The sequence below is a fragment of the Serratia sp. PAMC26656 genome (genome assembly GCF_016469055.2).
Lineage (GTDB): Bacteria > Pseudomonadota > Gammaproteobacteria > Enterobacterales > Enterobacteriaceae > Serratia > Serratia plymuthica.
The window spans coordinates 3,644,599-3,702,269 of record NZ_CP150486.1; the positions used below are offsets into that span (position 1 = coordinate 3,644,599).

Below are 57,671 nucleotides of genomic sequence, written 5' to 3' on the forward strand. Positions count from 1 at the left end.
TGGTTACGGAACGCTGTCTAGTATATTCATGCCATAATCAAAGGATAATCCGTCTTCTTTACAATGGACCTTTGCGCTGTGAGCACAAATCTATCCCATTCTCTGCTGGCCGAAATGGCCGTTTTCGTTCAGGTGGTGGAAAGCGGCAGCTTCTCCGCCGCCGCCCGACTGCTGGGCACCTCGCCCTCGGCCACTAGCCGCAGCGTGGCGAAACTCGAACAGGCACTGGCGCTGCAACTGCTGCATCGCACTACCCGCAAGCTGCGCCTGAGCGAACAGGGCGAAGAAGCCTTCCTGCGCTGCCGCAACATGCTGGAGGCCGCGCATTCGGTGATGGAAATCAGCGGCCAGGGCGCCGTAGAACCGGAAGGCTTGATCAGCGTCAGCGTCCCCAAAGCGGTAGGCCGCTTCGTGCTGCACCCGCATATCCCGGCATTTTTGCGCCGCTACCCCAAGGTGGACGTGCGTCTGCGGCTGGAAGACCGCTATATGGACCTGATTGACGATCGGGTCGATCTGGCGTTACGCATTACCGATCGCCCGTCGCCCGGGCTGATCGGCCGCCAACTGATGACGATAGAACATCTGTTGTGCGCCACGCCGGAGTATCTGGCGCAGCACGGCACGCCACTGCAGCCGCAGGATTTGGCACAGCACAGCTGCATTTATCTGGGAGAAACGCCCAACGACGCCCGCTGGAAATTCCGTCGCGCCGGTAAAACGATCACAGTGAACGTGCGTGGCCGCTATGCCGCCAACCATACCGGCGTGCGGCTGGATGCGGTGAAACAGCACCTCGGCATTGGCAGCCTGCCCTATTTTACCGCCCGACAGGCGCTGGACAGCGGAGAAGTGGTGCAGGTGCTGCCGGAGTGGGATTTCCTCAGCAGCTACCACGGCGGCCTGTGGCTGTTGTATGCACCCAACCAGCATCTGCCGCCCAAACTGCGGGTGTTTATCGATTATCTGGTCGCCTGCCTGGCCAAAGAGCCGCAGCTAAAGCGCCTTGCGTAAGGTGATGTTGATCCTGTGCGGCCCCACCAACGAATGGTAGCCCTCTTTGATCGGCATAATGCCGTGAAAGCACAGCCGCGACGGGCCGCCCCACACGACGACGTCGCCGTGCGCCAGTGGAATGCGCTGGGCCCGGTCACTGCGCTGCATGCCGCCGAACTGGAATACCGCCGGTAATCCCAGTGACACCGACACTATCGGTGAGCCAAAATCGTGTTCGTCTTTATCCTGATGCAGCGACAGCTTGCTGCCGGGATCGTAGCGGTTAATCAGGCACGAATCCGGCACGAACGGCGCAAAACCCGCCTGCTGCGCCGCTTCGTCCGCCAGCGCCATAAAAATAGCCGGGATGGGCGGCCAACGTTTGCCGCTGCGCGAATCGCGCTCGGAGTAACGGTAGCCGCGGCTGTCACTGCTCCAGCCGTTGCCGCACCAGCTCATCGCCACCGACATCACATGGCCGCCCGGCGTGGTCATGTGCCGCCACGGCACCTGCGCGATCACCCCCTTCACCGCCGCCAGCAGCTCCGGCCCGTGGTCACGCACAAAACCGTGCATCACCACCGCGCCTGGAGCGATCTGCTCGCGCCACGGCGGCGGCACGGCGTCTTCGAAAAGATCGAGAGTCATTGCTTAAAACCTGTATGAATACCCAGTATTTATTTTAACTCGCCACCGAGGATTGTCCAGTGTGATGCGCGCCATTGTTGTCCGCGCCAAACTTCTCTAGAGTACCTGCAATAAAATCAATAACCTTTCGGGATCGCACGTGATTAAAGGGATCGTTCTTTCGGTTGTCGCCTCGGTATTGTTCGCCGTGATGTATTACTACACCTCCACGCTGGCCCCGCTTGACGGCGAACAGGTCTTCGGCTGGCGCACCCTGCTGACGGTGCCGTTCCTGACGCTGTTTATGATTTTTTCCGCCGACTGGCGCCGGGTCGGCGAGACGCTGCGCTGGATCAAACAGCGGCCGCGCCGCCTGCTGTTTCTGCCGCTGAGTTCCGCGCTGCTGGGGGTTCAGCTGTGGCTGTTCCTGTGGGCGCCGCTGCACGGCAAGGCGCTGGAGGTGTCGCTCGGTTATTTTCTGCTGCCGCTGACAATGGTGCTGGCGGGGCGCGTGATTTTCCGCGATCGTCTTTCACTGCTGCAAAAGCTGGCGGTGGGTTGCGCCATTATCGGCGTCGGCAACGAGCTGTATCAGGTCGGCGGCGTCTCCTGGGCGACGTTGGTAGTGGCGCTGGGTTATCCGGTTTACTTTATTCTGCGTCGGCATTTCGGCACCGATAACCTTGGCGGGCTGTGGTGCGAACTGGCGCTGATGCTGCCGGTCGCCGGCTGGTTCGCCTTGGGCGGAAACGGGCCGCAGGCCGCATTGGCCACTCATCCGCTGCTGTATGTGCAGATCCCGCTGTTGGGGATGCTCAGTGCCTCCGCGTTGGTGTGTTATATCCTGGCCAGCCGCCTGCTGCCCTTCAGCCTGTTTGGTCTGCTGAGCTACGTGGAACCGGTGCTGTTGGTGGTGGTGGCGCTGTTGTTGGGCGAGAGTATCGGCCGCGACGAATGGCTGACCTATATTCCGATCTGGCTGGCGGTGCTGTTGTTGGTGTCGGAAGGTACGCGTCATCTGTTGCGCCGCCGACAGATAAAGTGACGACGTCACGTGAATTATTTAATTGATTTATAAATAGATAAATGTAGTGACATCGTCACTTTCATGCCAGTAACGCCCGCTAAAACGACGGCCGGCGTGGCAATGCACCGTGAGTGGCTTAAGCAGTTCCAGTTCGAAGGTCTGTTGTTGCGTATCTATCGTTACCAGGCGCGCATCGAGAAAATCAAAGTAGCAACCCACCTGCGGGTACAGCGTTTTGAACAGGCTCTCTTTGGCGGAGAACGCTATCGTCAGCAGTTGGTTAAACGCCTGCGGCCGCTGGCGCAGCGTTGCGCACTCTTCCTCGCCGACGATGGCGGTCCACAGTTCTTCGGCTCGTTCAGTCGGGATCAGCGTTTCAACGTCCAGCCCCACGCCACCCAACCCGCTTTCCCGATGCACCGCGCACAGCGCGGTATCCGCATTATGGCTGAGCGCACCGGCAATTCCCTGCGGCCACTGCGGCGCGCGGTCTTCTCCCCGCGGTAGGGTAAAATCCGCAAACCCCAACGGCGCCAGCAATGCCCGCGCCAGATAACGCCCAGCCAGATACTCCGCCCGCCGCTTTGGCACCGCACGCGCCAGATGATCGGGGATCACCATACCGGCGTCGCCGAAACAGCGGTCCTGATAGCCCGCCAGGGAAAAACGGCAACGGGCGACCTGCCCCGGATAACCGTCCAGGTTCAACCATTCGATGGTGGGGATAAAAGAAGAGAACACGTGTCGTCCAGGGTGAGTGTGCAGGCCGCTAATTTTAGACGCCGGATGGACCGGCAACAACGATTATTCCTCTCCCCCCAACCGGAGGGAGAGGAACGGTAGGGTTACAGAATATCTTTCATGGTTTTTTCGAAATCGCTCCAGGCACAGAAGCCCTGTTTATCCACCGGGCAACCTTCCAGCGCCAGCGTCACGCGCTGCGGCGGCGTTTTCAGCGTCAGCGGGTTGGCATTGCGCAACTGGTCCGCAGACTGGTAGACGTACTCAATCTTCAGCAGGTCGCGATCGTTTTTCTTATCGTGCCAGCGCTGGAACACCAGTTTGCCGCCAATCGGCGTTTTCTCATACTGGTGCGGCAACTGATAAGGCTTGAAGCGCATCGCCGACAGCAGCGAAGCGATGTTGGAGTCATGGCCCACCAGCACCGTCACCTTAGGCGCATCCGGTTTGCGTTCGCCAATCAAGGCGCCGTTGATGTAGGTCAGCAGCGGTTTGGCGACGTTCTGCGCCACCACCGGTGAGGTGAACAGCGAATCCTGGTAACCGTCTTTCAACTGTGCCAGCTGTTTCCACTGCTGCGGCGTGGTGATTTTGCCCCAGGCCACGTCCTTCATCGGGAAGCCTTCGTAATATTGCAGCATGAAGGCGTCCACCAGCGAATTGCCCACCCGCAGCGGGCCGGCGACGCCAGGCTCTTTGCCCGGCACCGCGCTCATCTTGCTGGCTTCTTTGGTCAGATCGCAGTGCTTGTCGGTTTTACAGGCGCTGGACGCTTTGTAATCGATGATTTTCGCCAGTTGTTTGTAGGCGGCATCCAGCTTCAGCGACGCCAGCTCGGTATTCATCGCCCCCAGCGCCTGTTGATTGAAGGCTTCGCTGTTGTCGGTGATGATCGGGTTAAAGGTGGGATCCATCTCCCCCATTTTGTCCTGGTGGTGCACGCTGATGTCGCAACCGGGGAACGCGCCGTTGGTAAAGAACTGCGCGGTCGCGACCGTGCGTTGCAGGCTGTTGGCGTAAACGTAAACGCTGCCGGCGGTCGGGCAGCCTTCCTGCGGCAATACGCCGGTCTGCTTGAGCCACTCGTTGAAATAGTGGCCCATATACACTTCCAGCACCCCGCCCTTGGTGGTCAACAGACCACCCGGCGTGTCCCAGGCCGGCCAGGCTTTGGGGGTAGACTGCGCCAGCACGCTGCCGTTATTGGCCAGCGGCGCACGCAGGTTATGGCGGCTCATCAGCAGCACCTGCTCCAACTGATAGTCGTTGGTTTCCGCCAGGGCATTCCCGGTCAATAATAAGGGCAAGCACAGCAATAACGTTTTTCTTCTCATCCGCAGAGGCTCCAGGAAAGTGATTATTTTGAATATGTTAGCTTTCGCCTCGCTATGATGGAGAGGTTATCCGCTGAAGTGTGTGACGAGTATCACGGGGAGAGGATCCGACAAGCGGCCACGAGAGATGGCCGCAGGCAACTCAGTACCACAAACGCAGGATAGGCCAGCCGATCAACAGCAACGCGGCGATATACACCACGCCGAGAATGCCGCCCATCCGCCAGTAATCTTTCGATTTCACGTAGCCGCAGCCGTAGATAATCACCCCCGGCCCGGTGGCGTACGGCGTCAGCACGCCCATGATGCCGATCGACAACACCAGCAGCATCGAAAGTTGCTCCATCGGCACGCCAGGCAGCCCTTTGCCGACCGCCAGGATCACCGGCAGCAGGGTGGCGGTATGCGCCGACAGGCTGGCGAACAGGTAGTGGGCGAAGTAGAACACCAGTACCAGCGCCACCACCGTCATGTTCGGCGAGAAGCCGTCCAGGTGGGTGCTCATGGTCTGGGCAAACCAGTCGATAAAGCCGGAGCGCGTCAGGCCGTTGGCCATCACCACCAATGTCGCCAGGTTAACCAGCGTGTTCCAGGCGCTGGAGTATTTGGTGATGTCCTTCCACGACACCACGTGCAACGCCAGCATCAGCGAGACCGCCAGCAGGCAGACCGTGGTGGCGTCCAGCAACTTGCCGCCGAACACCCACAGGCTCAGGCTGAACAACACCAGGCCAATCAGGGTCCACTCCTTGCGCGTCAGCTTGCCCATTTCACCCAGCGCGGTGTTGGCCCAGGCAGCCACTTCGCTGCTGTGGGTCACGCCCGGCTTGTAGAGGCAATAGGAAATCAACGGCGCGACAATCAGCAGCAACAGCCCGACCGGCAGGAAGGCCAGGAACCACTGCATCCAGCTGATGTGTACCCCGGCGATTTTGCCGACAAACTCAATCCCCAACACGTTGGGTGCCGCACCGGTGACGAACATCGACGAACTGATGCTGGTGCCGACCACCATCATCCACATCAGGTAGCCGCCAATACGCCGCGACGAAGGGTCGTTGGGGAACGAATCAAACAGCGGCGGCAGGTTTTTCACCACCGGGAACACCGTGCCGCCGGTCCGTGCGGTGTTGGACGGGGTAAACGGCGCCAGCAGGATATCGATGATCACCACCGCGTAGCCGAGCGTCAGGGTACGCTTGCCCATAAACTTCACCAGGAACAGCGCGATACGCCGCCCCAGTCCGGTGGCCTCGTAGCCCAGCGCAAAGATGAACGCGCCGAATACCAGCCAGACGGTGGTGCTGGAGAAGCCCGCCAGCCCCCATTTCAACGCCTCGTTACCGGCCTTGAAACCCGGTTCCGCCAGTTCCTGCGCGCCAAACAGCACCCAGTTGGCGCTGAGCACGCTGAGAGTCACGGCGATAAAGCTGATGGCGGTAGCCGGGATCGGCTCCAGGATCATGCCGACAATCATCGCCACAAAGAGGGCGAAATAGCGCCAGGCCTGCGGCGGCATGCCGTCGGGCGTGGGTATCAACAGCAGGATCGCGAGCACCAGCAGCGGCGCTATCGCTTTCCAGATTTTTTCCTGGGTTTGAGACATAAGACTCTCCTGAAAACGGGTTATTTTTTTGGCTATACCCTGTGGATTTCACGTTGCCGCTTGAATGGCCGCGGGGATATCGGAATGCGGTAATTGCGCCAGCAGCCAGGTGACGATCAACAGGTCGGCGCTGCCGCCAGGGCTGAGGTGGCGCAGGATGCAGTCGGCGTCGAACTGCCGCAGGCGTTGCCTGCCCCGTGCGCCCTGCGCCCCGCCCTGCGCCAGCAGCCCGTCGGCACGCCGCTGCAACCAGCGCAGCCCGGCCAGGCCGCCGCGCGAGGCGACGTTGGTGTCCTGGTTGTGGGCCATCAGCCACAGCAGGCTGTCCATCAGCGCCGTCTGCTCATCGCAGCCCGCCTTCAGCCGTTGTCGGTAGAACGGCAGCGCACCGTTGATCACCCGCTCAAAGCCGGACTCCGCCTCGCCGCGCGCGCCGCTCAAGCCATGTTCGGCAAACAACCGCTGGCCGGCGGTCTGCAATGCGTTGCGGGTTTGCAGCTCGCGTGCCACCAGCCCACGACACATGGCCGCCACGTCGGCGCACAGCGTTGCGGCATCGACCTTCTTTTGCTGCTGATAGCGGCGGCCAAAAGCGGCGCACAGCAGGCCGAGGGAAAACACGCTGCCTTTATGGGTGTTGACGCCGCCGGTGGCCCGGAACATATGGTTTTCGCAGGCCAGGCCCAGCGGGCGCAGCCGCAGCAGCTGTTCGTCGGCCGGGCGCGCGGCATCGTCGCAACCCTGCTGGATAAAACGCGGCAGCCAGATGCCGATGGCGCGGGCGCTGCGATAAAAGTGGCCGAGGTTCATATCCCGGTGAGCGCCGTTGTTATGGCGATCCACCAGCCCCGGTTTGGGCGTGAGGTTCACTTCCACCAGCAGTGCGCGGTAGGCGGTGCGGGCGAAATCCTGTACCGCCGCTTGCGGCGCACGCCCGACAGGCTTAACGGGCTGAGAGCGCATCATTGAGCATCCTTTCCATTTGCTGCAGCAGCTGTTCGCTGCCGTGCCGCCGTTGGCGGGCGCACAGTTTGGCCGGCTGGCCGCACAACAGGCAGCGACGTTCCGCCAACCCCAGATCGCGCCGCGACAAAATACGCCCCTGGGTGTCCAGCACGTCGATATCCCACAGCCGGCCAATCGGCTGTTGCACCTCTAACTGCATGGCGCAGTCTTTCACCCGCCGGGCATCGGCCTGCAACGCCAGAAAACCTTCGCAGCCGGTGGCGAGCGCCAGCGTTTCGGCCTGCAGACAGCGCCAACCTTGCTCGCGCCCTAGCTGTTGCAGCGCCTGCCAGCCGAGGTTGAAGATGTTGCGCGTCAGCGCGCTGTCTTTTCGCGCACCGGGCACCACCAGCGTCAGTACCAGCAGCGTGGATTGATGGCGCGCCAGCCATGCCTGTTGGCGCGCCTGGCGGCAATCGCGGCTGGTGAGCAGCTCCGGCAGGCTTACGGCGCGGTTGGCGGCCAGTTCGGGGGCAACGTAAGCCATAGGATTACTCCGCCACCTGATGCACCACGTCGATCACTGAACCGTCGCGGTAACGCACCACCGCCACCACCTTATCGGTAAAGGCGATCGGTTCGGGCTCGCCGGTCAACAGCAACGCGCGGCGGCGCAGCCAGTCGATATCGACCACCGGCAAACCGGCCTCCTGCAACCGCTGCGCCAGCTCCGGGCGTGTCGGGTTGACGGCAATACCGTGATCGGTAACCAAAATGTCGATGCTGAAACCCGGGGTCACGCAGGTGGTCACCTGTTCCACCAGCGTCGGAATGCGCCCGCGCACCAGCGGCGCCACGATGATCGCCAGCCGCGCCGCCGCTGCGGTGTCGCAGTGGCCGCCGGAAGCGCCGCGCAACACGCCATCGGAGCCGGTCAGCACGTTGACGTTAAAATCGGTGTCGATTTCCAGCGCGCTCAGCACCACCACGTCGAGCCTGTCGACCGAGGCCCCCTTCGAGCTGAAGTTGGCGTATTGGTTGGCGCTGATCTCAATGTGGTTGGGATTGCGCGCCAAAGACATCGCCGCCACGCGGTCAAAGCTCTGCACGTCCATCAGCCGGCCGATCAGCCCTTTTTCATGCAGATCCACCATGGTCGAGGTGATGCCGCCAAGGGCGAAACCGGCGCGAATGCCGCGTGCACGCATTTTGTCTTCCAGAAAACGCGTCACCGCCAACGAAGCGCCGCCGGTGCCGGTTTGCAGCGAGAAACCTTCGGTAAAGTAGCCGGACCCGGCAATCACCTCGGCGGCGCGGCGAGCAATCAGCAGTTCACGCGGATTGGAGGTCATGCGTGTGGCATCGGCACCGATCTTGTCGGCGTCCCCCACCCGCGGCAGTTGTACGATCAGATCCACTCGATCCTGCGCCAGGCTGGCCGGATGGTGCGGATAAGGCACTATCGATTCGGTTAACAACACCACGGTGCGCGCCGTGTCGGCATCCACTTTGGCATAGCCGAGCGAGCCGCAGCAGGCTTCGCCGCTGTAACCGTTGGCATTGCCGAAATCATCGCAGGCCGGTACGCCGAGGAAGGCGACGTCAATATTCAGCTCGCCGGACTCGATCAGATTGACCCGGCCACCGTGGGAATGGATTTGTACCGGTTCGGCCAGCAGGCCGTGTGAGATAGCTTCCGCCAATGGGCCGCGCAGGCCAGAAGTGTAGAGGCGGCTCACGACCCCGTGACGAATGTGGCCGACCAACGGCGCGTGGCATTCGCTTAGCGAGCTTGAGGCCAGCGTCAGGTTGCGGAACCCCATCGCCGCCAGCGTCTCCATCACCTGATTCAGCGCCAGGTCACCGCCGCGAAACGCATGGTGGAAGGAGATGGTCATGCCGTCCTGTAACCCGCTGCGGCGCACCGCCTGTTCCAGCGTGTCGCAGCGTTTAGCATCGCGCGGTTTGCGGGCCTGTTGATTGGCCTTGGTGGCGTCCTGATAGCAGCGCAGGTCCGCCAGGGTGTTCAGGGGCATCAGTCGTTGTTGACGTTTCATTATGCTTCCTCTCCCTGCTGAACCGACTCTTCGCGGATGCCGGAAAGCGCCGCACGTTGCAATACCAGCCGCGCGCGTTCAATCACCGGGCTGTCGACCATTTTGCCGTTGAGCGACACCACTCCGCGCCCTTCCTGCTCTGCCGCTGTGGCAGCGTCCACCACGCGCTGGGCATGAGCCACCTCTTTGGCTGTCGGCGCATACAGGTTGTGCAGCAGTTCGATCTGCCGGGGATTGATCAGGGATTTGCCGTCGAAACCGAGCTGTTTGATCAGCGCCGCTTCCTGGAGGAACCCGGCTTCGTTGTTGGCGTCGGAATACACGGTATCGAACGCCTGAATGCCGGCGGCCCGCGCCGCCTGCAACAACGAGCAGCGTGCAAACAGCAGTTCGATGCCCTCCGGCGAGCGCTCGGTGCGCAGATTGCGCACGTAGTCCTCCGCACCCAGAGCAATGCCGATCAGGCGCGGCGAGGCATGGGCAATCGCCACCGCATGGGTGATGCCCGCCGCCGATTCAATCGCCGCCAGCAGGCCGGTGCTGCCGACCGGGCGGCCGCAGTCGGCTTCGATGGCGGCTATCTCGCGTTCCATCTCCACGACGTCCTGCGCGCTGTCGGTTTTCGGCAGGCGCACGATATCCGCCCCGCCGCGCACCACCGCTTGAAGATCCGCCAGCCCGTAGGCGGAATCCAGCGCGTTGACCCGCACGATGGTTTCCACTTCCCGGTACAGCGGATGTTGCAGAGCGTGGTACACCAACCGCCGCGCCGCGTCTTTTTCACGCAGGATCACCGAGTCTTCCAGATCGAACATCAGTGCATCGGCCTGATAGATAAAGGCGTTGCTCACCATGGCCGCATTGGCGCCAGGAACGAACAGCATGCTGCGGCGCAGGCGGTGTTTATTCAGCGTTTTCATCACGCGTCCCCCACGGCAGTTGGCCATTGTCGCTGGCGCGCATCAGCGCGGTTTCCAGCCGGGCACGCAGCACGCAGTCGAGCGCGCCTTTGTCGTCCACCATCACCTGCACCGGCTCCACCTGATAACGCTGCAGCACCTCGAGCAACGTGTGGCGGATGGCGTGGCCGAACTGTTTTTCCACGCTGCTGGCGATCAGCAGATCGTGCTCCGGCCCCTCGGCGGGTGCGATGCGCACCATGACATCGCTGGATTCCAGCGTGCCGGCCATTGCTTCTCGGATAATTTTCATCGTTCACCTGATTGTGCGGATACAAAGGGTTTAATCACAAAATGGTCTTCACGCCCGAGATACCCGGGCCTAGCGCACCGAGGGGCGCTCCGACGGCCAAGGCCGTTACGACCCCTTCGGCACGCTCTCCCTAATAACGGGCTTGGGCAGTAAACCAAAGGGTTTGGCCCGGCGCTGCGTTTGCAAATCTTGCAGGTAATAAAGGGTGTCTGGCGGTACCAACGGCGCGGCGGCGTGGAAATCCCCCGCCGCCAGCAGCTTGCGCACCCAGGAGGCGGAGATCGCCGTGCCCTGATATTGCAAACGCTCAATTTCCACCAGGGCGATCGGCGGGCTGGGCAGTGCCGGCGTTTCCAGCCAATAGCGCATATCGCGGTTGTACTTCGCCGTTACCGCGCAGAACGGCTCGTTGCCGACAAAACGGTGGGTAATGCCCAACGCGGGTGCCAGGTACTGCCGAAAGATCTTCAGATCGATCTCGGTGTAACAGTCATCGGCAATACCCTGATCTTTAATGAAATAACAAGGGAAAGTGGCGCGGGATATGACGTATTGCGATCCTTCGTGCACCCTCAGGTTGGCGATATCGGCAGTGCCCGCCAGCACCAGCCGCCGCCGATCCTCATAGCTGAAACGCGAGGTGTCTTCTTTCACCAGAAACAGGTGCAACCAGTCGCATTTTGCCGCCGCCTGGCGCACCAGATATTGATGGCCGCGGGTAAAAGGATTGGCATTCATCACGATGCTGCCGATGCGCTTGCCTGGCCGCCGCTGGCCCGCCAACTGGGCCGCGTAGCGTTTCAGGCGGCATGGGCTGTTTTCCATCAGCACCACGATGCCCGGCACGCGAGCTATCGGGTAGAAGCCGCACTGGCGGAACAACGGCTCATTTTGCAGTTTGGTGTAGATAAACAGTTGGGTGTAGTGGCGTTCATAGGCCAGGTTCACCAGTTCGGTCGCCAGCGTAAGCGCCAGCCCTTCGCCACGCATTTGCGGGCTGATGGCGACGCATTTGATAATATTCTCTGCGATGCCGCCGCAGGCGACCAACTTATCGTCCTGGGCCACGGTAATAAAAATCTCTACCGTAGTATCAATATTCAAATCGTTACTGCGCAGAAACGCATTAATCTGCGCAATGTCTTTATGATCTGATCTTTTCACCCGATTAAATACGGCGCCGCCCAACATAATTATCTCTCTAAAATAACCAATAAATAACAAAAAACCATTTTAATTAACACACAGAGATAAAACCTTTAAAACCATAAAGTTGAAATTAAAAATAGTGATAGGTTTATTTAATGAAGCTATGGTAAACAGAAAAAAAACGCGAATTATTGACCTGTTTCACAAACACTCATCCGGTAATAAGTTGTTTAATGTTTTTTATTTACTTAATTATTTTTATGGTGTTTATTCATAAAGTGACGTTTATTTTTTAGACACGATTAACTTACATTAATTTTGCATGTTTATTGCAAGTATGGATTTAATTATGGAATGGCTAAATATTCTTATCGTCGAAGATGAAACGCCGCTGGCGGAGATGCATGCGGAGTTCATCAAGCAGCATGGCGGCGGCCGACAAATCTGGTTGGCCGGCACGCTGGGGCAGGCGCGCATGATGGTGGAGCGATTCAGACCGGATCTGATCCTGCTGGACAACTTCCTGCCCGACGGCCAGGGCATTGAACTGTTGCGCGAGTTGACCCTGAGCGGCTACACGGGCGGTATCGTGTTTATCACCGCCGCCAGCGATAGGGATACGGTAGCCGAAGCGTTACGATGCGGGGTGTTCGATTACCTGATCAAACCCCTGGCCTATGACCGGTTGGCCGCTACCCTGCTGCGGTTCAGCCAGCGGCGCCAGGCGCTGAAAGATAACGCGCGCCTTAACCAGCGCCGTGTTGACGAGATGTTCAATACCTATTCGCGCGGTGAACAACAGGCGGCCTTACCGGCGGGTATTGATGAACTCACGCTGGGAAAAGTACGCGCCCTGTTCGAGCAACCTTCGGCCAGCCACACCGCCGAGAGCGTGGCGAAAAACATGGGGCTAAGCCGCACCACCGCGCGCCGTTATCTGGAGTTTTCCACCGCCGCCCAGCAGCTCCGCGCCGAGATCATTTACGGCAAGGTTGGCCGTCCGCAGCGGGTTTACCGCGCCAAAATCGAGGATTAAGCGGTTATTCGGCTCGTCGCCCAGATTGAAGGCAGCCGAATTATTTCTCTGCGCCCGCCAGCGATTCGGGGCATGAGCACAGAGACAGCCTGAGGCATGACGGGATAAATCTGCCAAAAGCTCAACGGGTTGCGCATTCTGTAAGCAAACAGTCACAGAATGTGTAATCCGCCTTTGACATGCCGCCGACACCCCGTTAAGATTGCGGCCGTTCACACAATTCCTCTGTAGTTCAGTCGGTAGAACGGCGGACTGTTAATCCGTATGTCACTGGTTCGAGTCCAGTCAGAGGAGCCAAATTCTTGTTTTCATGCCGCTTTGCGAATCCTTATGTGATTTAGATTCAATAAGTTAGCTCGAAAAGTATTCCCGATGCATTTTCATTTCCCCCTCCGCATCGGGCAAGATTGGTGGTCTGATTTGGGGTCATTTCAGTTCGATTATGGAGTGACCACCATATGTCTCTGAACGACACTAAAATCCGCAGTCTCAAGCCTTCTGAAAAACCTTTCAAAGTTTCCGATTCTCATGGCCTGTACCTTTTGGTCAATCCAGGCGGTTCACGTCTCTGGTATCTCAAATATCGTATCAATAGAAAAGAATCTCGCCTTGGCTTAGGCGCCTACCCTGACGTGTCTTTGGCTGATGCTCGTCAACAGCGTGATGGTATCCGTAAACTCCTCGCGCAAAATATCAATCCAGCACAACAGCGCTCCGCTGAAAGAGCCACTGTGTTGCCAGAAGAAACCTTCAAGTCTGTTGCACTGAGCTGGCATAAAAGCAACCGAACATGGTCAGAGAACCACGCCTCCCGTCTGCTTGCCAGCATGAACAATCATATATTTCCTATGATTGGACACTTGCCGGTAACTGAACTGAAACCTCGTCACTTTATCGACCTGCTGAAAGGCATTGAGCAAAAAGGTCTGCTGGAAGTCGCAGCACGTACCCGGCAGCATATGTGCAACATCATGCGTCATGCCGTACATCAGGAGTTGATAGAGCACAATCCGGCAGCAAATCTGGACGGTATCATCGCCCCTCCCGTTAAACGCCACTACCCTGCCCTTCCGCTGGAGCGACTGCCGGAGCTTTTGATTCGTATTGAGGACTACCAGCAAGGACGAGAGTTAACCCGCCTGGCTGTCTCACTCACCCTTCACCTATTCATCCGTTCCAGTGAACTGCGTTTCGCCCGTTGGTCTGAGATCGATTTCAAAAATAGAATCTGGACCATTCCTGCCACTCGTGAGGCCATCCCCGGTGTCCGCTACTCTGAGCGTGGTGCAAAAATGCGCACTCCACATATCGTTCCACTATCCCGTCAGTCCATCGCTATTCTGAAACAGATACGGGAAATATCCGGGCATCAGGTGTTGGTATTCCCCGGCGATCACAATCCGTATAAACCGATGTGTGAAAACACGGTCAACAAGGCGCTACGCCTGATGGACTATGACACAAAAGATGAAATCTGCGGCCACGGGTTTCGGGCAATGGCCTGTAGTGCCCTGATGGAGTCTGGCCTATGGGCGCAGGATGCGGTTGAACGGCAGATGAGTCACCAGGAGCGTAACAGCGTTCGAGCGGCTTACCTCCATAAAGCAGAATATCTCGATGCCCGTAAAGCGATGATGCAATGGTGGTCGGATTATCTGAATGCTTGCAGGGAAACGTATATACCACCATATATCTGGGATAGCGTGAGAGGCCAGACCAACTGATTCTTAAGATATGCCGAAGAAAAGGTCAAAATCGTACCTGAGACATTTAGGTACGATTTTGGAGATTTTAATCAGAAACGACGAAAACATCACAGATGTCCTACTCGGGCACTACCCTGCTGTGCTCGGCCACAACGCTGTTCCTCAGGGTTGTCATCGTTTGAAGTAGCGGTTAGCATACAAAATAACAAGAATCCGTGAGGAGCATCCTAGTTTGGACAATAAGTTACTGAAATCTTTCATTATGCTGGCTCAGAGCCAGAGCTATAGGCAAGCTGCTGAGAAATTATTTATTACTCAGCCTGCGCTAACAAAGCAGATAAACCTACTTGAACATGAATTGGATTTATCTCTTTTTGAACGCAATAATCATGGTGCAAAACTGAGCGAAGAAGGGGAAATGCTTTACCAGAATGCCTTGGTGCTTGATGAACAAATAAATCATTTTTTGTGTGTTGCAAAAAAAATCCGCACAGGAAAAACTGGTCATCTTAACATTGGATATACATCATCATTTCTCAATATAGTCCCCGAGATCGTTAACTCATTCAATTCCCAGTATCCTAATATTAATATAAAGCTTATTGAAATGTCCTCCATACAACAAGAGCAAGAGCTATTGAAAGGTCGGATTGATCTAGGTTTTATGCGCAAATCAGGAGAAGATAACTTATCGTTCATACCACTTGGTAAGGATTTTTTATGTGTTGTCACACATCCCGATATGAAAAATAAAAAACAAACTATCGATGATCTAATTGATGCGCACAATCTTATTTTACTAAGTGAAATCAGTAACCCGGAGCTGCATCATATCGTCAGTGACTACCTTAAAAAACGTAATTTTGATAAAAAACCAGCTCAATATTTGACAAATGTATACAGTGTACTGGCTTTAGTGGGATCACGAATGGGAGTCACTATCCTTCCTCACAGTATCATCTCTTTTTTAAATTCCAATTTTTCATGCCAAGCTTTGACAGGATATCAAAGTGAATGGCCGTTAGGTCTTGCGTGGAATAAACAATTAGATATTTTTCTACGTACCGAATTTATCAACAGCGTGACTGAAAATAACCATACAGAAATCGCTGACTCTCAGGTTTTAAAGAGATAATAATTACCAATGCAATACTTCCTTGATTTCAAGGAAAGATGATGTAAGCATCAGAGATGAGTTGATAATTTTCTCTTCTGGAAATTTCTGCGCTTCCAGCAGTTTCAGCGCATGTTCAAAATTCCCCATCTGAGAACAGTAATGTGCATCCGAACCGACAGAAATATACCCTTTAGCGGACTTAACTTCTTCGATAATCTCACGGCAGTTTACCGAACTCCCTTTACGGGCAACAGCAGAACCACTATTTATTTCTAGTGCAACATTATTTCTGGCAGCCTCAGTGGCTATAGCCCGGTAATCAACAGGAAACTTCGGATTGCCCGGATGAACGATAATTTTCACAGATGGGTGATTTATCACTTTCATCAGACAGTCGGTATTTTTTGTTACATCTGAACATGGGGGATACACAGCATCGTGAAATCCCGCCATGACAAAGTCGAGTTTTTCAGACATCAGGTTATCGCAGTCAATACTGCCGTCCTTATAAATATTGGCTTCAATTCCTTTGAAAATTCGGAGCCCATCTACTCGTTCTGGGATAGCATTCAAATTAAGAAAATGCCACTTGTGAGGGGAATCATCAAGAGCAGGTCCATGGTCCGTTATTGCTATCGCCAGCATATTTTTACGCTTAGCCTCCATGATGTATTCAAATACTGAACTGTAGGCATGTGCACTTGCATGAGTATGCATATGCAAGTCAATCAACAAATTCATATATTCCTCTTTTAGTTCAATACACGGGAAAATCCTTGAGCCTTACTTCTCTTAACAATAAAAAGACAAAATATTAGTAGCGCTGTTAACACCACAGGAAGGGATAAAATACCGAACTGATCCAGTAATAAACCGCCTGCAAGACCACCACCAGCAATTGCCATATTCCAGATAGTTACCATAAGAGACTGCGCTATATCAGCAGCATTACCAGCAGTACGTGCGGATGCTGTCTGAAATAATGTTGCACCGCCACCAAAACCCAATCCCCATAAAAATGCACCGCTCATAACGAAATAAACGCTGTCAAAAAATAAAGAGAATATCAAAGACGACATGATGAATAGAGACAATCCACACAATGTAAGTAACTTAAGATGCTTGTCTATAAACACACCAGTAATTATAATACTGATGACGGCCATCACGCCAAAAATCAACAGAAATGTACTGATAAATCCACTATCCAATGATGTAATTAAATACGGAGAAATATATGTATACATCATGTTATGACCGAGTGAAAAAATAAACGTCGCTAATAAAATCGTTTTAATTCCTGGTATAGATACTGCTTTGCCAACAGAAATACGTTCTGCATGACTTATTCCCGGTTGGTCCGGTAAAGCGAATGCTCCAGCAATAAAAAGCAAACCAGCCAGTACCGTCATAGTATAAAAAATAGTACGCCAGCCATAAATATTTCCCAAGAATGTTCCTGCCGGAACCCCCAGAGAAAGCGCCAGTGGAACGCCTAGCATGACAATTGTTATAGCCCTACCCTGATGAGCCGGAGCCACCATTCTACCAGCATAGCCCGCAGCCAGTGCCCATAAGAGACCGGCGAAGATCCCAGCTAAAAAGCGAGCTACAAGCGTAACAATAAACGAATCAACTGCAGCAGTGACAGCATTTGATACAGCAAATCCTGCCAATGTAATTAATAATAGTTTTTTTCTTGACCAGTGCTGTGTTGCCAGTGTTAAAGGGATAGCCGACAACAGAGAACCGATGGCATACAACGTCACCCATTGACCCGCTTCGGAAGCGCTTACACTGAAAGTCTGTTCCAGTGAATGAAGGAATCCTGCAGGAAGCGCCTCAGTGAGGATTGAAAGAAAGAGAGCTGCACCTATGATACCGAGTTTAAATACGGGTAACCCCGATTTTTCATCTGTCAATTTAATTAATTCAGTCATGCACTTGTCCGTTTATTTAATCATGCCATAGGCTTTCATGAACTCCTCAGGATAACGTGTCCCTGCAGTTTCATAGCTTGATAATATATCATTGATACTTGAAATCTGTTCTGGGGTTAACGTTATGTCAGCAGCCTGAATGTTTTCATCCAGGAATTGAGGCGTCCGGGTTCCAGGAATTGGAATGATCTTCGCCTCGTTGTTCATTATCCAGGCCAAAGAAATTTGAGCGGGAGTAATTGCATTACTCTTAGCAAATGTCCTCAATCCATCAACGATGGCATTGTTTGCTTTAAGATTACTCCCCATAAAACGCGGTAGATAACGCCGGGAGTCATTTTCTGAGAGGGTACTGAGATCCTGTAGTTTCCCTCCAAGCAATCCCCGACTTACAGGACTGTATGCAACGACGGAGATTCCCAGATTATTACATGTATCCAGGACCCCATTATTTTCAATATCACGGGACATCAATGAGTACTCTGTCTGAACTGCACTCAAACCAAATTCACCATCAGACAACTTCAGCAACAACTCATGTGCAAGCTTGATGGTTTCGGCGTTAACTTCTGACAGACCGATAGCACCAATTTTGCCATCAGACCTTAATTGATGCATTGTCGTCATAGCTTCTCTGAGTGTATCCGGATCCTGAATAACCCGGTGCAGATAATACAAATCAATCCTTCTGTCTAGTCTTTCAGAACTCCTCTCAAAGCAGCTCAAAATATAATCACGACTGTTATTGACTTCACGGTGAAGAGGATTGTTAACATCCCGAACTATTCCGCATTTTGTCGCCAAAATAATCTCATCATCAGGGTGTTTCTTCAGAACCTTTCCAAGAAGTTTTTCATTATGTCCATAGCCATAGATATCTGCAGTATCGAGAAAGTTAATTCCTTTCTCAATGACTCGTTCGAGCATTCTCTCTGCATCGATTTCTGACGTCAGACCGTAGAATTCGGACAATCCCATGCAGCCATAACCTTCGGCTGTAACATTCAAAGTAGAATGTCCAAGCGTTGTTTTTTTCATAATCGATTACACCTCAAATTATTTAATTTCATGACCAGTGTTTTTCTGAAATCAATTCCTCATCGATCTGAATTAGCATATCCCTTGTAATAGCGGCCACTGATGAAGCTATATACCTCACTCCTGTTTCCTGCATCTGTTCTTTTTGATAATTTGTTACCGGAGTTCCGATAAAACCAGTTCTGTAGTATCTAGCGACCTCAGCCATTCTATTGATATCGTCAATGAATAAGACCTCATCAAAGTCTAAATGAAATATATCTTTAGTGATCTCCCTTACACCAGGCCTGATGGAGTTAGTATCGATATATGGCTTTTCTTTATCGAAATAATTTTTTAACGAAGGCATATGCTTGTCAAAGATATATTCCTTTGTCCGTCCGCCGTATGAGGTCACTCTGACATTAAACTCCTGTAAAAGACCAAGGAAACTTTCAGCACCCGGCACAACCTCTATTGGATTTTCCTCAATATACTTCCCATGATGTTGAAAAAACGCTTCTATAGTTTTTTGAGCCGACCATGGCAGTTTGCAGGCTAAGGACATATTGTGCCCACCTGCAATATGAGGAGAGCCCCAGACCTGCCTTTCCAGCTCTGGTGTATAAACACCTCCGTGTTGTTCAACAAAGGATCTGATTGCGGGGCTGTAGGTATCAGTTAAAAGTACACCATCAACGTCAATAGCGACGAGTTTGATCTTATTGAAAATACTCATATTCAGGCCTGTTCGTTAGAAGAAATGATAAGTGCCCCATTATGGCCGCCAAATCCCATTGACAGTTTTAAGGCATGACGGATTTTGAGTTCGCGAGATTCTCCGTAAACAACATCAAGATTAATTTCGGGATCCACAGAGCTAAGATTTACTGTTGGTGGAATGATCCCATGTTTAACCGAAAGAATAGTCATTACTGTTTCCACAGCTCCAGCTGCTGCTAATGTATGCCCGATTGCCCCCTTTAATGACATTACAGAGACATGCCGTCCAATTTCTTTTTCAATGACTCGACCCTCAGTGACATCATTCAAGCGCGTGGAAGTCCCATGTGCATTGACATACTGAATATCTTCACCTTGTAAGCCCGCGTTATTCAATGCTTGCTTAATGGCTGCTGACAACCCCACCCCTTGAGGATGAGGAGTGGTTACATGGTAAGCATCCGTTGTAAGACCCGTTCCACTTACAAGAGCCAGTACCTCTTGCCCCCTCGCGACAGCATGTTCTTTGGACTCCAGAACCACAAAACCGGCTCCCTCAGCAATAACAAAACCATCGCGATCTCGGTCAAAAGGTCTGCTTGCATGACTGATGTCGGGATTTTTGGACAAAGCTCCTAGTCGATTCATACCACTTACGATTAAAGGAACGATCGGAGCTTCAGAAGCACCAGCAATTACCACATCGCAGAGTCCCTGTTTAATCCAGTTACAGGCCGTATCAATAGCCGTGATACCAGAAGCACAAGCCGTGCTCACAAGCAAGCTGGGCCCAGTTGCATGACAGTCAATGGCGATCTGTCCTGCGACCATATTCATCATTGCGCCAGGGATAGTAGAAGGTGACACCATCCGATCACCTTCTGACTGGAGAACCTGCTGCTCATGCAGTAATCGTTCAATCCCGGCAAGTGAGTTTCCTACCACCACTCCAACACGTGCGCCATTCCATGTTTTTGGATCAAGCCCGGCATCCGTTACTGCTTCGCGATATGCAACTAGGGCCAACTGAATAAATCTGTCAATACGCCTTGCCAGACTACGTCCGAGAAATTTATCAGGATCAAAATCCGGAATGCAGCAGGCATAATCAATTTCAAGCCCTTCCAATTTCTCGCATTTTCGTGCCGCTGATTTACCAGTGAGGAAAAAATCCCAACTTGCAGCAACATTTATTCCAGCGGGGCACACTAAGCCAGTCCCGGTAACAGCAATACGGGTGTTGTTATCCAACATATTTTCAGCCCTTATTTTTAATATAATCTGAAATATCTTTTGCTGTGAAATCAGGAAGGATATCCCCATCCGGAATTTTAATATCAAACGCTCGTTCCAAATCAAGCTGAATTTCAATCGTTATAATGGAATCGACACCAAGGCTTTCAAGGTCATTATTTTCCTTGACCTTTTCCTCATTAAGTCCAAAATTCTCCACAAGAATCTCGACAACTTTATCTTTTACCGCATCCATGTTTTCACCTCTGCACTAATCAATTACTTTGAATGAATATTGCATCTCGGCAATATCCACCCCTCCCTGCCTCAAATGGACATTAAATATCATTGTATTTTTTGAAAAATCTGAAACCTTCACTGAAATAATTTCAACATCTTTATCAAGTTCTGCATAATGAAAGAATTTACTTTTCATTTCAATTAGAACAGGAAATATGCCTGCCTCAAATTTATATATCCAAAGTTGGCAGTTTTGTTTACCTGCCTCCATCAACACCATCGCTGGATAATGGTCCTGAGCATGATCAAAATAAGCTGTATTATCCATATTGACAGCAAGTTTTGAAATTATTCTGTTTTCATCAAAAACGGGCATATTCACGACAACATTGTTTTCTCCCCTGCGAAATACTCTTTCAGGGATTATTCTCGTTGCTTCATCAAAATCCACAATTGCTTTTGATGAGTAACCTTTGATTTTCTCCTTCCGCACAATACAATAGGCATTGTCTGTCATGTATTTCACTGACATATAAACATTTGCTATATGTAGATGGTCTTGATAAACGTCAATATTATATGATTGAGAGAGAAGTCTTTCTTTTACTCGCCGCGTATTACTTGTAACTATTTTTAAACTAATATAACGATTTAACAAGTCAGTGGTAGGCATAAAGTTCGCGGTAAAATTGCAAGCCCACTCCGTTAAAATAAATCGTGTATCAAGTGGTTGTTTTTCATATTTGTGTACAACATATGTTTCAGCCTGCCTGGCACATTCTAACAAATTCATAAGGTCAGTCAGAGGCCTAGTATGGTCATTGTAATAATGATGTTCGTGTAATAAGGCATGAGCTATGTATTCGGAGGAGTTAGAAGAATTGCAAAAAGATAAAAAAATCTCATTTTGTTCATTCTTGTGAAGTAATCGTTGATCAAATAACGGCTCTTCTTTTACTTCAATTTCAGTAACGGACTTCATGCTATACAGGCCTCCACCTTAGAATGATTGAATTTTATACGCACACCTCTTCAGTCGTACAATGAATAATTTCTATAGCGTAATAACCAAATGTCATCACACTATTTAGTTTTTTCTTATATCTAAAAACCAATAAAGCCTATCAATCTCATAATACAGCCAATTTCACTAATTGGTTTTATTGTACGGAAGGAGATGCTTTATGCCAGAAGATGACTCTCACTTAAGTTTTATAAATAGAACACCAGATTGGTTAACCATTCACGAGGCTGTGGATTTAATAAACAAAATATCGGAGATCAAAGTCAAGACTTGTGATATTTATCGCCATGCATTATATGGGAACATCTATCTTTCCATATATTTTCAATCACCTATTATATTGCGGAAGGTTCACGTATCGAAACACAAAGTAAATCTTAAGCCAACAAAAAATTCACTAATTGATCGACTATGCCAACTTGAAAAGCACTGTTTTATTAGCAGACGAGATTTAACTATCAGTACCGAGGGTAAATATATCCACCCTCAACAAAGTATTATCGACACCCCTTTAATAGGATATGAATATGTTCTTGTGCAACGCTTGCTTGCTTACTCCTTGAATATTCCCACGCCCATAATTGGAGCGAACGATATTAATTATGGCATTTCTGTTAGTATCAACGGCGAGTTATTCCAGACATTCGAAAGAAAGACATGGCATGAAAGAATAAAACAGCAAAAAATGAAACTACCTGAGAATATCGCTCAGGATGTTGATAAGTACATTGCATATAAAAATCTGCATCAGAAAAGAGGGTGTTTCCCAATTCATAATTTACCACTAGATGCCTGTTTTGTAATTCGACGCTCAGAACTTGAAAAACTAATCAATTTCATATTTAAAGACAAAGCCCCCCCAGCGACTTCAACACGAATATTCTGCTGCGCAGGGTATTAACCCCTGAAGTAGACAAAATAAAAAAGCGCCTCGTCAGAAAAACCACGCTTGAACGGGAATTACGCACCGATGTCCGTACGGTGAAATCCCTGCTGCCGGAAACACTGCATTATGACCCGCTGGATTATATCGACCTGAACAAAGGGTTATTTATCGGCATGGACCGCGATATTCAGCCGATGTACCTGCCGTTAAAAGACTGGCAAAAACAACACGCGGATATTATCGGCACCACCGGCGCCGGTAAAGGGGTTGCCACCGGGATATTACTTTACCAAAGTATTCTGGCCGGCGAAGGCGTATTTGTGATGGACCCGAAGGATGATGAATGGGCACCCCACCTTTACCGAAAAGCCTGTGAAGATGCCGGGAAGCCCTTTGCCCTGATTGACCTGCGAAAACCCCAATACCAGTTAAACCTGATTGAAGAGATCACCGCCGATGAACTGGAAGAACTTTTCGTTGCCGGTTTCAGTCTGGCAGAGAAAGGTCAGGAATCTGACTTTTATCGGATTGACGATCGGAAAGCGGCCCGGATAGCCGCGCAGTTTGTCACCCGAAATACTGCCTCAACCATTCGGGATGTTTATAACGGCGACTACGTTCAAGGTATTGCCGATAAAATAAAAGCCTTTTTCGGGAAAATTGAAGAGCTGGCCTTACTCAATGCCATCAATGCGCCGACAGGATTTTCGCTTAATACGATATTTGAGGAAGGCGGTTGCTGTTACGTCATCGGTTCAATGCGCAACAGCAAAATCATTACCGCTCAGCGCATGCTGCTGGTGCGCCTGTACCAGCTGGCAGAAAGGCGCGAGCGAGTGAAAGACGTGCCCCGCCCCATTGCTATTTATCTTTCCGAACTGAAATACCATTTATCGAGGCCCGCGCTGGAAGGCTTAGGCGCGGCACGCGATAAAGGCGTGCATATTATTATGGACCATCAGTCGATTGCCGATTTAAAAGACTGTCCGGCAGATTTGAAAGGTGACGCCGTTGTCGGCGCAGTCGTTGAGAACGCCAAATTCAAACTGGTTTATCGTGTCATGGACCCGGATACCGCTGAATGGGTGGCAAGGATGTCCGGCACCATATTAGTCGATGATGAGGTCCGCAAAGCGAAAACCGACGCCGTGCTGACAGAGACTATCGACGATGAACGCACCATCAGGCAGGCCGAGCGTTTCTTTACCGACAGCAATATGATCCTGAACCTACCCGATTTTGTCAGCTTCATCTTCACGACAAAAACACTGCCGTCTGCCTCTCTGATTTCGCCCATCAGGGTGAAAAAACGCGAACTGGAGATCTGTGCCGTGTCGCCCGCGATTGCCGCCACCGCAGCAACAGTAAACATCATCCTGGATTTTAACGAGGAGGAAACATCCTCCGTATCCGTATCAATGCCGGATATCACCACAACGTGGCCCGATCTTTTTTTTGAGGAGGTGGGCGAAAAAGACACGACAACACCGAATACCAACAAAGAAGAAAACCCGTCATTGCTGGATTTTTAAAGGGGAAATGATGCTCATCACCGCATACAGCGAACGCCAGACGCGACACCGCGAAAAAATACAACGACTGCTGAATTTCCTGAAGGAAGAAACGTACAGTGACTTTAAAACACTGATGCTGCTGTTCGGCTTCCGAGATCATAAATCGCTGTATTCCCTGCTTTCAAAAGTCGAGGGCATGGGCTTAATACAAAAGCATGTCCTAGTATCGCGCACCATGAAAATTTCATTATGGGGCATAACCAGTGACGGACTGGCCATAGTGTTAACCCCCGCCGATGCGCTTTTCCCGGCACGGTTTGAGCCGTCAAAAATCACCGGCTGGACGCTGGAGCATCACCTTGATAATCAGGCAGTCCGGATCATCCTTGAGCAAAAAGGCGCATCCGGGTGGATAAATGGCGATCGCACAACCTTCCTCAGTCGTTACCAGGTCAGTCACCGACCGGACGGTCTGATTACCCTCCCCGGCGGCACCGTGATCGCCATTGAGACCGAGCGCCGTCTGAAAACCAGAGCCCGTTATCAGTCGATCATCGCCAGCCATTTGCTGGCACGCACCCGTAAAGACTGGATTTACGTTTTTTATATCGTGCCAGACACGCAGAAAAAGCGCGGTCTTGAAAGGCTGTTTGACAGCATCAGGCACGTTATCGTTAACCATCAGCACATCCCGCTGGAAACCCGCCACCGGAATGTCTTCCGCATCTACACGCTCGACGAGCTGCAACGGCTCGATTTAGACCACGGCATATAGTTCTTCTGTATCACTTACAGTCCCAACCCACGCAGCAGCGCAACGAGCTGAAATAATGCCCCTCTAAATACTCACCCAAAATAAGAACAGACAGGACACCAGAATGAACAGAGAAACTGACCAACTTTCGGACGTACTGACTGAAATGAGCGCAAAAGCGCTGGTGACATGGATGACGCATTCCGCATTGCAGGATATAACGCGCGAAGCATTACTGGCTCGCGGCAACGATTTTGTGTATGCCTTACAAGCAAATTTTGTGCTGCTGCGGGATGTTCTGTCAGAAACACTGGAAGATATTGAGCAGCAGAGCCGTGACCTCGAAGAAAAACTGGATAGTCTGGAACAGCGGCTGCAGACGCTCCAGAAAGATACTGACTTGTATTAGCTCAGACTTGACCTGGCACAACTAGGACACAGGGCCAAACCTAATCTGACAGGCAGCTCTGTGCCAGAAGCGGACATTGCAGGCATCACAATATGTTAATCACCGGGTAGCTGGTCATCGCTACATTATGAGGCGTTAATGGCTTGGATTGATGCACTGATAGCACGTATCGCAGAACCGGTGTCAAAAAATCCGAGGAGGCCAGCAATAGTGTAAACATTATATTTAATGGTATTACTACACATATATATTCGTGCGGTGCTAAGTTAGTAAAGTAAATAGCTGCGCCATTCATTTTCAAGCAGTATGTTTTATAGGGATTTGACGAGTTATTGATACAAAAAGTTAACTACTTTCGTGCTCTCTGATATAATGTGATAGACATGCATGCTGACGAATAAATTGTTTTCTTTATTGACAAATTCAAACGGTGATACTTTGATTAAGAGCAAAAATGAAATTATCGAAGAGTTGGGGTTGAATACGTTAAATATCAATGAGTATGAAGGCAAGAACTTCGAAGTATACAAGTATTTCGAAAGTGAATTTGAGAAACTTATCAGTACAAATGCTGAACTCTATGGGATAGAGCCTGTCATTTTTTATATAGATAACTCTACGATATGTAACGCTTTTGCTACAAAGCGTAATGGTTATAACATTATGGGAATCACTAAAGGTTATCCTATTCTTTTTGGAGATAAATTCAAGGAAGACTTTTTTGATAGTTTAATATTTGCTGCATTTTTAAATAATGAAAGTGTTTCAGATGGCTTTGCGTCGTTATATAAAAATGAAAATTTCTCATTTAGTAAATTCATGCTTGATTGCTCAATTCACTTTACGTTCCATCATGAATTTCGTCATTTACTCCAGTTTAATGTAATCAAAGATAAAACAGACAATCATCTCGCAGAGAATTGTTTTGAACGACCTTTCGATCTTAAAAAACATATTCTAGAATACGATGCTGATAAAAGTGCCGCTAACAAAGTTGTGCTATATGCTGCAAGTGTTCTTAGAAAGTTTGGCTTTCGGACTGATGGTGAGTTTTTAGCATTAATATATTGTGCATTAGGTAGTTTATTTATTACTAGAGTGTTGTTCAATTATGGCTTAGTTGGGCAATGGCAAGAACCTCTTAAACCTAATCCGATGAAATTTTATACCAAAAAGAACTGGCATCCTCATCCCGCGATTAGGGCACTCAACTTGCTGGATAGCTTCAATGTGTTTATTTCAGATGGGTATCCTCATCTTAAAATTGAAACCCAAAAATTGATAACAAATAGTATGGGGATTACGAAGTTGTACCTAGATAAATTATTACCAAATGTGGATACAGCAGGTTTGATCTTTGGGGATATGTTCTCAGAAATAGAAAAATCTAATGAATACAATAACTACTTACATAATGAAGCTTTGAGTGACCCGATAATACAAAAACTGATTGATAAGTCACTATGAATTGCAACTGTTTCTGTAGTCACTTTCGTGAGAGCAAACCACAAAAGTGACTACTTCCGCTTTTCGCTCATAGCAGACCTCGCCACGCTTCGGGCGGTCCGCTATGTGCCAACAGCAGACAGGCAATTTGCAACAAGTAATAGTGCACTATCAGTGATAGACATATAGTGATCATAGCTTGCAGAAATTCTAAAGCTCTGTAATGATTTTATCGACAAAAGTAGGTTAGACATAAACTATTCAAATTGGATATGATTGCTAAATTAGCAATCATTCATAATTATCACAAAGGGTTATTAAATGCTTGATTATATATCAAAGATTCCGTTACCGGCTGAGCAAATACCTCATGGTTTAAAGGAGCTATTATTTGTTGAAGACAATACCAACCCTCAGCGAGATGTTACTGTAACTCATCGGTACGAAAAAAATAAATATAAAGATGATTATGATTATACTCATATGATCATGGCCGTAGTTCCCGAGGATGATGTTGCAAAACTAAGAGTGTTACGTGAGTCCAGTGAAGGTGTCGTAACATATTCCACCCCAGACTGTACAGTAAAAGGCGGAGCTTGGGGGGTAAATATATCCATTTCAGGTTATGGGTATATTGTAGCCTCTTGGGGGTCTAGTTCTCACAACTCCTTTTTTTTGGCCGAAGATGTTTGGATGAAACTGGGTTTAAAACCAAGGCTAATAGGTGATGATGAACAAAAAGTTATATTTGATGAGGTTACTTCGCCATCTTATGGAGTCGCACAAGGAGATGTCTCAAGCGAATATTATTTTAAAAGCAACAAAGATGTTAAGTGGACAATGAGGAATGATTACCTCAGAAAATATTTATGGATGAAAGGTTGTGTAGGCGTAAAAGTTTTCTTCTTCGAAGCCTTTATCGAACGAACTAAAGAGGTACTCAGTCTTTTATCAGGTTCTAATCACTATGTGTTAAATCTTCCTTGGATTGATTTCGAAATAGTTGATCATGGAGATAGGATAATACTTCAAGCATGGGGAACTGTTCAATCTGTTCAGCCAGAGCTTTGCGTTGAATTAGACGTCAATACATTAGTATGGCCTGGTCACACGGCTCCGATGACAATGTCCCGAGCGAGCGATTATAGAAGAAGCGAATACGTGTATGTTGATGATGCTTTTCTTATTAAATATGAGAAAGATAAAACCTACGAAGCCATTCCGTTTTTTTATAATGATCATTATCAAGCAGATCCTAGTTATGGCGGACAGTGGGCGTTTAGAGACTGTATTAGAGTCGGCAGAAACTTAGTAAAAATACCTTTTTATGAACTGTACCGAGGAGTACCAGAAAAAGAAATATATCATGTATTTGATTATGCGAAAGATCAAAATCTTATTGATGTTAAATCATTAGATGTTGAGCATATTGTTTCTAAGACTTTTAGATTTGCTAGGGAACTAGCTAATCTTAATGACAACCTAGTATCTCTAGGGAGGGTTTTGGATGTTAACCTATCGAGTTCTGATATTTTTGAATACAACAAAGATGAACTTTATGCTGAAGGCTTAAGAAACTATCCTGTATTGCAAAAACTTTCTCATGTAGCTTCAAGTGATATGCAAGAGCAAGATTTCTTAGCGAGATGCAAGACTATAAATGAGATTATCAATAAGATTAAAATAGGCTCATTAAAGAAACTAAGTATTGCAATGGGTGTGAATGCGATGGATGTTGAAAAATTGCAATCGCTAAAGTTATTGCAAGGAATATTAAACCTTACGGAGGCTACTTTTGAACAGAATGAGGAACAATCAGCACTTAAGCATGCTAATGAATTTGCAAAGTTTAATTCACCTAATATTAATTTGGCGGCTCTATTTATAAATAACGATTTGAGGAACTCTGAAGCTCACGAAGCAGTGGATAAATCCATCGGACATTTAGCTAAACTTGGCTTTGATAGTGCAACTTTGGCATCAGGTTATAGCCATGCGTTAGATTTTATATTTGATAAAATAATTAAAAGCTTAGAATGCTTTAATATGGCTTTAAATAAAGTGCTACATTAAGTAGTTTGGACTGTGATATAAGCTTTAGAAGAAACTCTAAAGCTTTTTGTTAAATCAATGTTAGGCGGAATTATTAATAATCAATCTTAATGTGCTCTGCGATCTGTTTGCTGATACATGGGTACGTTAGTAATCCATACGTCAGTTTCAGTGCAATTGCCAATGTCAGCTTTTCGCTCGAAGCAGACCTTCAGCGTCACGTGTTTGTCTGCTCTGTGCCAGAAGCGGACGTTGCATACGTAGGGGGCGTCAAGAAGCAGGCAGCAGATCACAACCTTAAAAGTTACTCATAAAAGGCTGGAGAAAGGCGTAACGAGGCCCATTGTTCTGTATCATGCCCGTAAACGACAAACGCCGCATTTTCACTTCCAGCTATGTCAGCAATTTTTTGCGTACTTCGCCGGATGCCTGCCTCATCATCCATATCGGTAACAAATATTTGACGCGTTGCCGCATCTGCCATTGAATGATGCATAACAGCATCAGCGGCAAGTAATACGGTTCCTGTATCAGAAAGTCGTACTAAAAGGGACTGGTGACCAGGAACATGCCCGCTGGTTTCAAGCAGTACGACTCCCGGTAAAAGCTCGTAATCCCCTTCAATCAGACGATAACGTAGAGACGGATGATCCCATGATTCCCGATTTACTTTAAAGCGGGGATGTCCACTTTTGGCCAGCTCGTAATGTTCCTTCTGAATGATGAGTTCCGCATTGCTAAATAAATCATGATTGCCGGAATGGTCTTCATCGAGATGAGTGCATATAAGGTAACTGATATCTGCTGGACTCACGCCTATAGCGTTAAGGCGAGCAGTGACGGTATCTTCAGGCCTAATTTCAACAGTAAGACCAGGTAGATTTACAGTCTTATCCACAAAAGAACGTGGCCAGCCAGTGTCGACAAGAATATTTATTCCATCGCCTGTCTGAATCAAATATCCAGGTACAGGTATATCACCCGGATGCATAGTCCCCAAGTAAAGCATATATAGGCGCATGACATTTTCTCTTATTTTCAACAGTATGATAAAAATAGATGAATATATGGCCGCTCACAACACACGCCTCCTCCCTGTTCTGATCTTACTTCCGTTTATCGCTCATAGCTGACTGTCATATTTAGTTGTGTGCTGTATTAGAAAGCTGTCAGTCGATATGAGCTAATACAGAGTAACTGCACATCATTCCTCCTTAGGCTGTCTTAATTCCACTGTAGGAACATGATTGTTCGGTGCTCGCTCTGGCTGTGCTCCGCCTCACTCATGTCCCTACAGCGTTACTATTTAAACCTGCATCTGATGAAAAAAAGCACTCCTTTGTGACTCTTTCTTGCTCAGGTTTTATCCACCAAATAGCGATGTGCTTTGGATGCCGCGCTGGCGGCCTTGAAAATATAGCGTTTGTCGTTCTTCAGTGCTTTCAGCCAGGAAGCGATATAGCTTTCATGCTGAACCTCCCCAGCGATCCCAAGATCCGCCATCAGGAACGCGCTTCCCAACTCGGCGATCAACTCCTCAAAAGCATAATCCTCACTGCCAAACTTCCCTTTCATATCACGATTCAACCGACTCTTGGCTCCACTCCAGTGAACCAGCTCGTGCAGGCCCGTAGCGTAGAAATTGGCAGCATCCGTAAAAAGACAACGTTCAGGTAGTCGGATTTCATCGGTTGAAGGTGCAAAAAAGGCATTCTGCCCCTTCTCAATGATGGTTGCACCACTGTTACGGAAAAGCGCTTCCGCACGCGGTAACGGCTCAAAGGTCTCTGCCGGAGAAACTGCTTCGTCACTCAGAGGCAAACCATCAATTTGCTCAACATTAAACACGGTGAAAGTCTTCAGCATCGGGATATAGTCAGTTTCTCCGTCGTCATTTTCCTTTTCCAGCGTGGTATAGAAAATGGCGGTTGTGCCATGTTCACCTTTACGTACCTGCCCGCCTTCCGCTTTTGCCTGTTTGTAAGTCATCCAGCGTGAATCACCGAATCCCTGCTCTGACGCACTGCACCACAGCAACATGATATTCATGCCACTGTAAGCCGCACCGGTTGCGTAATTGGAAGGTAAACCGGACATACCTGGTACTCGCTGCCACGGGCAGGACCACGGCTTAACGCCTGCTTCAAGGGCAGAAATGATGTTGTCAGTAACGGTCTGATAAATATCTGTTTTGATTTTAGAAAATTTCGTTTTTGAGGAGCCTGACGGGTCCAGCGGGGATATGCTGGTCGCCGTTGCGGTGTTAGGGGCGCTAGTCTGGGTATGCAGGGAAATAGTCATGATTTTTTCTCCGTCAGTGGTGTGATTTTCGTCTTCGTATCGCCTGACGGTTCGCTTTCCCGGCATCGTTCCGGCCTGCAGGGGCGCAGAATGCGTGCTATTTACCCTTGCGGGACGGGTTGTGTTGGGAAACGATTAGCCGGAAGCAGATACGGGAACGGAAAGCACACAGAAGAAAAAACTGTCCCTGCATAGTCGGGCGTAACGCCCTTACTCCGCAACGGTGAAAGGGGTTTGGGGTTACTCTCTTATAGCCAATTGCTGATATTCCAAATTTCATTTCAACTAAAAAAACCATGAATTGTATTAAACGCATAACCCCCTTACCCTTTTTTCGGTGAAAGTGAATGTCATTAACTCATTAAAAAAAACGAGGAAAGAAAGTATAATACAATCATGAAGTTGTCATACAGACAATCTGTAGCAGTTGAATTATGACTCTTATAAGTTCTAAAGGAGGAACTAAAGTGAATGTCGTGGGGAAAAGTATTGTAAAACTGGGGCCACCTATAGGGAAAGCAGATGCTTATTTACCACTGGAACTTATGGAGCCGAAAACGTTTGAGCTTTTTTGTTGTGAACTAATCAAAAAACGACTAAAAATCGAAGGCGGCGAGATAATTGATGCCATGACGATTGGTATTTCTGGCCAATCACAATTCGGTGCTGATATTGTTTCACATCGTCGGCACAGCGATCAGGATTATTACTCGTTGTACGAAGTGAAACGTTATAAAAATTTCACAGAGGGTCATTATACTACTACTATCAAGCGCTTTAATGAACATCGAGAAAAATGGCAGACAAACATCACCGGATTTTACATTTTTCTCAGTGAGAAAGCGTCAGCGAAATTAATTTCGGAATACAAAAAACAAGAAGCTATTTTTAAGGAACTTAATATAGTACATCGTCTGCTTGATACGGAAATGATCCACGACTGGCTGAAAAATCTTTATTGTCCAGATCTGTTGTATCGCTTTTGTCACGAGAGCTGGGTGTCTCTGTTTTATGGCGAGCGAGCACTGTTAAATATCAAAAACTACAGCTTGTGGAATTATAACGAATCTTCTGCCTGGCGAAACTACACGCATCCATATGAATACATTAATGGTGATAGCTATACACTTCAGAACGATCATGTGTTTATTCAGGCATTTTTACCTAACCTGAAAGGGAACTCCCTTTCCTGTTTTATTGATTTTCGTAATGGCCGCTATAGCCATGTTTTGCTGACAATGAGTCAAAATGACCTGCTAAATTCAGCCTTCGAAGGGGCCTGTAGCCCACCGGAGGCGGGAGTCAGACCATGGGTTTTAAAAGAATTTCATGGCGAAAATTATTATTGCGATATAGGTAACTGCCGCCTTGAACTAACCCTAAATGAAACCCGCTCGCTCTGTGATGCTTTTGACAAATTCTGGAAACGCTACAAACAGCGCATGGAAGAGATTGACCGGATTTGTCGCACAGTTTATTTCTCGAACAGTACACCACTCGGCGATAATATTCATCTCATTACCATTCCTTACTGGCTATGGGGTCGCATCAATATATTTTGTCAACATCATGATTATCTAAATACCGAAGGCGAGTGGTCGATATTTAACCCTGTACGTGAGCGCATAATGGTCTTTACCCATCATAAAGACGAAGTAATGAACGAAGGGCATCACGTCACGCTATTAGCCAGCAGCGCCCCTAATTTTAATCGCCTTACTAATCATCGCGTAGCGCTAATCTGGCAACCACCCAGTCGCTACGATCTCGATAGTATGGAAGAGGATGCTATCGGGCCACGAAATTATTGGGATGCGCTGACGACCTATCGCTGGCTGATGGGGAAATTAATCCCTGCTGCGGATAACCGGTATTGCGCTAATTTTTTTCCAGAACGCAGGGGCTGGCAACGGCTGCGATTTATCGCCCCCCGCCACATCCCCTATACATCCGATGATATTTATTCGTACTACCAGCCCGAAAGTAATATCTCTGTTGAACAGGTAGACAGCAAACAGAGTCTGCTGGCGTTGCTGACTGAACTCCAGGATTTCTATCATCTCTACACTCGCCGAGTGTACTTTAAGGCAAGTGAGTTTGAGCAACTTTGCGATGCCTTTCTCTTTTTGTTGAACAAGACTACTGTCAATTACTGGGGATATATCCGCAGTAGCATCGGTGCTTCGCAGGAGGCGCGAGAGTCTGTGGTAACTGTATTGCAAAAGTATCGGGGGGAAAGTACTGTTTATGAAAACAATTCGTCACTGTATGACTATCTGTTTCGCGGCATGATGGCGCTATTTGGTGACGGTGACTGCCATATTAACGAGGTGGAAGCGATAAAGGTTGCGACGTTGTTGCGCCCCTTCGTGGATAAAATGTCGGAGGGCCGTTTTTTGCGGCGCTGTCAGAAGCGGTTATGAGTGGAGGTTGCCAATGCTGATTTGGCATCAGCCACTCTGTCTGACCGACTTCACATTCAGCAGCAAGATAATTTTCTGGATACTATGTCTCTGTTTCATTGGCAAACTATCCGTAAAACAGGTTTCAAGAACACTAAAATAGTGCGTCAGCACAGCATTCAATATATGAAGGTGGAATTTGTCTGATATAAATCTGAAGGGTCCCGCTAACGGCGGTGGTGCAGCAACCAGCAGCGGTATTTTGTTCCAGCAACAGTTGGGCGCTCACTTTGCTGCTCAGATCCTTTCCGATAGCAGACTGGATACACGTTTAAGACTGGGCAACGCATCTCCTGTTTGGTTGCGCTTTGAAACAGAAGCACCCGTCGACGATATACTGGTTGCAACATCTACAGGCGGCTTCATCGCCATCCAGGCGAAAACAACCGTTTCGCTTTCAGATGATGAAAGAAACCCCTTTTACCGGACTATAGAACAGTTTGTCCGACACTGGCTTACATGCCGCGATGGCAATAGTTCTCTGGAGTGGAATCGACCTCTCGATTCAGATAAAGACCGTCTGGTTTTAGCTGTAAGTACCAAAGCGCCTGCTTCAGTTCGTGAAGACCTTCCTGCTGCTTTGTCTCATTTTTCCCTGCACGGTAGCGGGGCAATGAATCAAAGGCAGCTAAAGGCGTTTAGCATTTTTGAACGCTGCATTTCTAATGCTTGGAATAGTATAACCTCTGTTCCCCTCCCGTCTCGCCTCGCTTCTGAACTTTGCCGTATGGTTGTTGTTTTAGTTATTGATGTTGAAAACATGTCTTCACCGGTCTATTCACAACTTACTCAGAGCCTTGTTGAAGATACCGACGCAAAGATTGCATTAAGTGTTCTTGTCGAAATTTGCGGAAAAATGATGTCACGCAGGGGGGGCGGTGATCTGTCATTATTTCGCAGCGAATTAGCAGGGAATGGGATACAACTGGCGGCATCACCGCAATACCGGGGGGATATAAACCGACTTCAACAGCATTCTCAGGAGATCGCTAATTCCCTTAGTCGATACGAAGCCATTGAGAATCAATCAGGCCAGCCTGTTACCCTTCGCAGGGAGTGCCAGGATGAAGTTGAACGGGCCCTACAGTCAGGTTCATTATTGATTATAGGGGAACCAGGAGCCGGCAAAAGCGGAGTACTTAATGCACTAGCCCGCAGCCTGCGTGATCGGGGGGATGATGTACTGGAGCTGGCTGTTGACCGCTATTCCGTTGAGTCGCTTGAAGGCCTGAGCCGCGAACTCAAACTTGAACATAGTCTTACCGACGTGCTTGAAGCATGGGATGGTCCATTTCAGGGCTGGCTGATTATAGATGCGCTAGACGCCACCAGAGGCGGTAAGGGAGAAGCCGTTTTCCGACCTCTGATCGAACAGGTTCTTGCTTGGGGTGGCCGTTGGCGAGTTGTTGCTTCAATACGTAGCTTTGATCTGCGCATGGGGGTAAAACTTCGTGACTTGTTTAAAGGTCAGCCACCTGTTACTGAGCGTGCTGATGATATGTTTTCTTCAGTTCGCCACATTGTTATACCACGTTGGTCGGACAATGAATTCTACAAGTTGCTAGAACTATCGACTTCGCTGGCCACTGCACTAGACGGGGCCTCAGAAAGGCTTCTTGACCTTGCTAAAGTGCCATTTAACACCAGATTGCTGGCTGAACTGATTTCACAAAATGTTGATATCAACTTAACTACTATTTCGTCCCAAACAGAATTGTTAAAACTATACTGGCAACGTCGCGTCGAGGAGCATGGACTTAATGCTACCCGAAATATTAAAACATTGGTGGATGCCATGATCGATGCACGTTCACTCAGTGTGTCGTTCCTACTTGCTAGTACAGACCCAGACATGATCGATACACTCTGTCGCGAAGGGGTATTGGTTCGGGAACAAAATGGCCGTCGAATACAGTTTCGCCATCACCTTTTATTTGACTACGCTGCGGCACAAATATCATTCGATCCGGATGCGCTAATTAAAGGGACATTACGTTTCCAGAAACAGCAAGCTCAGGGGTTGATGCTATCCCCCGCACTCGGCTTTGTTCTTCAGGAAATATGGAGTTATGACGATAACCATCACAGTTTCTGGCAGGCGGTGAATAATCTGGTCAATGACAACGATGGCGATCCAATAATTCGAAGTTCGGCCGGCCGGATTGCAGCGGAGTACCCTGTTACGCAAAATGATCTGCTCTGGCTTGCTGAACGTGTGACTGCCGGTGATGAGAAAGTGATGAGCACTATGAACTAGAGGTTGTAGCTCTCCCGTGGGTACATCTGGTAGCAGCGCTGACGCCCCAGGTGCAAAAGGTGTCAGAAACGTTACGTTTTCTGTTGTACCCGCTTATCAAACGGGTTACCGAGAAACCCTTATGTAATATGCTGGGTACGGCCAGCCGCGCAGTACTTTCCTATGCCCTTACGCTGAGTGAGCCAGATTATTTTGTCAGGAGCGCTATTGTTCTCGTTATAGATACTTTCAACACTAACGTTCAGGCTTCCCGTCAATTACTGGAACAGATTATTAGTTCGGAACGTCTCCAGAATTTTGGTTCAGAAGAGATTCCCGTACTCTGTTACAACATCAAGAAAATCGGAGATCTTGCGCCTGAGTTTGTAGTCAAAGTATTCGAGTTTGTCTATAGCTACGACGTGACAGAAGAACGGGAAACAAATCTGGGAAACAGCCGAATTCTGCCTCTGAGATCAAATACCCGACAGGATTATGAATCAGCTCGCTATTCACTCGGTGAGTATTTCCCTCATTTTATCGAGCAATATCCTGGTCTGGCTGTGAACGCCGCAATAAGTGCAATAAACGGGTACGTTTCCCGACGACATCCCTTAGATGATACGCCTGTGATGCATGTGTCCATTTCAGGGCATGATATTTATCTTAAGGCCGATCGCAGCCATATCTGGGCACACGATCCTGATGGCAAACACGCTCATGACGGTGAAGTACTGGTTAACAAATTATTCCAGCGCCTGCAAAACTCGCCTGAACCTGACGCGCTCGCTCTCGCAAAATTTATCAGTGAAAAAGCTTCGCTTGCAATATTCTGGGCCAGACTCTTTCTGGCGGCAAATAAACGCAACGATGGCCTGATTGATTTTCTCTGGCCTATTGCTGCACAAGAAGTGTTTATTCAAAATGCCGATACCTGTAAAGACGCTATCGATCTGGTCGCTATGGGAATTATACGTCGTTCAGAACATGAGCTTGAAGAACTGGAACATTCCGCATTTGAGTATGACTTCTCTGATTATTACTCCCCAGAGGAAGCAAAGAACAGTCTGTTGTACCGCCTTTTCAGAACAATTGGTTCAGAGAATCTTCATACTGAACTAGCCAGGGATTTTCTGAAGAACGCCTCACGGGATAGTAAAATATCTGGTAATAATAGGCTTTTCAGCATTTCCCCCGTTAGAGTCAGCACCGATACACCTTACGATTTTATTGATGGTCTGGATCGGAACGAACCAGACAACGCCACTCTTATCAATGCAGTCGAAACCGCTAAAACTGCCTTGGGGCTAACAACGAATAATACGCTTTCGTCCGAATTATCGCTGCAGGATGTTTTTAGTATTCTCGAACCGCTTCATAAACAACTCAATCTGGAAAATGCTCATTCATATGTAGGTACAACCGCAGAGGATGTCATTGTACGGGCCTGCGTCGCCGTTGTTGAACAGAAATTACTTCCTTCTCCTGTAAATGACAATCGTAATAATATGCGGACATCTTATTTTTTAGATTTAATACATCTCGCTTCCTGTGCAACTGCCCCGATCTTGAATGAAGATACAGAAAAAAACTTTGAAGATAATGTTAGCTGGGGCTCTCCTGCACCTAGGATAGATGCTGCACAGGTTTTGCTCGATGTTATTCCATTACGTCCCGACCTTTATGAGCGGTTGAAACCAGATATTGAAAAAATGTTAATTGACCCTCATCCAGCCGTTCGACTACAGGCATCAGTACGCCTGCTACGATTGTGGGATGTTGATCGGGATAGCATGTGGCGCCACTTGAGTGAACGGTTGGAGCAGGAAACCAATACCGGCGTAATAGCACATATCGTTGGGGATGGAGTCAGAAACCTGTTATATACCGATCCTCAGCGTACTTTCTGCCTTATTCAGAAATTGTTAGAGCGTTTTAATGGAGACCCTGAGCGTCAGAAACGTATTCGTAGTTTTGTTTGCAGCGATCTTGCGATTCTCTGGGGAGTTCTTGAAGTCAGAGAGGCATACAATATTCTTCAGTGCTGGATTACTGACCCCGCCGTTTATAATGATGAACTTATGCAAGTCCTATTTACATTAAGGGATGGATTCGTTCTTGGCATTGTCGGACAAAGTAAAGAGTCAGATACCGAACTCAGGCAACGGGCGCTGGACATGGCCTATAGCATTATTGATGCTGCTGGTAAAAAACTGGAAGAATACTCTCCCCGTACTGATCTGACAGAGGTCGAACAGGAAAATGTAAAACACTGCTTTGCAATTGTAGACAGAGCATGTCTACAACTTCGTTTCGTTTGTGAAGGGAAGCATAATTCTGATAAGGCATCATTAGAATATGAAGAACTTCAGCAATTTTTAAAGGAAACTGAATTACATATGCGGCGTATTGGTGATTGTTGCACTCCACAAACTATTTACTATCTTCTGGAGCTGCTTGAAACGCTGGTTCCTGTCGATCCTGCCAAATGTTTCGATCTGATGGCTCATGCATTGGGTCGTGGGGAAACGATCGGGTTCCAGTACGAAACGCTGGGAATGGAAAAATTGGTAAATATGGTGGGCGTGTTTCTTGCCGATTATAAAACCATCTTTGAAGATGAGAACAGGCGAGCTCGTTTGATAGAAAGTCTGGATATTTTTCTGGCCGCAGGTTGGCCCGCAGCCAGACGCCTGCTTTACCGTCTGCCGGAGTTAATTCAGTGAACGAACAGCTGTTGCGTAATCAGTTTCGCGGTGATTCATCCGCATTGATTGAAGATCTTAAGCGCTTTCTTGAATATGCAGAGATTAATCTCTATTCAAAAGATAGCGCAAATACGCTGCACGAGTATAATACGCGTATCTTTTTTTCGATCTTTTACTGGAAATTATGGGCTGGCATTTGGGAGCCGGTGGTAATGTTGCAGAAGAAGCCAGAATAAAAGCAGATACAACACGTTTTATGGGTTACGTCGGTCTAAATCAGGACACTAAAGCACCTTTAATTATCCAAGAGGTATATAGCTTTCATATTGAACCTCACCGATGATCCCCAAATCCGCCATCCACAACGCGCTTCCCAGCTCACGTTCAACTCTTCAAATGCTTTCACTTCATTGGCAAACTTCCCTTTCATTTCACGGTTTAGTTTTTTTTGATCACTCCAGTGAACTGGCTGATGCAGGGCTGTAGTGCCGTGTTCCTCCCTGCGCACCTGTCCACCTTCCACTGATCTTGTAAGTATCCCAGCTTTAGTTCCACACACTTTTTGAGATTTCCGGTTTCTCAGCCATCAGCCGGTATTCTTCCGGTGTCAGGTTATTCAGGGATTCATGGGGCCGCTCACTGTTGTATTCATTCAGCCAGCGCTCTGTGATTTCCCGTGCTTCGTTCAGCGTTCTGAACAGGTAAAAATCCAGTATTTCTGTCCGGTACGTCCTGTTAAACCTCTCAATAAACGCGTTCTGTGTCGGCTTACCCGGCTTGATAAATTCCAGCATCACACCATGGTCTTCAGCCCATTGCGCCAGAGCCAGTGATATCAGTTTCTGGCCGTTATCCATCCGCATCTTCAGCGGATATCCGCGATTCGCCATATCCTGTCCAGAACCCGCACCATTCGTTGCGCAGTAATATTCAGATCGATTTCTATCGCAAGGGCCTCGCGGTTAAAATCATCCACCACGTTGAAGGTCCGAAAACGCCGACCACAGACCAGCGCGTCGTGCATAAAATCGATAGACCAGCTCTGATTGAGCGCTTCCGGCGTTGCCAGCGGAGCCGGATTGCGCACCGGAAGACGTTGCTTACCCTTGCGTCGAAAATTCAGTTTCAGCAGACAGTAAATCCGGTGTACGCGCTTGTGGTTCCAGACGTGCCCCTGCCTGCGCAGCACCTGAAAAAGCTTCTTAAAGCCGTAGCGGGGATAGCGCTCTGCCAACCCGGTCAGCACCTGGATCACCGCTTCATCACGCCGGGTATCGGGCTGGTAACAATACACCGTCCTGCTCAGCGATAACGTCCTGCATGCCTGGCGTATGCTCATCGTAAACTGCGCGGTCAGATAGTTGACGAGCTCACGCTTTATCGCTGGTTTTAAAGCTTTTTTTCGATGACATCTTTCAGTGCACGGCATTCAAGACTGAGATCGGCAAACATTTGTTTGAGACGGCCATTTTCGTCCTCAAGATCCTTCATCTTTTTGATATCAGAGGCTTCCATCCCGCCGTACTTTGCTTTCCAGTTGTAGTACGAGGCCTCAGATATTCCCGCTTCGCGGCAGACATCTTTGACGGTGCGTCCGGCTTCGACGGATTTCAGAACGGCGATGATTTGGTGTTCAGTGAATCGGGCTTTTCGCATGGTGATCTCCTCGAAGGACATAATCAGTATGTCGGAAGATCTCTAAAAGTGAATGGTTCGGTTAAGCGGGATACTTACAAAAAGAGTAGTATCAATTGTCTCCTTCTAAATAAAGCATGCTGTATAGAGCTTGAACTTTAATCTATTGAGATTGGATTCATAGAATTTGATGCACCTTTCAAACAAATTCCAAACCTCCAATCGATAGTATAAATTAGGAATATTCATCGGTATTGTTTTGAGAGGTTTATTACCCCTCTCAAAAGGTGTTCTAGTTGTCGCAATAAATAATTGGAACAGCATTAGCCTCTTTTACTGCATGAGAAAAAGAAGACAAGATCCATAGCAGTTGAATCACATGAGGCTTAACCGGTTTTTTTCTTCGCAAATTAATGAACTCGCGCTCTATCTCTTTTTTGGATAAAAATGAACAGCTAAGAATGCATTTTCTATGCAATTTAACATCCTTAAAAAGGTCGTCAAGGTATTTTTTAATGTTTTTAGTGTCACCTTTTCTTACCTTTTTTATCTTGGTTGATACTGACTTTTTATTGTAAACTCCAGTATAGTTTTTATTAAATTTTGTTTTTAATTTAACAGTAAAATCAACAGTATTAAAATACATATATCCAAGATTTTTTATACCCTGACCAACAACGTCATGAAGTTTACTTGCTGATGTGCTTTTGTCACCATGCTTTGAATGAATGAAACAAATGCATGAATCCGCTTTATTAAATGTGATATGGTCTGCCCATTCATTCCCTAAGTCATCGCAAAAGATGTAATCATCCCCACTATGAATGTTTTCCACCACATCAAACATGGAATCATTAGAGAACTTATCCATTCCTTTTAAAAGCAAACCTTTCTCACTTGAGACGTTTTTTATATTAGCTTTAGGGACAAGCATTTCTAATATGCTATTGATTTCCGATATGCCTGAAGAGTCTTCGAAACAATTACCCATAAAATACATATAGCATGGGTCAGTAAACGTAATGCTGTAGAAACCATTTTTAAAGATAAAACTTTGCAAAGTTATATCTTTAGAGTTGTACGAAACTTTTATTTTTTTTAGAACAGTAGAGTCAATCGTTAGTGTTTTGTTGTTTTTTCGTATCTTAGCCTTACCAAGCGGCACTTGAATAGTCAAGTCAGGTTTTATTTCATAAACTTTTTCAAGTTTACGAAGCAACCGATTTACTTGTATTTCATTTAGAATGCAATCGGGTCTATCAGGCAATTTGTATTTTAGTATGGCGCCTTCCGATTGTAACTTTTCATATAATGAAGTACTTTCTATTAATAAGGCACTTGGCACAGTAGAGCTTAAAACCTCACTTAAATCTTTTTGTTTTGCAAAAGAATTGAGGAAGTCCTTAACCCCTCCACCTTGCCTTATCAGACAAAGCTGATTATAAGACCATGTCGCAATTTCATCGAAATTAACTCTCTGTGACGCCTCTACCAATCGTCCTGAACCAGAGATTGTCTTAATTATTGCACCTTGCCTAAGTTTTAAGTAGTAAGGTATTGACCTGCCAGCAGCATGAGTAGAGTAAGAACCTTTAAGATCTGCTGATTCTGCAGATCTATTTCTGATTGCCTTATCTGAATTAGTTATTGTTCTTGTGGATATTTTTTTGAATAAAACATCAGAATCATTAAAGGTGCTAGCCAATAAATTACTCGAGACTAAATTAAAACTTCTTTCAATATCATCTGAAATATTTGCACAGCTTTTCTTTATTATTGCCACACTATTATCAAACTCAAGAATTAATATAAAAGCATAAATTTTATCTTGGTAGTTCTCTCCGCCCTCGATCTCCCCAATAAAATACACTGGCTTGAGTGTTGGGAAGATTCGCAATGAATATTTATAAGGGATATCATTTTCAATTAATCTTTTGTCAATTCTAAACTCCTCTAATAGGTAATCACTACCAGGTTCAATATTGTCATCTGCAGCATCCAAAATATTAGTTATTTCAACGTCTGTTATTGTCCTGTTTCGATTGTCTTCTGGTATTATTAAGTTATAGAATTGAATGTTTTTTGTAAGTTCTAATCTATCAATCATCATAAAACTCCTGTTAGTATTTGACACATTTTCATGATTGTACATTCCCTTATAAATCACACCATTAATATTTATCTATCAATCATGAGGTTGAACAGACGAATCGCTAATGGCAGATTACTCTTACCGACGAGGTTCTCGCCCAACAAGACTATGTTGCCCGTCAGAGGGATATTAACTGTCTCAAAATTACGAAAGTTGAGTATCTTTAAATTTGCAAAACACATAACAACCCCTATAAATAAACTTATCAAATCTGGCCATCATATTTTTACTAAATTTATTGCATTGGCACAGCACTGCAGCAAGTGGTAGTTAATGCCTCAATTGGATTTATGTTCCGGCATTCACATTCTCATGCAGAGCCAAACCTTATCTTCTCCAAACCTACTTACAAAACCTTTCGCCTGCCTAGACGTCGTTGTTCCAGTTAAACCCTCATTACTTCAGTCACCGGATAGTAGCTATCCCCGCCAACATAACACAGTGTTCTTACGCTCAGAAATAAGTGCGCTGTAGGCTTTAATTTGGGTCTTGCCATTATTTCTGGGGTGTTATCCAGCTTGTTGGAATAAGTTTTACGCCATTACGCCAGCGATCAGAGACTGCAGCCTGAAACCAGTCATCTTTAAGGTCTGCATGGTCCATAACTATTATCTGTAAATCAGGGGCGAGCGTTTTAGCAGCGTGGTTGATTAGGCTGAACAGCCGATTTACAGCGTTCTGATCTTCATTCTTCAGAGCGTCAATAGACCCATCATTATCTTTTTCAGGTGGATAATGCGCCTGCGATGGCTGGTCGAGAATTAGAAATCCTGGCACGGGGCGTTTTTTTTGACGGAACCAGCGATGAAGGGCCAGATGAGCCAAAATATGGTAGCCGACCCAATTTTCCCCGCTGCCCATACGGAAAAGTGGTACCGGTCCGTCCAAGGTATCTGCCACCACGGTGAGTTTGCGGATATCTAGACGCAGGTTGCTTCCCTGATGTTCTAGATCGAGAAGCTCCGAATATTCAGTCATATAACGGCCGATTATATTGAGGAAGGCCGCAAGTTTCTCTCGTACAGCAGTCGGATCCAATTTGTTTTCAAGGAAACTTACAGTTAATTGCTGATTTTCTAACCGGGTGCGAAGACCCGAATACTGCTCTGCATCGCTGACAGTTTCAAGATACTGTGCGATTTTCCCCAGAGTCCGCGCCTGCAGCATAAAGTTTTCCTGCTGTACTCGCAGATATTCAGCTTGTTGGATGCAATCACTGATTTTTTTCTGATTCTCTCGAAGATTATTGAGGAGAGTATTTTCCTGTATTTGGAGGGCTGCTAAGCGCTTCTGGAGCCTTGGATTTTCTGCTTCTACCGCCTCAAGTTGTCGGCTCAATTCATTGAGTGAATGGTTGAGTTGAGCAACAGAAGGAGGAACGTTTTCGAGGTGACTTTCGCAAAGAGGACAAAGCTGCGATACCTCTGAGGACTTTATCAAATTCACTACGCTGAGTCTTGCACGCTGCTCCCGCGCCTCTCGCTCATAGCCGGTTGATTCTGAGGTAAACGCCCGCGTTTCACGAATCTCGCTATTTAGTCTCTCAAGCTCAGTACGCATCCCTTGACGTTCTGAGCGCAGTCGCATCAATATGTCATCATGATCACTTACTACAACTGCATCTGAAAATACTCCTCGCTCGCCCAAGCTTTGGAGCAGAGTCATGCAGGCCTCATAGTTTACCGCTACGGTTCGATCGTCGGTAAGCCCTGCCATTTTAGCTTCTTCAAGAAGAGCTTTTGCACGCGGAAATGTGGCGTCATCCAGCGATTCAGCTTCCCGTACCAACCTTTCAAGCTGACGCAGTAGTTTTCGCGCATCGTCCAATTGGGCTTGCTGTAAGAGCCGCTCTTCATCCATTGCGCCAAGAAAATAAGGAAAGGTGTCCCGGATAGCCTGCGCTATAAAACCATCATCTTGGCGATGAAACAGACGCTGTTTGTTATCAATATCGTTCTGATCCTGGAAACAAAAAAGAAGCGAGTGGCGGAAATTTGCCTCCAGAGAGGGTCGCGTAGGACTCGGGGGACGGTGTTCGTTTTCATTAATGCCGATTGCCGTTCCCAGAAATTTCTCCACAGCGTTGACTGTAGTGTTTTTGTGGAGAGTTGCGCCATCGGGAATCGACAGGGAGCTCCCGCGGGCAATATAGATGTCGCCGTGAGACTGTGTACCGGCATCTGGATTGCGTCGCGCGATAAAGATTTGGCTATCATTCAGTTGAAAAAGGATCCCATACCATTGCGTACATTTGCGGATAACGCCATCGGCTACGTAACATTCGCTTCGCCCGGTAACGTAATCAATAATATCAATTATTGCTGATTTACCCGTTTTGGATGCGCCGGTCAAGATGTTCAGTTGACCGGGATGAAGGGTGATTTCACGACGTTCTCCCCCGTGGTTGTAAATCACAAGGCTGGCTATCTGAAGACTCATGGCGCTATCCCCCATGCAGCATAAATAGTCGCTGTTGTACCAGCTGCTGCGAGCCAACGCCCCAGAAATGCCGCACGCTCAATGCATTCTCCGGCTTCCTGAGTAAACAGCGGCGTTCGTTTTTCTGTAGGTGAGAGCAGTTTAGCTCCTTTCTTTAAGTCACCATTTTCATCCAAGCAAAGAGCGCTTTGCCTTGTGCCAAATAATATGCTCTCACGGGTAATACCGTTTAGCCGCCTGACTCTATCGGGGAAATTAATCATCGTATCTCGGTTGTCCTGGCACCATGCCATTAGTGACGTTACGGTTGTAGCAGGCAGAGCCTTGCGTGTTTTCTGATGAAGAATTATCGGAAGGATTATAAAGGCTAGTGCAAAGGGTAAAGAGCAACCGGTCTTTTTATTGAATTCTGACGATGTATTGGCTATAAGCAATACGCAGAAAGCTGGGTTGAAGAGGTAGCTCTCCTCGATGGGACGGGAAGACCAAGGCTCCATCATCAATCCTCTCCTTTCTGTTCATCACTATTATTCTGCATGAAGTCAGGGTGCCACCCCACTGCGTATCGGTTAGCCAAAATATGGTAGCTTCCGTGGGTAAGAAACCGCTCTCGTAGGCTGCGGAGAGGAAAACATGCCTGCTGTTCTGCCCATGTGAACAGGTCCTTTCCAGAACGTATACGATCGGACTCATCACTATCAGGTAATAAATCGTCTTTCTGTGCGGCGAATCGTGGCTGCCAAGCCTCTATCAGGTCTTGCTCGAACGTTTTAAGCTCATCATTAAGCAATAATTCTTCTCTTACCCATTTTGAGCGTTGCTCTGAAGCTCGGTAATAATCACGGATGGCATACTCAATACGGGCCGAACCGAGATTTATCTTACGCAATTGATTGACAAAGGGTCGACTATCTAGCTGAGCGATCACTTCTTGAGGAGGAGAAAATGACCGAAAATCTACAGGTAATGAGGAACGTCGAAACTCCTCTCGCAGTTCATCAATGCGGGATTCAATAGCCAGCACTGGGATGCTGCCCACCTCATTGCCGCTGAGCATACGTATCACTTGGTCGAACCACCAGCCTTCTAAACGCTCGGTGAAAATTTCGATATGCTGTCTTCCTACAGCACGGTGCAACTGACGGTAAATATCTTCTTTAACATCAGTAATCGAAGGAGATCTATCAAGTACATATATTGATCTTAACAGAGCAAATCGAGCCTCCTCCGGTAAGATCTTATAGGCGTTGAAAGCTTCTTGTAGCGCGCGGTTATTTGAACTGTTTGCAGTCGTGAGTAACAAAAAATCGGCTTGAGCCTCGTTACGACTTTCTGTTCGTAATAGAAAAGACGCCGAATTCGAAGGTGCCAAACCAGTTGTTATTAGGAAGTGACGAGTTCTTGAGAAACCGCCACTATCGGTGGCTACACTTTTTATCCAGATGAGTAGCGTTTTCCAAAGGTCAGCGCTGCTGTCAGTCAGCTTTCCAGTTTTGGCTTTATGATGTTTGGTCTGGATAAGATGAATCGGTAAGCCGTTTGCCTCAAAAGCTATATCATCAAACTTTTCAATTGAAATCCTGAACTCTGGTGAATCCAGCGTAGCTTCCAGTCCTTTTAGCAATGCGTAGCGACACTGATACAGATAGCCAGTGGCCGACGCGCTGGCCTCATGCGCGTTACTCATCCCGTCACTCCGTTAATTTATCGATAATATTTTCTAACTGAAATCCAATCAATTTACTACTGTCAACATCCAAGATTCTGAAAATATTTTATGAGGGGAACCCTAGATAGCCTAATCAGTCCAAGTACAACATCCGCCCCCCATGTAAGCAACGTCCACTCTTGGTATGTGCAGACTGTTAGACCTCTTTGCCCTCTTAGGATAGATTCTTCGATGCTCTCGTTAGTTATGCTAACGTTTAGGGTTAAACCATAGTAACGATCACCACATTCCGAGGATTGCTCAACCTGATTTATTTAATCCGCAACTATTGGTGGTCATTTTGGTGGTCTTGACAGGATGAAGATTCAGGTTTAGCTTGCTTATTAGCCAGTTACAGGCAAAGGCGATCCCAGTCAGAGGAGCCATATTAGAGAAGCCCGCTCAGGGAAACCTGAGCGGGCTTTTTGCTTTCCGTGATCTTATCGCCCCTTGGCATGCAATCTCAAGCCTTCTGAAAAACCTTTCAACGTTTCCGATTAGCAGGGTCTGTACCTTGCATTCCGTATAGCCTTTGGCGTCACGCCGAGTTCGGTCATGAAGCAGCAACGTCAGTTTTTTATACACCCCTGATGTTTAACCTGATAACGGCCAAGCATGCTGAAAAGAAGGTTTTTTATTTCTATTTAAAATAATTGAAAAACACTGCCTTAGATTTTATCTGACATACTGATTATGTTCCCGGTAGATCCGTAGGAGCAAAAACCGATTTAGTCAGCCCCGAAGATCAGCGCTCTGAAGACGGTAGTGAATCACAAAATCAAAACGCTGGGATAACCTGTTTACCAGTTCAAAACAGGAGACGATCATTAGCGACTTAGTCTCTTTTGCCGTAATGCTTGCAACATTACTGATCTTTAGCTTTAACGATACTGCGTACGCAGCGGACAAGAGCGCTGTGGCATCGGCTTTTTTGCAGAATTCAACACCGTCTGATCCCATCATTCTCTCGCTGCAACATTTTGAACAAATTCAATCTTATCAAGTTATGGTGCGTTCCTTGTCACCGTCTGATGACACTAAAATCATCCGCTATAGCTACCGTAAACCTGGTTATGTACGGATGGACTTTACCGAACCACATTCAGGTGCAGTCCTAATCTATAACCCAGTCAATGGCAAAGTTAAGCTGTGGCCCTTTGGAGTAGGAAATTTTCCTGTTTTGAGCCTGTCACCAACAGATTCATTGATACAAGATGCTAACGGTCATCGGGTGGATCAATCAGACTTTGGCGTTTTGCTGAATAATGTTCGCAGCCTGCAACATGAGGGGACAACAACCCCCCTCGGTGAAGATATCATCGCGGGGAAGTCGACATTACACTTATCCGTGGTCGGCCCCGAAGGAAAGACAGTCGATGCTGTTCATCGTTATGACATTTGGTTAGATAATAAATATGGATTTCCTGCAAAGGTGGTCAGTTACGCACTGGATGGAAAAATGTTGGAAACCGTATTTATGGATGCAATGGTTATCAACATCCATTTCCCCGCTGATTTTTTCGCACCTTAATGGGAGCCTGACTATATGGCTGACTATAAGTTCTCCACCATCTGGCGGGTTGAGGCTTCTATACAGGAGGTATGGGATGTTCTATGCCATCCGGATCTGTGGCCCGAATGGTGGGGAAGTCTGGAGCAGATTATTGAGTTAAAGAAAGGTGATATTCAGGGAATTGGCGCCTTGCATCGTTATACCTGGAAAGGTGTACTCCCTTATCGATTAACCTTTGATATCCATGTATTAAACATTAAGCCTTTTTGCCTTTTAGAAGGGGAAGCCAGTGGCGACGTTGAAGGCCGAGGAGTGTGGGCGTTTTCTGACAAAGAGGGGGATACTATCGTTAGGTATGATTGGAATATCCGGACTAACACCCGATGGATGAACTACCTCGCCCCGCTGGCCACACCCGTTTTCCGTTGGAACCACCATAGGGTGATGCGCGATGGAGCAAAAGGTTTAGCCCGCAAATTAGGTACACATGTCGACGTGTATTTTAGGTAAAGAGAAAGCAGACCTGCGTTCTTTCTGGCCGGCAAAGTCTTAAAGAGGGGCGTCTATGTTCTTATTCCCCCTGTCAGGAACCCAATCCAGAAAATCCCGCGCAGGGAAACCGAGCGGGATTTTTGCTTTGGCGTCATTAGATTGCCTACTCTCCTCCGCCAAAACTGCACGAAATAAATCGCCACGGTTGGGTAGGTACCTCTAAGCCCTTTAAGAGGACTTTAAAGAGCGGCGTCGGTTAGCGATAAACCAGCCCGCCGTCGGTCAAAATCGACTGACCGGTGATATAGGCGGCGTCGTCGCTGGAAAGAAAAGCGACAAGTGCCGCGACGTCAGCCGGGGTCTGTGCACGCCCCAAGGCAATGCCATCGACGTATTTCTTATAGGTTTCGCCTTTCGGGGCACCGGTAATCTCCGAAAAGCGCTGGTCTATTTCCACCCACATATCGGTGCCGACCACCCCAGGGCAATAGGCGTTGACGGTAATGTTGTCGCTGGCGTATTCCTTTGCCGCAACCTGGGTCAATGCGCGTACGGCAAATTTGGTGGCGGAGTACACGCCCAGCAATGCAAAACCCTCATGGCCGGCGATGGAACAAGCATTGATGATCTTGCCCTTTTTGTTGAGCTGTTTAAATTTCGCCGCGGCGGCCTGGATCCCCCAGGTCACCCCCCCGATATTGATGTTCAGGATCTTCTCAAGATCTTCCGGCACCACGTCTGCGATGGGTTTTACCTGCGAAATACCGGCGTTATTAATCATCACATCCAACGTACCCAGCGTACTCACAACGTGCTCGATGGCCGCATACACCTCCTCGCGCTTGCTGATATCGGCAACGTAGGTTGTCGCTTTTACCCCGAAAGACTCCACCTCTTTCCTGACTGTACCAAGCTGATCTGCGGATAAATCCAAGAGCGCAAGGTTTACCCCCTCTTGTGCCAGGCGCAGTGCGATCCCCCGGCCAATGCCACGCGCTGCGCCAGTAATAATGGCTACCTTTCCGTTCAAACCTGTCGACATAATTATTCCTGTTTCGTTTTGTACTACGTCTAATGGAGAGTTTTTGGTTGGTTTCCGCTACCGGAAACGCAATCGGATCAGGCTGTTATCCTTTCCCGTATTGTCCTACTGATGCAGCGGTCGGCCAGCGGCCGCGAGGATAGATTCATGCATGGCTTCAGAAAGCGTCGGATGCGCAAAGATGACCGACAGCAGGCTCTCGTCCGTGGCCTCCAGATGATGGGCGATACCGAAGCCTTGGATCTGTTCGGTGACCTGTGCGCCAACCATGTGCGCCCCCAACAGCTCGCCGGTTTCGGCATCGAAAATCGTCTTGACGAAGCCCTCCGCCTCACCGGCGGCCAGCGCCTTGCCATTGCCCTGATAGGCGAACTTACCGATCTTGAGTGGCCGTCCACTGGCACGCGCCGCTGCCTCGGTCAGGCCCAGACTGGCAACCTGCGGCCGGGCATAGGTACAACCGGGCACATAACTACGGTCAAGCTTGTGCACGCCTTCGACGCCGGCCAGGGTCTCGACGCAGATCGTCCCTTCGTGGCTGGCCTTGTGCGCCAGGCACGGCGGGCCGGCGACGTCGCCGATAGCGTAAAGGCCGAAGACGTTGGTACGGCAGGCGTCATCCGTCTTGATAAAACCGCGATCCAGTTCGACGCCCAGCGCCTCCAGCCCGAGGCCTTCGACATTGGGCTGGACGCCGGCCGCCAACAGCACATGTTCGACCTCCAGCACCTGTTCGGCACTGGCGTTTTTCAACGTGCAACGCCCTCCCGCCTCCGTGATCTGCACCTGCGTTACCTGCGTCTGGGTATGCACCTGAATGCCGCGCCGCTCGAACGACTTGCGCACCGCCGCCGAGACTTCGGCATCCTCAATCGGCAGTATCTGTGCGGCCACCTCCACCAGCGTCACTTCGCTGCCAAGGTCGTTGTAGAGGCTGGCGAACTCGACGCCGATGGCGCCGGAGCCGATGATCAATAAGGATTTCGGCAATTTTTTGGGTTGCAGCGCCTCAAAGTAGGTCCAGATCCGCTCGCCATCCGGCACTATCCCGGGCAACGCACGCGGGCGGGCGCCGGTCGCCAGGATCACGTGGTCGGCCCGGTAGTCGCGCTCATCCCCCTTGGTATCGACCACCGTGATCTGCCCCTTGCCACGCAGGCGGGCAGTGCCGTCGAACACCGTTACGCCATTCTTCTTCAACAGGTACTCGACCCCACCGGTCAACTGTTGTGACACCGCGCGGCTAAACTGCACCAGTTTCTGGAGATCGAAACTCACCTCGCCGACACTGAAGCCCAGTTGGTCGGCATGGGCGATGCTGTGCGCCACCTCAGCGCCGTGCAGCAGCGCCTTGGTTGGGATACACCCCCAGTTCAGACAGATGCCCCCCAGATGCTGTTTTTCCACCAGCGCCGTACGCAGCCCGAGCTGGCCGGCGCGGATGGCGGCCACATAGCCTCCCGGCCCGCCGCCGATCACCAGTACATCGTATTTGTCGTGCATAGCTCGTCTCCTAGACAAACATCAGGGTCGGAGTTTCAACCAGTCGCTTGAGTTCCTGGAGAAAAGCCGCGCCCAGCGCCCCGTCGATGACCCGGTGGTCGCAGGACAGCGACACCGTCAGTTGATGGCGCGCTACGATCTGCCCGTCGCGGACCACCGCCCGCACCTCACCGGCACCGATCGCGAGGATCGCGCCCTGGGGCGGGTTAATGATGGCGTCAAACTGGCGTACACCGAGCATGCCCAGGTTTGACAGGCTAAAGGTGCCGCCCTGGAACTCTTCGGGCTTGAGCGTACCGGCTTTCGCCCGGGTCACCAGGGAATGAATTTCACGCGAGATCTCGCTGACCGCTTTCCGGTTGGCGGTGCGCACTATGGGGGTAATCAGCCCGGCCGGCAGCGCAACGGCCACCGAGATGTCGGCATCGGCAAAGCGGCGGATGCTCTGGCTGGCTTCGTCGAACTGCACGTTGACATCCGGCACCGCCACCAGTGCTTGAGCGCAGGCCTTAACCAGCAGGTCGTTAACCGAAATCTTGACGCCGGGCGCGCCGAGGTTGATTTCCTTGCGCAACGCCAACAGGCGCTCCAGATCGAGATCGGCGATCAGGCGGAAGTGCGGCGAATGTTGCTTTGAAGCCTGCAAACGGGTGGCGATCGCCCTGCGCATGCCCGACATGGGCAAGTTCTCGAAGGCTGCCGGCGCCGCATTCTGTGCAGTCGCTGTCTGCGGCTGCCCGTCGAGCAGCAGAGCCGCCGCCTGCACATCCTCGCGGCTGACCCGCCCGCGTGAACCGCTGCTGCGGCAGTCGTGCAGGTTGATCCCCAGTTTGCCGGCCAGACGGCGCGCCAGTGGGGTTGCCGATACCTGACTGTCGTCGGCGTGCGAACGGGGCGCTTTGCCTGAACGCGATGGCAACGTCGGCGATGCGATGCGGCCCCCTGCGGCAAGGATCGCGTTCTCCAGGTCAGCCACCGAGATACGTGCTTCACGTCCGCTGCCGCGCACCTTGCTCAAGTCGGCACCCAACCTGGCGGCCAGACGCAACGCGTGGGGCGTGGCATTGACCTGTGCGGCATCGGTGCTTCCTTGCAGGCCGATCGGTACCTCGGTCTGCCCACTGGCGGCCACCGGTTTGGTGGATGGACCCGATGCCGTGGGGAGTGCGTTGTCGACCGTCGGGGCTGCCACAGGGGCCGCAGGAGACGGCGCGACAGACGCGGCAGGTTCCGCCGTCGCCAGACTGGCAGTGAAGGCGTCCAGTTCGGCATCGCTGATCGAAGCCTCAGCCACCAGCGCCAGCGCCGCCCCCACCTTTAGGGTATCCCCCTGCCGGGCCAACACCCGGCGCAGGGTTCCGGCGAAGGGCGCCTCAAGCACGTTGACGATTTTGCTGGTCTCGATCTCGCAGATTTCCTGTCCCTTGGTGAAGCTGTCGCCCTCCCGGATAGACCACTGCGCGAGTACCCCTTCCTCCATCGAAAGGCCCCACTTGGGCATTTCAAGCGTTTTGATATCACTCATGGCTCAATCCTCCAGCACTTGGCGGACGGCGGCCTCGATCCGCTCGACGCTGGGGATCCAAAGCTTTTCGAGGGCGGGAGAGAACGGCACCGGGGTGTGCGGCGGTGTAACCAGCACAATCGGCGCTTTGAGGAAATGGAATGCCTGGGAAGCGATCAGTGCCGCGACATCATGGGCAAAGCCGAAACGCGCCGCCGACTCGTCGACGATCACCACACGGCCCGTGGACGCCACCGATTCCAGAATGCCTTCCTCGTCCAGCGGTGAAATCGTACGCGGATCGACCACCTCCACCGAGATGCCCTCTTTGGCCAGTTTGTCGGCCACTTCATTGGCTTTATGCACCATCGCCGACAACGCGATGATGGTGACGTCCTCCCCTTCGCGGGTGTAGTTGGCCACGCCCAGCGGGATGGTATAAATGCCTTCCGGCACCTCGCCCTTAAGGTCGTAAAGCATTTTATGTTCGCAGAACACCACCGGATCGTCGTCGCGGATCGACTGGATCAGCAGGCCCTTGACGTCATAAGGGGTAGACGGCACCACCACCTTGAGGCCCGGCGTGGTGGCGAAGATATTATAAGGCGACTGCGAATGCTGGGCCGCCGCAGAGAAGCCGGCGCCGATCATGCCACGCATCACTAGCGGCGCCTTGGCCTTGCCGCCAAACATGTAGCGGAACTTGGCGGCCTGGTTGTACAGCGCATCGTGGCAGACGCCGAAAAAGTCCATGAACATCAGCTCGGCCACCGGCCGCAGACCGGTCGCCGCAGCGCCGGCAGCCATGCCGATGATCGCCGACTCGGTAATCGGCGTGTCGATCACGCGGTCAGAGCCGAACTGCGTCCACAACCCTTTGGTCACCCCTAGCACGCCGCCAAAGGCCTCTATCCTCGCCTCCTCCGGCGCATTGCCGCCGTGGCCGCCACGCAAGTCTTCGCCGATCAGCACTACGCGTTCGTCACGCTCCATTTCCTGGGCCAGCGCTTCCTTGACCGCTTCACGATAGGTTTTTATAGCCATTGTTATCACCCTCAATAGGAAACGTAGACGTCGGTCAGCAGGTCTTCCGGAGCCGGATAGGCGGCTGCGCGGGCTTTCGTTACGGCATCCCCGACCAGCGCTTCCACTTCCGCGTCGATCGCCGCCAGTTCCTCCTGAGTGACCTGTTTTTTGATCTTGTCCGTAAAGATCTTCAGCGGATCGTGCTGTTCACGCAGGCGTTGAACCTCACCCTCAGCGCGGTACAACGCCGGATCGCCCTCGAAGTGGCCGTGCCAGCGGAAGGCCTTGGCCTCAATCACGCTGGGGCCGCCCCCCTCGCGAGCACGCTTGACCGCCTCTGCGGCGGCTTCGTAAACGGCAAAGAAATCGGTGCCGTCGACCGTCACCGCCGGGAGGCCGAAACCGGCCGCACGTTTGGCGATATCGCGGCCGCCGACGGCGTAGTCATGGCCGGTCCCTTCGCCATAGCCGTTGTTCTCGAAAATGAAGACGGCCGGCAATTGCAGCACCACAGCCATGTTCATGGCTTCAAATACCAGGCCCTGATTGGAACCGCCATCGCCGGTGAAAGACACGCCGACGTTGCCGGTCTTCAGGGTCTTGGCCGTCAGCGCAGCGCCAATGGCCAACGGAGGAGCCCCACCAACGATGGCGTTCGCGCCCAACATGCCTTTTGACAGGTCGGCGATGTGCATAGAGCCGCCTTTGCCACGACACAAACCGCTGTCCTTACCGAAAATCTCGGCCATCATGCCGTGAATATCACAACCTTTGGCAATGCAGTGGCCATGCCCACGGTGCGTAGAACCAATGAAATCGGCGTCGGTCAAATTTTCGCAGACCCCCACCGCAATGGCCTCCTCACCGGTATAAAGGTGAATGAAGCCCGGAATGTCACCGCTGGTATTTTCCTGATGCAGGCGCTCCTCGAATGTCCTGATCTCGCGCATCTTTCGGTAAGCCTGCAGCAAAGCCTGTTTGCTCAGCGTCATCTGATTCTCCTCAATAAGGGTCGGACAGGCGGGGCTATTTGACAGGGTGAGAACACCCTAGCCACACCAATACAAAAAATGTACGGGTGTTTCGGGAAGCTGCGAAGCCACCCTAATGGGGGGGTAAGTGGGGGTTTTCATGCTTGAGGTCAAACTTTATGAATTTTGTTTATCTATCCAGAACGACGGCCCCGTTTCATCCCGGGCTCTGACGTACAATTGAAAAAACAAAATACGGGCAGGCAACCACGGATGAAGCAATCGGATTTTGCAGGTTCCCAATCTACATCGTTGGTCTCGGGGCCTTTGCGGCTGACGAGAGGCTTGCCGCTCATCCTGACCAAATTCGTCCCCCCCCGCTCCTCTATCTTGTTGCTACCGCGCCCGCGCCTGCTCAAGCGCCTCGATCAAGTGCGCCTGCGGCGTCTGGCCGTCGTTTGTGCGGGCGCAGGATTCGGCAAAACCACGCTGTTGGCGCAATGGCACCAGCAGTTGATCGGCCAGGGTGAACGCGTTGCCTGGCTCAGCCTTGATGAGGATGACGATGACGTCTGGCAGTTCATTCCTTATCTGCTGCATGCTTTGCGACCGCTCTATGCCGACTGGGACGCCGATTTTTGGCAGAACATGGAAGAGCAAGCGCCCTCAAGCTCACTGCAGTTGCTGGCTGGGCTGATTAACCAATTGCATTATTGTCCGCACGACCTGTATCTGATCGTCGACGACTTCCATATGATCAATGACGCCGGCGTGCATGAAGCCCTGGGCTATCTGCTCAGGCATGCGCCTGCGGCGCTGCATCTGATCGTCGGCAGCCGGTTCCACCCGAGTCTGTCGTTGAGCCGATTGCAGGCCCAGGACCAGTTGGTGGAAATTTATGATCAGGACCTGCAGTTCACGCTCGAAGAAACCCGGAACTATTTCAGCCAGACGGTCGCCGTGCCGCTCAGCAATCAGGATGCCCTTCGGCTGCTGTCCGCGACGGAGGGCTGGATCGCAGGCATGAAGATCGCCTCATTGTCCCCCGAATTGCGTGTAGACCCTGGGCACCTGATCCACAATCTGCGCGGGGGGACGCGCTCCATCGCCCGTTATCTGAAAGAAGTGGTGCTTGACCCGCTGCCGGTGGAGGTGCTCGACTTCCTGATGCAAACAGCGTTTCTCAATCGTTTCAATGCCGGACTGTGCAATGCCGTCACCGGGCGTGACGACAGCGAGGCGATGCTGGAATGGATTGAGCGGCACAACCTGTTCCTGTCGGCCCTTGACGAGCAAGGCTATTGGTTCCGCTATCATCCTCTCTTGCAGGAAACCCTGGGCGTGGCATTGCGCCATCGCGCCGATATCAACCTCAAACAGTTGCACGAACGCGCCAGTCATTGGTTCGCCGAACAGCTGTTGTGGGCTGAGGCGGTACGCCATGCGCTGGCCGCCGGCAAGCCGGTTCATAGCCCCGGCCAGGATGGTGCGAGCGCGCAATCCCTGGCTGAAGAGGGAGATATCGATACTCTGGTTTCCTGGATGCGTCACTTGCCAGCGAGCGTTGATCCGTCACGCATTGACCTTCAAATCAATCTGGCCTGGGCGCTCGCGCACTATTTCCGCTTCGATGAATCACGACAGTTGCTCGACAGCCTCGACCAAATGGTGGCGGACCACCGTGACGGGATGGCCCGCAGCGCCTGGATCAAGCTGCGTGTGGTGCGCGCCATCTGCGAAGCCTTTGCCGAAAACATCCCTGAAAGCCTGGCGATTGTCGAGCCGTTGCTGGCCGAAGTGCCTTGCGGCGATACCTGGGTCGATGGCCTGATATGCAATATTCTCAGCTACTGCCACGTGGTTAACCAGCGCTATACCGAGGCCCTGGCGGTCCAACGCCATATGCCCAGCCCGGACAGCCCGCTGGACAATCTGTTCGTCTCGGTTTATCGCGCTTTCATCATCGCCCAATGTCATCTTTGCCAAGGCGATTTGGAGAACGCCGGGCTGTACGCCGGCAATGCGTTGCGTCAGGCCGAGCGTTATACCGGCCCCCAGTCGACCAGCGGAGCGACGCTCGCGCCGCTACTGGCGGAAATCGCCTACGAGCGCAGGAGCCTTGACTCGCTCGATCATCTGCTGGCGGATAGGCTCGAGCTCATCGACCGTTTCAGCCCACCCGACGCGCTGAGCCGTTGCTATGCCTACCTTGCCCGGCAGGCCTTGCATGACGGCATGCCGCAGGAGGCAGAACGGCTGCTGGAACATGCACAGCAACTGGCGGTGTCTCGCGGGTGGCGCCGGTTGCAGGCTCTGTTGTTGGCCGAGCAAGTGAGAGTGCGTTTGCAGCGTGCGGATCGCCCTGGTGCAGAGCAGTTGCAGCAGCAACTGGAACAGCTGGCGCGCCATGCCAGGATTGATGCCGAACATCCTTGTCAACGTGCGATCGCTCAGCATGCAGCACTCAGCCGCAGTCGCCTGTTGTTGGCCTCCGGCCAGATGCCGCAAGCCTGCAAACTGCTGTCCGAACTGGTTACCGAACAGGAAAACCGACGCGACTGGCTCACCGCCGCGCGCCTGCGTGCGCTCTGGTCATTAGCCTTGTGGAAAGCCGGTAAAAACGCGGCTGCCTGCACTACGCTGCAACCGGTTCTGCAATTGGCTGAACACCCGCATCTCATGCGCAGCTTTCTTGATGCCGGCGACACCTTGCAACCTTTGCTTCTCCATATGCACGAAGGTCCTGCTGCCTGCAACGAGCAAGGTGCGCAGCTTCGCCTGGTAGATAAGGGCACACAGATCGGGGAAAGGCAGCTTCAGAGCAGTCATGACGTTTATTGGGGGCTCAGTGAACGCGAACTTCAGGTATTACGCCTGATCGCCGAGGGCCAGACGAACAAAGACATCGCTCGCTCCCTGGCTATTTCTGCACAGACCGTGAAATGGCACCTCAAGAACACCTATGCCAAGCTCAACGTCAACAGCCGCACCCAAGCCATGAGCCGTGCGCTGGAAATGAAACTGCTGGATTAACCGGGTGTTAAAGAATTCCCCCTGAGCAATCGATAATCAACGAGAAGGAAAAGCCCTGTGCATTCAGGGCTTTTATGCCTATCGCGTTGACTTAACGGAACGGTGAGTTGAGAGGAACTTCCGCATCCGGCTGATGCGTTATTCTGTTGCGCAGG

46 protein-coding genes, 1 tRNA gene and 3 pseudogenes (1 of these 50 running past the window's edge) are annotated in these 57,671 nt (G+C 49.8%); 19 read left to right on the forward strand and 31 right to left on the reverse strand.

What is annotated here, in order from left to right:
• The first annotated feature begins 78 nt into the window (after positions 1–78).
• Positions 79–1,014, forward strand: a complete 936-nt coding sequence (locus JEM67_RS18260; protein ID WP_199636311.1) for a LysR family transcriptional regulator — start codon at positions 79–81, stop codon at positions 1,012–1,014.
• Here JEM67_RS18260 and alkB read toward each other — a convergent pair.
• Positions 997–1,644 (reverse strand): DNA oxidative demethylase AlkB, encoded by a 648-nt coding sequence (gene alkB, locus JEM67_RS18265; protein ID WP_004946782.1) that lies wholly within the window; start codon positions 1,642–1,644, stop codon positions 997–999. The two genes, JEM67_RS18260 and alkB, sit on opposite strands and share 18 nt — an antisense overlap.
• A 139-nt stretch (positions 1,645–1,783) precedes the next feature.
• On the opposite strand from alkB, the gene rarD reads away from it, so the two are divergent.
• Entirely contained in the window at positions 1,784–2,668 is an 885-nt protein-coding gene (rarD, locus tag JEM67_RS18270) for an EamA family transporter RarD (protein WP_199636310.1), read from the forward strand.
• Positions 2,669–2,695: 27 nt separating this feature from the next.
• Here rarD and JEM67_RS18275 read toward each other — a convergent pair whose 3' ends face one another.
• The 9 genes from JEM67_RS18275 to citC form a co-directional block, all read right to left on the reverse strand.
• Positions 2,696–3,391, reverse strand: a complete 696-nt coding sequence (locus tag JEM67_RS18275; protein ID WP_370576166.1) for a 4'-phosphopantetheinyl transferase family protein — start codon at positions 3,389–3,391, stop codon at positions 2,696–2,698.
• A 104-nt stretch (positions 3,392–3,495) separates the two neighbouring features.
• Entirely contained in the window at positions 3,496–4,725 is a 1,230-nt protein-coding gene (gene agp, locus JEM67_RS18280; protein ID WP_199636308.1) for a bifunctional glucose-1-phosphatase/inositol phosphatase, read from the reverse strand.
• A gap of 142 nt (positions 4,726–4,867) precedes the next feature.
• Positions 4,868–6,331: an anion permease gene (locus JEM67_RS18285; protein ID WP_199636307.1), complete on the reverse strand. Its 1,464-nt coding sequence runs from the start codon at positions 6,329–6,331 to the stop codon at positions 4,868–4,870.
• Positions 6,332–6,379: 48 nt separating this feature from the next.
• Positions 6,380–7,294 (reverse strand): triphosphoribosyl-dephospho-CoA synthase CitG, encoded by a 915-nt coding sequence (gene citG / locus JEM67_RS18290; protein ID WP_199636353.1) that lies wholly within the window; start codon positions 7,292–7,294, stop codon positions 6,380–6,382.
• Positions 7,275–7,823 (reverse strand): citrate lyase holo-[acyl-carrier protein] synthase, encoded by a 549-nt coding sequence (citX, locus tag JEM67_RS18295; protein WP_013813710.1) that lies wholly within the window; start codon positions 7,821–7,823, stop codon positions 7,275–7,277. Before citX ends, citG begins: the two co-directional genes overlap by 20 nt.
• 4 nt (positions 7,824–7,827) lie before the next feature.
• Positions 7,828–9,333, reverse strand: a complete 1,506-nt coding sequence (gene citF / locus JEM67_RS18300; RefSeq protein WP_199636306.1) for a citrate lyase subunit alpha — start codon at positions 9,331–9,333, stop codon at positions 7,828–7,830.
• Positions 9,333–10,253 carry a citrate (pro-3S)-lyase subunit beta gene (citE, locus tag JEM67_RS18305; RefSeq protein ID WP_199636305.1) on the reverse strand — a complete coding sequence of 307 codons (921 nt, stop codon included), beginning with the start codon at positions 10,251–10,253 and terminating at the stop codon, positions 9,333–9,335. The genes citF and citE overlap by 1 nt, the downstream gene beginning before the upstream one ends.
• Positions 10,237–10,545: a citrate lyase acyl carrier protein gene (gene citD, locus JEM67_RS18310; RefSeq protein ID WP_199636304.1), complete on the reverse strand. Its 309-nt coding sequence runs from the start codon at positions 10,543–10,545 to the stop codon at positions 10,237–10,239. Before citD ends, citE begins: the two co-directional genes overlap by 17 nt.
• A 105-nt stretch (positions 10,546–10,650) precedes the next feature.
• Entirely contained in the window at positions 10,651–11,736 is a 1,086-nt protein-coding gene (gene citC, locus JEM67_RS18315; RefSeq protein WP_199636303.1) for a [citrate (pro-3S)-lyase] ligase, read from the reverse strand.
• A gap of 307 nt (positions 11,737–12,043) precedes the next feature.
• On the opposite strand from citC, the gene dpiA reads away from it, so the two are divergent.
• The 4 genes from dpiA to JEM67_RS18335 all read left to right on the forward strand — a co-directional run bounded on the left by dpiA (position 12,044) and on the right by JEM67_RS18335 (position 15,571).
• A complete protein-coding gene (gene dpiA / locus JEM67_RS18320) occupies positions 12,044–12,730 on the forward strand; it encodes a two-component response regulator DpiA (protein ID WP_013813715.1) in 687 nt (228 codons plus the stop codon).
• 221 nt (positions 12,731–12,951) lie between these two features.
• Positions 12,952–13,027: transfer RNA gene (locus JEM67_RS18325), tRNA-Asn, on the forward strand.
• A gap of 161 nt (positions 13,028–13,188) precedes the next feature.
• Entirely contained in the window at positions 13,189–14,454 is a 1,266-nt protein-coding gene (locus JEM67_RS18330) for a tyrosine-type recombinase/integrase (RefSeq protein WP_199636302.1), read from the forward strand.
• Positions 14,455–14,668: 214 nt separating this feature from the next.
• Entirely contained in the window at positions 14,669–15,571 is a 903-nt protein-coding gene (locus JEM67_RS18335) for a LysR family transcriptional regulator (RefSeq protein WP_199636301.1), read from the forward strand.
• Between the two features lie 3 nt (positions 15,572–15,574).
• Here the strand turns inward: JEM67_RS18335 and JEM67_RS18340 are convergent, their stop codons facing one another.
• Genes JEM67_RS18340 through JEM67_RS18370 form a run of 7 tightly spaced genes read right to left on the reverse strand, consistent with a single transcriptional unit; the run spans position 15,575 to position 21,688 of the window.
• Complete coding sequence (locus JEM67_RS18340; RefSeq protein WP_064799872.1) at positions 15,575–16,294, reverse strand: PHP domain-containing protein; 720 nt, start codon at positions 16,292–16,294, stop codon at positions 15,575–15,577.
• Between the two features lie 11 nt (positions 16,295–16,305).
• On the reverse strand, positions 16,306–17,493 hold the full coding sequence (locus JEM67_RS18345) for an MFS transporter (RefSeq protein ID WP_199636300.1): 1,188 nt from the start codon (positions 17,491–17,493) through the stop codon (positions 16,306–16,308).
• 12 nt (positions 17,494–17,505) lie between these two features.
• Positions 17,506–18,531: an aldo/keto reductase gene (locus JEM67_RS18350; RefSeq protein WP_199636299.1), complete on the reverse strand. Its 1,026-nt coding sequence runs from the start codon at positions 18,529–18,531 to the stop codon at positions 17,506–17,508.
• A 28-nt stretch (positions 18,532–18,559) separates the two neighbouring features.
• Complete coding sequence (locus JEM67_RS18355; RefSeq protein ID WP_064799869.1) at positions 18,560–19,249, reverse strand: HAD family hydrolase; 690 nt, start codon at positions 19,247–19,249, stop codon at positions 18,560–18,562.
• A 2-nt stretch (positions 19,250–19,251) separates the two neighbouring features.
• Entirely contained in the window at positions 19,252–20,487 is a 1,236-nt protein-coding gene (locus tag JEM67_RS18360; RefSeq protein WP_199636298.1) for a beta-ketoacyl-[acyl-carrier-protein] synthase family protein, read from the reverse strand.
• A 4-nt stretch (positions 20,488–20,491) separates the two neighbouring features.
• The gene (locus JEM67_RS18365; protein ID WP_032143883.1) at positions 20,492–20,722 is read right to left on the reverse strand and encodes an acyl carrier protein; all 231 of its coding nucleotides are present in this window, start codon (positions 20,720–20,722) and stop codon (positions 20,492–20,494) included.
• 15 nt (positions 20,723–20,737) lie between these two features.
• The gene (locus JEM67_RS18370; protein WP_199636297.1) at positions 20,738–21,688 is read right to left on the reverse strand and encodes an AfsA-related hotdog domain-containing protein; all 951 of its coding nucleotides are present in this window, start codon (positions 21,686–21,688) and stop codon (positions 20,738–20,740) included.
• A gap of 202 nt (positions 21,689–21,890) precedes the next feature.
• On the opposite strand from JEM67_RS18370, the gene JEM67_RS18375 reads away from it, so the two are divergent.
• From JEM67_RS18375 to JEM67_RS18400, 6 genes and pseudogenes are all read left to right on the forward strand, one after another.
• Positions 21,891–22,631: a hypothetical protein gene (locus tag JEM67_RS18375; protein ID WP_199636296.1), complete on the forward strand. Its 741-nt coding sequence runs from the start codon at positions 21,891–21,893 to the stop codon at positions 22,629–22,631.
• A pseudogene (locus JEM67_RS18380) lies at positions 22,607–24,148 on the forward strand (type IV secretory system conjugative DNA transfer family protein); the annotation flags it as partial. The gene JEM67_RS18375 and the pseudogene JEM67_RS18380, both read left to right, overlap by 25 nt.
• A gap of 10 nt (positions 24,149–24,158) precedes the next feature.
• Positions 24,159–24,905, forward strand: coding sequence for a MobC family replication-relaxation protein (gene mobC, locus JEM67_RS18385; RefSeq protein ID WP_199636352.1), 747 nt, complete (start codon positions 24,159–24,161; stop codon positions 24,903–24,905).
• A gap of 103 nt (positions 24,906–25,008) precedes the next feature.
• A complete protein-coding gene (locus JEM67_RS18390) occupies positions 25,009–25,293 on the forward strand; it encodes a hypothetical protein (protein ID WP_107759100.1) in 285 nt (94 codons plus the stop codon).
• Positions 25,294–25,680: 387 nt separating this feature from the next.
• Positions 25,681–26,760 (forward strand): hypothetical protein, encoded by a 1,080-nt coding sequence (locus JEM67_RS18395; RefSeq protein ID WP_199636295.1) that lies wholly within the window; start codon positions 25,681–25,683, stop codon positions 26,758–26,760.
• A gap of 300 nt (positions 26,761–27,060) precedes the next feature.
• Positions 27,061–28,812 (forward strand): hypothetical protein, encoded by a 1,752-nt coding sequence (locus JEM67_RS18400; RefSeq protein ID WP_199636294.1) that lies wholly within the window; start codon positions 27,061–27,063, stop codon positions 28,810–28,812.
• A 283-nt stretch (positions 28,813–29,095) separates the two neighbouring features.
• Here the strand turns inward: JEM67_RS18400 and JEM67_RS18405 are convergent, their stop codons facing one another.
• Together JEM67_RS18405 and JEM67_RS18410 are read right to left on the reverse strand one after the other, a co-directional pair.
• Positions 29,096–29,812 carry an N-acyl homoserine lactonase family protein gene (locus JEM67_RS18405; RefSeq protein WP_199636293.1) on the reverse strand — a complete coding sequence of 239 codons (717 nt, stop codon included), beginning with the start codon at positions 29,810–29,812 and terminating at the stop codon, positions 29,096–29,098.
• A 335-nt stretch (positions 29,813–30,147) separates the two neighbouring features.
• Entirely contained in the window at positions 30,148–31,092 is a 945-nt protein-coding gene (locus JEM67_RS18410; protein WP_199636292.1) for an ArdC family protein, read from the reverse strand.
• A gap of 467 nt (positions 31,093–31,559) precedes the next feature.
• On the opposite strand from JEM67_RS18410, the gene JEM67_RS18415 reads away from it, so the two are divergent.
• The 4 genes from JEM67_RS18415 to JEM67_RS18430 all read left to right on the forward strand — a co-directional run bounded on the left by JEM67_RS18415 (position 31,560) and on the right by JEM67_RS18430 (position 38,734).
• Positions 31,560–33,515 carry a hypothetical protein gene (locus JEM67_RS18415; protein WP_199636291.1) on the forward strand — a complete coding sequence of 652 codons (1,956 nt, stop codon included), beginning with the start codon at positions 31,560–31,562 and terminating at the stop codon, positions 33,513–33,515.
• 178 nt (positions 33,516–33,693) lie between these two features.
• A complete protein-coding gene (locus JEM67_RS18420) occupies positions 33,694–35,811 on the forward strand; it encodes a hypothetical protein (protein WP_233527707.1) in 2,118 nt (705 codons plus the stop codon).
• A 59-nt stretch (positions 35,812–35,870) separates the two neighbouring features.
• On the forward strand, positions 35,871–38,516 hold the full coding sequence (locus JEM67_RS18425) for a hypothetical protein (protein ID WP_233527706.1): 2,646 nt from the start codon (positions 35,871–35,873) through the stop codon (positions 38,514–38,516).
• Positions 38,513–38,734: a hypothetical protein gene (locus tag JEM67_RS18430; protein WP_199636290.1), complete on the forward strand. Its 222-nt coding sequence runs from the start codon at positions 38,513–38,515 to the stop codon at positions 38,732–38,734. Before JEM67_RS18425 ends, JEM67_RS18430 begins: the two co-directional genes overlap by 4 nt.
• A gap of 75 nt (positions 38,735–38,809) precedes the next feature.
• Here the strand turns inward: JEM67_RS18430 and JEM67_RS18435 are convergent.
• From JEM67_RS18435 to JEM67_RS18460, 6 genes and pseudogenes are all read right to left on the reverse strand, one after another.
• Positions 38,810–38,982 (reverse strand): annotated as a pseudogene (locus JEM67_RS18435) (zincin-like metallopeptidase domain-containing protein); the annotation flags it as partial.
• Positions 38,983–39,043: 61 nt separating this feature from the next.
• Positions 39,044–40,154 (reverse strand): annotated as a pseudogene (locus tag JEM67_RS18440) (IS3 family transposase).
• 271 nt (positions 40,155–40,425) lie between these two features.
• Positions 40,426–42,243 carry a hypothetical protein gene (locus tag JEM67_RS18445; RefSeq protein WP_233527705.1) on the reverse strand — a complete coding sequence of 606 codons (1,818 nt, stop codon included), beginning with the start codon at positions 42,241–42,243 and terminating at the stop codon, positions 40,426–40,428.
• 537 nt (positions 42,244–42,780) lie between these two features.
• Complete coding sequence (locus tag JEM67_RS18450) at positions 42,781–44,724, reverse strand: DUF3732 domain-containing protein (protein WP_199636289.1); 1,944 nt, start codon at positions 44,722–44,724, stop codon at positions 42,781–42,783.
• Positions 44,721–45,224 (reverse strand): three component ABC system middle component, encoded by a 504-nt coding sequence (locus JEM67_RS18455; RefSeq protein ID WP_046622944.1) that lies wholly within the window; start codon positions 45,222–45,224, stop codon positions 44,721–44,723. Before JEM67_RS18455 ends, JEM67_RS18450 begins: the two co-directional genes overlap by 4 nt.
• Entirely contained in the window at positions 45,224–46,411 is a 1,188-nt protein-coding gene (locus JEM67_RS18460) for an ABC-three component system protein (protein WP_103162477.1), read from the reverse strand. The genes JEM67_RS18455 and JEM67_RS18460 overlap by 1 nt, the downstream gene beginning before the upstream one ends.
• 874 nt (positions 46,412–47,285) lie before the next feature.
• Between JEM67_RS18460 and JEM67_RS18465 the strand changes: the two genes are divergently transcribed.
• Both JEM67_RS18465 and JEM67_RS18470 read left to right on the forward strand, forming a co-directional pair.
• Positions 47,286–47,963 carry a DUF1571 domain-containing protein gene (locus JEM67_RS18465; protein ID WP_199636288.1) on the forward strand — a complete coding sequence of 226 codons (678 nt, stop codon included), beginning with the start codon at positions 47,286–47,288 and terminating at the stop codon, positions 47,961–47,963.
• A 15-nt stretch (positions 47,964–47,978) separates the two neighbouring features.
• The gene (locus tag JEM67_RS18470; RefSeq protein WP_013813717.1) at positions 47,979–48,455 is read left to right on the forward strand and encodes an SRPBCC family protein; all 477 of its coding nucleotides are present in this window, start codon (positions 47,979–47,981) and stop codon (positions 48,453–48,455) included.
• A gap of 238 nt (positions 48,456–48,693) precedes the next feature.
• Here the strand turns inward: JEM67_RS18470 and JEM67_RS18475 are convergent, their stop codons facing one another.
• The 5 genes from JEM67_RS18475 to JEM67_RS18495 all read right to left on the reverse strand — a co-directional run bounded on the left by JEM67_RS18475 (position 48,694) and on the right by JEM67_RS18495 (position 54,504).
• Positions 48,694–49,479 carry an acetoin reductase gene (locus tag JEM67_RS18475; RefSeq protein WP_013813718.1) on the reverse strand — a complete coding sequence of 262 codons (786 nt, stop codon included), beginning with the start codon at positions 49,477–49,479 and terminating at the stop codon, positions 48,694–48,696.
• A gap of 105 nt (positions 49,480–49,584) precedes the next feature.
• The gene (gene lpdA / locus JEM67_RS18480) at positions 49,585–50,982 is read right to left on the reverse strand and encodes a dihydrolipoyl dehydrogenase (protein WP_199636350.1); all 1,398 of its coding nucleotides are present in this window, start codon (positions 50,980–50,982) and stop codon (positions 49,585–49,587) included.
• A gap of 10 nt (positions 50,983–50,992) precedes the next feature.
• Positions 50,993–52,507 carry a 2-oxo acid dehydrogenase subunit E2 gene (locus tag JEM67_RS18485; protein WP_199636287.1) on the reverse strand — a complete coding sequence of 505 codons (1,515 nt, stop codon included), beginning with the start codon at positions 52,505–52,507 and terminating at the stop codon, positions 50,993–50,995.
• Positions 52,508–52,510: 3 nt separating this feature from the next.
• Entirely contained in the window at positions 52,511–53,530 is a 1,020-nt protein-coding gene (locus JEM67_RS18490) for an alpha-ketoacid dehydrogenase subunit beta (protein ID WP_004946867.1), read from the reverse strand.
• An 11-nt stretch (positions 53,531–53,541) separates the two neighbouring features.
• Positions 53,542–54,504 (reverse strand): thiamine pyrophosphate-dependent dehydrogenase E1 component subunit alpha, encoded by a 963-nt coding sequence (locus tag JEM67_RS18495; protein WP_062868009.1) that lies wholly within the window; start codon positions 54,502–54,504, stop codon positions 53,542–53,544.
• 252 nt (positions 54,505–54,756) lie between these two features.
• Between JEM67_RS18495 and JEM67_RS18500 the strand changes: the two genes are divergently transcribed.
• The gene (locus JEM67_RS18500; RefSeq protein WP_370576164.1) at positions 54,757–57,516 is read left to right on the forward strand and encodes a LuxR C-terminal-related transcriptional regulator; all 2,760 of its coding nucleotides are present in this window, start codon (positions 54,757–54,759) and stop codon (positions 57,514–57,516) included.
• Between the two features lie 91 nt (positions 57,517–57,607).
• On the opposite strand, the gene JEM67_RS18505 is transcribed toward JEM67_RS18500, so the two are convergent.
• On the reverse strand, positions 57,608–57,671 hold the 3' portion of the coding sequence (locus tag JEM67_RS18505) for a YagU family protein (protein ID WP_199636348.1). It continues 500 nt past the right edge of the window; only the last 64 of its 564 coding nucleotides appear in the window; its start codon lies beyond the right edge, outside the window; the stop codon is at positions 57,608–57,610.

Excerpts from the sequence above, each read along its gene's own strand:
- alkB (WP_004946782.1), bottom strand. The coding sequence starts at position 1,644 with ATGACTCTCGATCTTTTCGAAGACGCCGTGCCGCCGCCGTGGCGCGAG.
- agp (WP_199636308.1), bottom strand. The coding sequence starts at position 4,725 with ATGAGAAGAAAAACGTTATTGCTGTGCTTGCCCTTATTATTGACCGGG.
- JEM67_RS18285 (WP_199636307.1), bottom strand. The coding sequence starts at position 6,331 with ATGTCTCAAACCCAGGAAAAAATCTGGAAAGCGATAGCGCCGCTGCTG.
- citG (WP_199636353.1), bottom strand. The coding sequence starts at position 7,294 with ATGCGCTCTCAGCCCGTTAAGCCTGTCGGGCGTGCGCCGCAAGCGGCG.
- citX (WP_013813710.1), bottom strand. The coding sequence starts at position 7,823 with ATGGCTTACGTTGCCCCCGAACTGGCCGCCAACCGCGCCGTAAGCCTG.
- citF (WP_199636306.1), bottom strand. The coding sequence starts at position 9,333 with ATGAAACGTCAACAACGACTGATGCCCCTGAACACCCTGGCGGACCTG.
- citE (WP_199636305.1), bottom strand. The coding sequence starts at position 10,253 with ATGAAAACGCTGAATAAACACCGCCTGCGCCGCAGCATGCTGTTCGTT.
- citD (WP_199636304.1), bottom strand. The coding sequence starts at position 10,545 with ATGAAAATTATCCGAGAAGCAATGGCCGGCACGCTGGAATCCAGCGAT.
- citC (WP_199636303.1), bottom strand. The coding sequence starts at position 11,736 with ATGTTGGGCGGCGCCGTATTTAATCGGGTGAAAAGATCAGATCATAAA.
- dpiA (WP_013813715.1), top strand. The coding sequence starts at position 12,044 with ATGGAATGGCTAAATATTCTTATCGTCGAAGATGAAACGCCGCTGGCG.
- JEM67_RS18330 (WP_199636302.1), top strand. The coding sequence starts at position 13,189 with ATGTCTCTGAACGACACTAAAATCCGCAGTCTCAAGCCTTCTGAAAAA.
- JEM67_RS18340 (WP_064799872.1), bottom strand. The coding sequence starts at position 16,294 with ATGAATTTGTTGATTGACTTGCATATGCATACTCATGCAAGTGCACAT.
- JEM67_RS18345 (WP_199636300.1), bottom strand. The coding sequence starts at position 17,493 with ATGACTGAATTAATTAAATTGACAGATGAAAAATCGGGGTTACCCGTA.
- JEM67_RS18350 (WP_199636299.1), bottom strand. The coding sequence starts at position 18,531 with ATGAAAAAAACAACGCTTGGACATTCTACTTTGAATGTTACAGCCGAA.
- JEM67_RS18355 (WP_064799869.1), bottom strand. The coding sequence starts at position 19,249 with ATGAGTATTTTCAATAAGATCAAACTCGTCGCTATTGACGTTGATGGT.
- JEM67_RS18360 (WP_199636298.1), bottom strand. The coding sequence starts at position 20,487 with ATGTTGGATAACAACACCCGTATTGCTGTTACCGGGACTGGCTTAGTG.
- JEM67_RS18365 (WP_032143883.1), bottom strand. The coding sequence starts at position 20,722 with ATGGATGCGGTAAAAGATAAAGTTGTCGAGATTCTTGTGGAGAATTTT.
- JEM67_RS18370 (WP_199636297.1), bottom strand. The coding sequence starts at position 21,688 with ATGAAGTCCGTTACTGAAATTGAAGTAAAAGAAGAGCCGTTATTTGAT.
- JEM67_RS18375 (WP_199636296.1), top strand. The coding sequence starts at position 21,891 with ATGCCAGAAGATGACTCTCACTTAAGTTTTATAAATAGAACACCAGAT.
- mobC (WP_199636352.1), top strand. The coding sequence starts at position 24,159 with ATGCTCATCACCGCATACAGCGAACGCCAGACGCGACACCGCGAAAAA.
- JEM67_RS18390 (WP_107759100.1), top strand. The coding sequence starts at position 25,009 with ATGAACAGAGAAACTGACCAACTTTCGGACGTACTGACTGAAATGAGC.
- JEM67_RS18395 (WP_199636295.1), top strand. The coding sequence starts at position 25,681 with ATGCTGACGAATAAATTGTTTTCTTTATTGACAAATTCAAACGGTGAT.
- JEM67_RS18400 (WP_199636294.1), top strand. The coding sequence starts at position 27,061 with ATGCTTGATTATATATCAAAGATTCCGTTACCGGCTGAGCAAATACCT.
- JEM67_RS18405 (WP_199636293.1), bottom strand. The coding sequence starts at position 29,812 with ATGCGCCTATATATGCTTTACTTGGGGACTATGCATCCGGGTGATATA.
- JEM67_RS18410 (WP_199636292.1), bottom strand. The coding sequence starts at position 31,092 with ATGACTATTTCCCTGCATACCCAGACTAGCGCCCCTAACACCGCAACG.
- JEM67_RS18445 (WP_233527705.1), bottom strand. The coding sequence starts at position 42,243 with ATGATGATTGATAGATTAGAACTTACAAAAAACATTCAATTCTATAAC.
- JEM67_RS18450 (WP_199636289.1), bottom strand. The coding sequence starts at position 44,724 with ATGAGTCTTCAGATAGCCAGCCTTGTGATTTACAACCACGGGGGAGAA.
- JEM67_RS18455 (WP_046622944.1), bottom strand. The coding sequence starts at position 45,224 with ATGATGGAGCCTTGGTCTTCCCGTCCCATCGAGGAGAGCTACCTCTTC.
- JEM67_RS18460 (WP_103162477.1), bottom strand. The coding sequence starts at position 46,411 with ATGAGTAACGCGCATGAGGCCAGCGCGTCGGCCACTGGCTATCTGTAT.
- JEM67_RS18465 (WP_199636288.1), top strand. The coding sequence starts at position 47,286 with ATGCTTGCAACATTACTGATCTTTAGCTTTAACGATACTGCGTACGCA.
- JEM67_RS18470 (WP_013813717.1), top strand. The coding sequence starts at position 47,979 with ATGGCTGACTATAAGTTCTCCACCATCTGGCGGGTTGAGGCTTCTATA.
- JEM67_RS18475 (WP_013813718.1), bottom strand. The coding sequence starts at position 49,479 with ATGTCGACAGGTTTGAACGGAAAGGTAGCCATTATTACTGGCGCAGCG.
- lpdA (WP_199636350.1), bottom strand. The coding sequence starts at position 50,982 with ATGCACGACAAATACGATGTACTGGTGATCGGCGGCGGGCCGGGAGGC.
- JEM67_RS18485 (WP_199636287.1), bottom strand. The coding sequence starts at position 52,507 with ATGAGTGATATCAAAACGCTTGAAATGCCCAAGTGGGGCCTTTCGATG.
- JEM67_RS18490 (WP_004946867.1), bottom strand. The coding sequence starts at position 53,530 with ATGGCTATAAAAACCTATCGTGAAGCGGTCAAGGAAGCGCTGGCCCAG.
- JEM67_RS18495 (WP_062868009.1), bottom strand. The coding sequence starts at position 54,504 with ATGACGCTGAGCAAACAGGCTTTGCTGCAGGCTTACCGAAAGATGCGC.
- JEM67_RS18500 (WP_370576164.1), top strand. The coding sequence starts at position 54,757 with ATGAAGCAATCGGATTTTGCAGGTTCCCAATCTACATCGTTGGTCTCG.